Below are 56,208 nucleotides of genomic sequence, written 5' to 3'. Positions count from 1 at the left end.
CCGGCGGGCATCCGGGACGCGGTGATCTCGCGCAGCGACAGCAGCACGACGACCAGCGCGGCGGCCAGCACGATCCCCTGGAACAGCAGCGTGAAGTCGTCGGCGACGTACGAGCAGGACGGCGGGCCGTTCCCGCGCAGGTCGCCGGTCAGGCAGAAGGTGGCGCGGCGGTCGCCGGCGGCCAGCGCCGCGACCGCGCCCAGCGCGATCGCGAGCGCCGCTCCGCACAGCGGTCCGAGCAGGCGGCGCGGGACGTCGAAGGCGTCGGCGAGCAGCAGCCCGACCGCGGCCACCGCCAGGATCAGCGGCGGCGCGATCGCCGCGTAGTCGATGCCCTGGATCATGCCGATCGCCCTTCCCGAGGCTCGCGCGGGTGCGTGGTGCGCATGGTCAGCCGCCTCCCAGGAGTGCGCGGACCGGGGCGGTGGTCACGTCCAGCAGCGTCTTGGGCCACAGGCCGACCAGCAGGGTGAGCGCGATCAGCGGGGTCCAGGCGGCGTACTCGTACGGGGAGATCGCGGCGACCGCGGCCCGTCCCCGGCCGCCTTCCGCCGGACGGCCATGGGTGATCTTGGCAAGCAGGCGCAGGAAGTACGCGGCGGTCAGCACCGCGCCGAGCGCGGCCACGGCCATGAACGTCACGAACGTCTCGCGGGGCAGCCCGGCGGCCGGACGGTACGCGCCGATCAGCGCCAGCATCTCGCCCCAGAACCCGGCGAGCCCCGGCAGCCCCAGGCTCGCCACGCACGCGAAGGTGAGGAAGGCGGCCAGGCGCGGCGCGGCCGCCAGCATGCCGCCGCCCAGGGCGTCCAGGTCGCCCGTCCCGTACCGGTCCTTGATCGCGCCCGCCAGGAAGAACAGCAGCCCGGTGATGAGGCCGTGCGCGATGTTGCCGAACAGCGCCGCGTTGACGCCGACCGGGGTGAGGGTGGCGATGCCCAGCAGCACGAAGCCCATGTGCCCGACGGACGAGTACGCGATCATCCGTTTGAGGTCGCGCTGGGCCAGGCAGGCCAGCGACCCGTACACGATCCCGGCGACCGCGAGCAGCCCCAGCCACGGCGCCCAGAACTCGGCGCCGTCCGGCGCGGCGGGCAGCGCGACGCGGACCAGGCCGTAGGTGCCCATCTTCAGCAGCACCCCGGCCAGCAGCACCGACCCGACCGTCGGGGCCTCGGTGTGGGCGTCGGGCAGCCAGGTGTGCAGCGGCCACATCGGCGCCTTGACCGCGAACCCCAGCCCCATCAGGAGGAACGCGGTGATCTGGACGCCGCGGGCGACGCCGTTGCCGTGCCGCGCGGCCAGCTCGGTCATGTCGAGGGTGCCTGCGTTCACCGCGACCAGCAGCATCCCGGCCAGCAGCAGCCCGGAGCCGAGCAGCGTGTACAGGATGAACTTGTACGCGGCGGCGCGGCCGCCCGGCCCGCCCCAGCGCGCGATCACCACGTACATCGGGATCAGCACGACCTCGAAGAACACGAAGAACAGCACCATGTCGAGGGCGACGAAGGTGCCGATCAGGCCGACCTCCAGGAGCAGCAGCAGCGCGGTGAGCAGCCGGGCCGCGCCCCCCGCCGGCGGGTGCTTGGTGAGGTGGACGAAGCACAGGAACGTCAGCAGCGCGGTCAGCACGACCAGCGGCAGCGAGATCCCGTCGACGCCGAGGTGGAAGCGCAGCCCGATCGCGGGCGCCCAGGCCCGGTCGACCTCCAGCTGCATCCGCGAGGTGGCGCCGAAGTCGAACGCGCCGACCGCCCACAGCGCGACCAGCAGCACGGCCCCGGACACGCCGAGCCCGTACCGGCGGACGGCGGTGTCGCCGCGCAGGAAGCGTTCGGCGGGCAGCAGCAGGAGCAGCGCCCCGGCGAGCGGGATCGCCGTCATCAGCACGAGGGTCATAGGAAGATCACCACTCCGGCCGTGATGACGACGATGCCGGCGAGGAGGCCGGTGAGGTAGAGCTGCGGGTTGCCGTTCTGCGGCAGGCGCAGCGGGCCGGCCAGCCGGCGCGCGCCGCGCGCGGCGCCGACGACGAAGGTGTCCAGCCCGCGGCCGTCGAACGCCGCGACGCGCCAGGCCAGTGCCCGCACGGGACGGACGATCGTGAACGCGTACGCCTCGTCCACGAAGAAGCCGCGGGCGAAGAGGGTGCGCACGGGCCTGCCCAGCACCCGCACGGGATCGAGGGCCGGGTCCTTGTTCCAGACGAGGAACGCGGCCGCGCCCCCCGCCGCCGCGAACAGCAGGGCCAGCAGCGCGGCCCCCACGTGGGGGCGCAGCTCGGGGGAGCCGAGACCGAAGAAGCCGAGGATCGCGGACGGGACGGCGAGCGCCGCGACCGGCCACGCCATCAGCTTCGGCGCCTCCCGGAGCTCGTAGGCGCCGCGCGGCTCCCCGAAGAAGGTCATCAGCCAGGCCCGCATCGCGTACGCGGCGGTCAGCGCCACCGTCACCAGCAGCCCGAGGTAGACCGTCCAGGCCACGGCGCCCGGGAGGTGCGGCGGCGCGGCCCCGGCGGCGGCGCCGGTCGCCAGCTCGCCGCCGTGCAGGGCCGTGTGCTGGGCCGCCTCGATGACGGCGTCCTTGCTGAACCAGCCGCTGGTGGGCGGCACCCCGACCAGCGCCGCCAGCCCGACCGTCATCGACCAGAACGTGATCGGCATGCCCTGCCGCAGCCCGCCGTAGTCGCGCAGCATGGTCGACCCCGCGACCAGGATCACGCACCCGGCCGCCAGGAACAGCAGCGCCTTGAACGCGCCGTGCGTGAGCAGGTGGAAGACCGCCGCGGTGTTCCCGCCCACCGCCAGCCCGGCCGCCATCACCGCGAGCTGGCTGATCGTGGAGTACGCCAGCACCCGTTTGAGGTCGTCCTGGGCCAGCGCGGCCAGCGCCGACCCCGCCATCGACACGACCGCCAGCAGGCCGAGCACGGTCAGGGCGGCGGGGGCGGCCAGGAACACCCCGTACAGGCGGGCGACGACGAAGATCCCGGCGGCGACCATGGTGGCCGCGTGGATCAGCGCGCTGATCGGCGTCGGGCCCGCCATCGCGTCCGGCAGCCAGGTGTGCAGCGGGAACTGGGCGCTCTTGCCCGCCACCCCGGCGAGCAGCAGCAGCGCCGCGGCGGTGACGGTGGCGTCCGGCATCGCCGGGATCCGGGCCAGGACGCCCTCGACGGTGAACGTCCCGGCGCCCAGGCCCAGCACGATGATGCCCAGCAGGAAGCCGACGTCGCCGAGCCGCGTGACGAGGAACGCCTTGACCGCCGCCCGCGAGTTGGCCCGGTCCTCCCAGTGGTGGCCGATCAGGAAGTACGAGCAGGCGCCCATGACCTCCCAGCCGACGTACAGGAAGATCAGGTCGCCCGCGTACACCACCAGCAGCATCGCGGCGGTGAACAGCGACACGAACGCCGCGTAGGAGGAGTAGCGCGGGTCCTTGGCCATGTACGCGACCGAGTAGAGCTGGACGGCCAGCGCCACGCAGCACACCATGAGGCCGACGACCGCCGCGAGACCGTCCACCAGCAGGCCGACCTCGATCGGGACGGTGCCGGTCGGGATCAGCGTGAGCGTGCCGGTGCGGGCGCCCGGCTCGCGCCAGACGCCGAACGCGACGATCGCCGCGAGCACGGTGGCGAGGGCGACCGGCGCGCACGCGATCAGCGCGGGGCCGTTGCGCAGCGGGGAGCGCTCGGCGGCGCGCGCCGCGTCCCGCCACTCCTCCTCGGGCACGCGCGGCCCGCCGCCGGGCACGGGCTCGACGCCGGGCACGGGCTCGACGCCGGGCACGGGCTCGGGTGACGTGGCGGGCTCGGGTGTCGTGCCGGGCTGGGTGCCGCGGGCGCGCAGCAGGCGGGAGAGCAGCGGGCCGAACAGCATCCCGGCGAACGCCGCCGCGAACGGCAGCAGGATCACCAGCGAGGCGAGCGCGATCACGAGGCGCCCCCCTCGGGACGCGCGGCCACCGCGTCGGGCGTGCCGGACGTGCCGGACGCGTCCGGTGCGCCGGGGGCCGGTTCGGGACGCTCCGGCGCCTCCAGGCCCTCCTCGGCGAGGGCGCGCAGCCGGTCGACCTCGATCGTCCGGCGGTTGCGGAACACCAGCAGCACGATCGCCAGCCCCAGGCCGACCTCCGCCGCCGCGATCACGATCGTGAACAGGGTCAGGACCTGCCCGCCGTGCAGCTGGTCGCGCAGCCACACGTCGAACGCGACCAGGTTGAGGTTCACCGCGTTCAGCATCAGCTCGACCGACATCAGGACGAGGATGGCGTTGCGGCGGGCCAGCACGCCGTACACGCCGACGGAGAACAGCAGCGCGGACACCACCGTCGGGTACGCGAGATGCATCAGCGCTCGCCCTCCGGGCCGTCGGGCGCGGCGGTCCCCTGCTCGGCGTCCTCGCCGTCGGGGGCGCCGGGGCCGATGTCGGAGCGCGACAGCACGATCGCGCCGACCAGCGAGGCCAGCAGCAGCACCGACAGCACCTCGAACGGCAGCACCCACGTCCGGAACACGCCCGCGCCCAGCGACTCCGCCGACCCGCCGCCCGCCTCCAGCGGCGTGTACGCGTCGCGGAAGCCCATCACCATCACCGTGACCAGGACGGCGGCGGTCGCCAGGGCCACCGCCAGCGCCGCCCAGCGGTTCCCCGAGTCGAGCTCGTCCGACCGGCCGATCGGCGCCCGGGTCAGCATGATCCCGAAGAGCAGCAGCACGACCACCGCGCCCACGTAGATCAGCACCTGCACCCAGGCGACGAACTCCGCGGTGAGCACCAGGTAGCCGCCGGCCAGCGCCCCGAACGAGACCACCAGCCACAGCGCCGCGTGGACGAGCTGCCGCGTCGTCACCACCAGGACGCCGGAGCCGACGGTCACCACGCCGAGCAGCGAGAAGACGATCTCCGGGCCCGTCATGCGGGCCCTCCCCGGGCACCGCGGGCGCCCCGGCGCGCCTCGGCCTTCTCCGCGGCCGCCAGCTCCTTGGGCGGCTCGGCGCCGGGATCGTGCGGCTGCGGCGGCGGCACCGTCCACATCCACTCGCGCAGCCGCTCCTTCTCGTGGGTGAGCTCGCCGATGTCGTACTCGGCGTACTCGAACTCCGGCGACCAGAACAGCGCGTCGAACGGGCAGACCTCGATGCAGATGCCGCAGTACATGCACAGCGCGAAGTCGATCGCGAACCGGTCCAGCACGTTGCGGGTGCGGGGCCGGCCGCCGCCCTCGGCGGGCAGCGTCTCCTTGTGCGAGTCGATGTAGATGCACCAGTCGGGACACTCGCGAGCGCACAGCATGCACACCGTGCAGTTCTCCTCGAACAGTGCGATCACCCCCCGGCTGCGCGGGGGCAGATCCGGCTGCACCTCCGGGTACTGTCGCGTGATGGAGCGTCGTGTCATCGTGCGCAACGTGACCGCCAGCCCCTTGGCCAGTCCGCCTCCTGGTAGCCGTCCCACGGGTCACCATGATTCCGTACTAATGGCCGTGGGGGAACGCGGCGGCGGCCGCGTTCGTCAGACCAGACGTGACCGGCCGGTCCGAACGCTCGCCCAACCGTGAGGAGGGGACGTGAACCACAACGTGGACGGCCCTTTCGACAAGGATCCCGAGCCTGGCGAACCTCCGCGCCGGCCACCGCACCAGCAGCCCGGCCACTCCGCCGGCCTTCCGCCCGGCCGCCCCCCGACTCCCCCGCCCGGCCGTCCGTCGGGTCCTCCGCCCGGTTACTCCGCGGGCCCCCCGACCGGGCCGTTCAGGCGCCCGCCGCACACCCATCCCGGTGCCGGTCCCGGACGGCCCCCGAACGTCCCCGGCTGGCGGCGGCCTCCATTCCCCGGCCCCCCGGTTCCGCCGATGCCGCCCGGTCCCCCTGGCCCGCCCGTCCCGCCGGCCGCGATGCCCTTCACGCCGGGCGTGCCGCGCGGAATCCTGTGGTCGCTGGTGCCGCTCCTGACCTTCGGCTACGGCACCCCGTTCTCCTTCCTGTACGCGGCGATGCGGCACCACTCGGCCAGCCTGGGCGCGACCGCCGCCGGATACGGCGTCATCCTGTCGGCCACCCTCGTGCTGCCGTTCATGGGCGACGCCCTCTTCACCGCGATGAGCGTCATCATGATGCTGATGCTGTGGCTGGGCGGCACGGCGCACGCGTTCGCGGTACGGCCGACGGTGTTCCCGCGCACCGCCCCGCACAGCCGGCGCAACGAGCACGCCGTCAAGCTCGCCCAGTACCGGCGGACGCTGCGGGAGGAGGCCCGGACGCTGGCCTCCGACGATCCGGCGCTGGCGCACGAGCTGCGGATCGGCCGCCCCGACCTGCCGCGCGGCTACGACGACGGCGGGCTGATCGACGTCAACCACGCCCCGCCGCAGACCCTCGCGCTGCTGCCCGGCCTCAGCGAGGAGATCGTCGAACGCATCGTGCGGCACCGCGACGAGCACGGCGGCTTCATCTCGGCCGAGGAGCTCGCCGTCGACACCGACCTGCCGCCCGCCCTCGTCCCCCAGCTGGCCGAGTACGCGATCTTCCTGCCCTGACCGCCGGCGGTCAGCCGGCGGTGGCGACCCTGATGACCCCGGTGAGGGCCAGCTGCGCCAGCGACAGCGGCACCAGCCACGACCACGCGAGCTTCTGCAGCTGGTCCTCGCGCAGGCGCGGGTAACTGACCCGCAGCCAGATCACCACGAACGCGAGCGCGGCCGTCTTCAGCAGCGTCCACAGCCAGCCCAGCTCGGTGTCCAGGAACGGGCCGTTCCAGCCGCCCAGGAACAGCACCGAGGTCAGCGCGCACAGCACCACGATCCCGGCGTACTCGGCCAGGATGAACAGCGCGAACCGCAGCCCGCCGTACTCCGTGTACGGGCCGAAGATGATCTCCGAGTCGGCCACCGGCATGTCGAACGGCGGGCGGCGCAGCTCGGCCAGCCCCGCCACGAAGAACACCACCGCGCCGACCGCCTGCCAGGGCAGCCACCACCAGCGCCACTCCTCGACGATCCCGGTCAGCGACAGCGTCCCCGCCGCCATCGCGACCGACGAGGCCGCGAACACCATCGGCAGCTCGTACGACATCAGCTGCGCCGCGACCCGCATCCCGCCCAGCAGCGAGTACTTGTTGGCGCTGGCCCAGCCCGCCATGATCGCGCCGATCACGCCGACGCCCATGACCGCCAGCGCGAAGAACAGCCCGACGCCCAGGTCGAGCGCCACCTGGCCGCCCGGCCCGACCGGGATCACGATCAGCACCAGCAGGTACGGGACCAGCGCCACCGCCGGGGCCAGCTTGAAGACGCGGCGGTCTGCGGCGCGCGGGACCACGTCCTCCTTCTGCGCGAACTTCACCCCGTCCGCGACCAGCTGCGCCCACCCGTGGAACGCGCCCGCGTACATCGGGCCGAGCCGCCCCTGCATGTGCGCCATGACCTTGTGCTCGGCCTGCCCCACCAGCAGCGGCAGCACCGCGAACGCGGCGGCGACCAGCGCCAGCTTGACGACGATCTCAAGCATTCGGTCCCCAGTCATCGGGCACGCCCGGCGGGCGGACGCGGCGGCGGCTGGGCGCCCCGCCGCCCGACTCGCCGGGCTCCTTCGCGCCCGGCCACGCCTTGGCGACCCGGGCGGCCAGCACGAACTCCTTGCGCAGCGGATGACCCTCGAAACCGTCCGGCAGCAGCAGCGGCTTGAGGCCGGGATGGCCCTCGAAGACCACCCCGAACATCTCGAAGGTCTCCCGCTCGTGCCAGTTCGCGCCCCGGTAGACGCCGGTCGCGCTCGGCAGCACCGGCTCGGCGCGCGGCACCCGGGTACGGATCAGCAGGTGGTGGCGCTCCTCCAGCGAGTAGACGTGCGCGACCACCGCGAAGCCCTCGTCGAGCTCGTCCACGCCGGTCAGCCAGTCGAAGAAGCCGCAGGACAGCTCGTCGCGGGCGAAGGCGAGCGCCTCCAGCCACAGGTCGGGCGGGACGCCGACGGCGAGGCCGCCGGTGGTCTCCTCGCTGGACACCTCGTCGGCGAAACGCTCCCGCCAAGCCGCCTCCAGGCGGGCGGCCGCTCCTTCGCTCACGGGCCGGTCCGTCCGATCTCGTCGTCGTGCTCGTCGTCGGCCAGGCCGGGGATGATCGAGGGGTCGTGGTCGGCGGAGCGCGGCCTGCGCCGCCGCCGCGCGGCGCCGCCCGCCGGAGGCCGGGCCTCGATGTCCGGCCGCGTTCCGCCGTCCTGCTCCGTCCCGTCGTCCCGGGCCGTCGCTTCGGCGGGCGGGGGTTCGGGGACGGGCTCGACGGGGACGGTCGCGTCGCCCGGAGCGGCGGGAGGAGGCTCGTCGACGGGGGTCACCGGCTGGGTCACGTGCGACGGGCCGCCCGAACGCCGCTCGTAGCCGGTCTCGGCCTCGGCGGGAACGGCGGTAGGAGGCTCGTCGACCGGGGCGACCGGCTGGGTCACGTGCGAGGGGTCGCCCGAACGCTGCTCGTAGTCGGTCTCGGGCTCGGCGGGCGCGGTGTCGTCCGGGACGGGGGTGAGCCCGAGGGTCGGGATGTCGTCCTGGGACGGCGGAGGCGGGGGCGGGGGCTGCAACGGCTTGCGCAGCACCGTGGCCGATAGCGGACGGGGCGGCGGGGCCGGCGTGACAGGCTCTCCGCCCCCGTTGTACCGCTCGCCCAGCGACTCGCCCGCGATCTTCTCCTGGAGGCGGACGATGCCGTGCAGCAGCGCCTCCGGGCGGGGCGGGCAGCCGGGCACGTACACGTCCACCGGGACGATCTGGTCGACGCCCTTGGTGACGCAGTAGGAGTCCCAGTACGGCCCGCCACAGTTGGAGCAGGCCCCGAAGGAGATCACGTATTTGGGCTCGGGCATCTGCTCGTACAGCCGCCGCACGGCCGGGGCCATCTTGTCGCTGACCGTCCCGGAGACGATCATCAGGTCGGCCTGCCGCGGGCCCGGCGCGAACGGGATGACCCCGAGCCGGATGAAGTCGTGCCGGCTCATCGAGGTGGCGATGAACTCGATCGCGCAGCACGCCAGGCCGAAGTTGAAGACCCAGAGGGAGTAGCGGCGGCCCCAGTTCAGGACGAACTTGACCGGCTTGGGCGCCAGCCGGGACAGCGGGCCGACGGTGGGCGGGGGCAGGTCCACAGTGCTCATGGCCTCGCTCCGCTCACGTTCATCGGCCGGTTTCCCCTGGTGCTCACATCTGCATTCTTACAGCCCGTGCCCGGTATGCCAGGGTCTCAGACCCACGACAGGACGCCCTTCTTCCCCGCGTACAGCAGCCCGGTGGCGAGGAAGCCCAGGAAGAGGAACATCTCGCCGAGGGTCGTCATCCCGTAGCCGGGCGCCGCGAAGACCGTGGCCCAGGGGAAGAGGAACACCGCGTCGACGGCGAAGACGACGTACAGGTAGGCGAACACGTAGTAGCGCACGTAGGACTGCGCCCATCCGTGGCCGACCGGGTCGACGCCGCATTCGTAGGTGGTGAGCTTCTCGGCGGTGGGACGGTGGGGGCGCAGCATGCGGTTGGCGGCCAGTCCTCCGGCCACGATCGCGCCGCCGACCAGGACCAATGCGACAACGGCCGCGTAGCCGTGAAAGTAGTCGCCCATGTCCGCCTCCCAGAAACCTCCGGCGCCGGAGTCAAGTATCCCCGAGATCACGAAATCGTACGTGCCGCATCCGTTACGAATCCGCACGAACTCAGTGTCGGTCTTTGCTGTCACACTAGATAAGCATTGGGGGCAGTTGGCCTGGAAGGACGTGACCGGATGAGCAACCCTCCGCCACCGGGATGGGAACCCCCGGGAGGATCGTCGTGGCCGCCACCTCCACCTGCGGGTCCGGGCGGACCCGGCGGACCGGGCAACCCAGGCGTCCCAGGTGGCGTGCCGGGCGGACCGGGCAATCCGGGAGGTCCAGGTGTTCCGGGTGGGCCGGGTGCTCCGGGCGGTCCCGGGACCCCGCCGCCCTTCTATCCGCCGCCGCCGGGAGCGCCGATGGGCCCGCCCGGCCCCGGCATGGGGATGGGCATGGCGCCGCCGCCCAAGCGCGGCGGCAGCGGCGCGCTCATCGCGATCCTCCTCGGCGGCGGGCTGGTCGTGGTGCTGCTGATCGTCGTCGTGGTGGTCGTGGTGGTGGCCTCCGGCGGCAAGTCCCCTGAGGAGCGGCTGACCGCCGCGGCCAACTCGCTGACCACGGCGCGCTCGCTGAAGCTCAAGGGCAGCTTCAGCGCCGGTTCCGACAGCCTGCAGGGCGAGCTGACGGTGACCCGGGGCGGGCGCGCCGGCGGCCAGGTCTCCTGGGGCGGCACCAGCCTGACGCTGCTGTCGGCCGACCAGAAGCTGTACGTGAAGGCGCCCAAGAGCTACTGGCAGTCCAAGGTGACCACGCCGTCGTCCGACCGGTTCCTCAAGGACGGCGAGCAGTGGGGCCGGATCGACAGCAGCGACCTGAGCCTTGACATCAACCGCGAGCTCACGCCCTCGGCGCTGGCGAGCGACCTGCGGCAGGCGATCCGGTCCACCCTCCGGGAGACCGAGACGACCGTCCAGGGCCGCAAGGCCATCAAGCTGTCCAGCCTGCTGACCAGCTTCTACCTGAGCGACGACGACCAGTCCGAGCTGCTGCGGTACGAGACCACCGGCTCGCCGCGGGTCTCGGCGGACGTCACCGTCCAGTCCACCGCGGCCAGCTCCGCGTCGATCGGCCAGCTGCGCGGGTTCATGGGCGAGCTCACCGACTCCTTCGACACCAGTGCCGTGGCGCGCAACCGCGACAAGCCGGAGTTCGTGTCGTGCAACCGCGGCGGCGAGCCGTGCACCGTGCGGGTGAAGGTGTGGAGCCCGCTGAGCGGCTCCTCCTCCGTCCTCATCAGGGTCAACTTCCGGCTGACCTCCGAGCAGGGCGGCGGACGCGTGTACGGGGAGTGCGAGTCGAGCGGCACCGTGACGGGCGTCTCGGACGTCTCCGTCCAGTGCACGATCTCCGGCGGCGACTGGGCGAAGCACGGGAAGAACGCGCGCCGCGTGTGGGTGGCGGCGACCCCGGTGGCGATCGCCGCGACCTCGGGCGACGTCCAGACCATGCAGCGCAACCTCGACTCCGAGTAAGGCGGGGCGGGTCCGGGCGACGGCGCCCGGCCGCCCCCGATGAGTGCTGAGAGTGCCGGACGATGCGCGGTCCCGCTGCGCGATCACGCATCGTCCGGCACTCTATGTCTGTGATGCCGGTTGCCTGCAGAATGAGCGCCGAGTGAGCGTTGAACATGGGGGGCCGCCGTTCGCGAGCCCTCAGCCTCCCTCCGACCCGCCGCCGATGGACCCGCTTCCCGCACGTCCGGTGCCGGGCGGGCCCATGCCGGGCGGGCCTGCGCCGGGCGGTTCCGTGCCGCCCGGCTCCCTTCCGCCGGGGGCGATGCCTCCCGGGGCGATGCCGCCGGGGCCGGTGCCGCCCCGGTCGATGCCGCCCGTGCCGCCGCCCTCGCCGGGCAAGGGCGGCAGATCCCCCTCGCGCAAGCTGCTCATCGTGGCCGGGGCGGCGGTGGCGCTCACCGCCGCCGTCGTGACGTTCGGGGTGCTGGCCACCGGGGAGGACGAGACCGCGAAGCCGCGCACCTCCGCCAGGCCCGCCCCCGCCGCCTGGACCCAGGAGGCGGGACGGCAGCTCAACGCCCTGCCCGGGCTCCGGTACGACGGGACGGTCACCGCCAACGGCCGCCCCGTCCAGGTGATGCTGAAGGTGACCCCGTCCGGCCTCGCCACCGGGACCCTGACCGCCGGTGCCGTACGGGCCGACCTGGTCGCCGTCGACGGCGCCACCTACGTCAGGGGAAGCTCGACCTTCTGGCGCACCTACAGCGGCGAGGCCGCGCGCGCCACCTCCTTCGCGGGCCGCTGGGCCAAGCTCCCGTCGACGTTCCCGAGCCTCAGCGCCGTACGCGGCGTCCTGTCGCCGCAGTCGATCGCGGGCGCGCTGGGCAAGGCGCCCGCCACCCCGCCGACCGAGAACGTCGGCGCCACCCCCGCCTACCGGGTGAAGACCGCGAAGGCCGACTACCTCTTGGCCGTGTCCGCGCCGCACCGGCTGCTCCAGGTGCAGACGGCGGGGCAGGGCGACCCGCGGTTCACCGCCGCGCCGCTGGCCAACCCGGCGCTGGCGTTCACCGAGATGCGGCCGCGGGTGGCCGCGCTGGGCGGCGCCGCCGACCCGGCACTGCGCTTCCAGCCCGGCAGGCCGACGTTCGTCAACTGCAACGACAACATGGACGGCTGCACGCTGAACGTCTCCGCCACCCTCACCCTCCCGACCGGGTCGGTGCCCTCGGGGGCGCGCGCCGCGCTGCGGGCGTCGATCACGGCGGACGGCATGACGCTGGGGGCCTGCACCGGATCCGAGGCCGTCCCGGCGAGCCGCCAGGTGACGCTGCGCTGCAAGGTCAGCTCGCGCGGATGGCGCGCCTGGATGCGGCGGGCGCGGGACGTGCCCGGGCCGCACCCGTACGAGGCGCACGCCCGCGTGCTCGGCGAGGCCGTGCCGGTGTCGGACGTGGCGCGGCTGCTCGGGCTGGTCGACAGCGAGCGGGCCGAGCACGGCGTCCGGCCCGGAACGGGGACCCCGGGGACCTCGGGAGCCCCATCGGCCCCATCGGCCCCGGCGTCCCCGACCGCGTCCCCGTGACGTGAACAGGGCCGCGGGCCTGCGGCAACGTGCGGCGGGCCCGCGGCGGCGGCGCGCCGCTCCGCGCACCCGGTCCGGCGCCCGCGCGGACCCGGGGCCGGTTGGAGCGAGCCATTTTCGCCCTGTCTATAGTGCGGGACGTGAACTCCGTGCCACTGGGGGGCCACGGCTCCCCGACCGAACCTCCGCGGCTCGTGCGGCGACTTCATGTCGACCTGTGCCGCCTGGCCAGCTGCCTGTGTTCCGGGTGAACCCGGGGACCCGATAGGTCGTACCACCGGTAAAGGACCTGCCCGAATCCGGCCGAGCCGCATGATCTTCGTCGCCGAAGTGATAGCAACGGTGTCACGGGGTCGCGACTCCCTGGAAGAGGGATGTCACATGACGGGCGGAACGGCGTCCGTGCCTGCCGATCGGTCGGCCGGCACGGGACGACGGGTGTCCAGGAGCCGACGGGGAACGGCGCGCCGCCCACGGGCGCGCGGCCGTCCGGAGGCCGCCTCACCCTGGTCGCCCCGGGCCATGCCCTGGCCACCCGCCCCCCGAGAAGAGCAGTCCGTCCCGGACATACCATGAAGGTAAGCCTAAGTAGCATCACGATCCTGGGTGCCTCCCCCAGGGCGGGTGCTGCGTGTCGAGGAGGTCTTCCTCTGTGACCAAACAGGTCCAGCGACTCGACCGCGTCATCATCCGTTTCGCCGGGGACTCCGGTGACGGCATGCAGCTGACCGGTGACCGCTTCACCCAGGAGACGGCCGCGTTCGGCAACGACTTGTCGACGCTGCCGAACTTCCCGGCCGAGATCCGCGCCCCGGCCGGCACCCTGCCCGGGGTGTCCAGCTTCCAGCTGCACTTCGCCGACCACGACATCCTCACCCCAGGCGACGCGCCCAACGTCCTGGTCGCGATGAACCCCGCCGCGCTCAAGGCCAACCTGGCCGACCTGCCCCGCGGCGCCGACCTCATCGTCAACACCGACGAGTTCACCAAACGCAACCTGGCCAAGGTCGGCTACGCCGCCGACCCCGTCGAGGACGGCTCCCTGGAGGAGTACCGCGTCCACGCCCTCCCCCTGACCTCGATGACGGTGGGCGCGCTGGCCGACTTCGAGATCACCAAGAAGGACGCCGAGCGCGCCAAGAACATGTTCGCCCTCGGCCTGCTGTCCTGGCTCTACCACCGGCCGACCGAGGGGACCCTGGCGTTCCTGGAACGCAAGTTCGGCCGCAAACCCGAGATCATGAAGGCCAACATCGCCGCGTTCCAGGCCGGCTGGTCCTACGGCGAGACCACCGAGGCGTTCTCGGTCCAGTACGAGATCAAGCCCGCCGAGCACGCCCCCGGCCTGTACCGCAACATCACCGGCAACACCGCCCTGTCCTACGGCCTGGTCGCCGCCGGCCGCCAATCAGGCCTCAACATCTACCTGGGCTCCTACCCGATCACCCCGGCCTCCGACATCCTGCACGAGCTGTCCAAGCACAAGGCGTTCGGGGTGCGGACCTTCCAGGCCGAGGACGAGATCGCCGCGGTCGGCGCCGCGCTGGGCGCCTCCTTCGGCGGATCACTGGGCGTGACCACCACCTCCGGCCCCGGCATCGCGCTCAAGAGCGAGACCATCGGACTGGGCGTGGCCACCGAACTCCCGCTGCTGGTCATCGACGTCCAGCGCGCCGGGCCCTCCACCGGCCTGCCCACCAAGACCGAGCAGGCCGACCTGCTCCAGGCCATGCACGGCCGCAACGGCGAGGCCCCCGTCCCCGTCATCGCACCCCAATCCCCCTCCGACTGCTTCGACGCCGCACTGGAAGCCGCCCGGATCGCGGTCAAGTACCGCACCCCCGTCATCCTGCTCTCGGACGGCTACCTGGCCAACGGGTCCGAACCGTGGAAGCTGCCCGATGTGGCGGATCTGCCGGTGATCGAGCCGGGGTTCGCCGAGGCCGGGCAGGAGGACTTCCAGCCCTTCCGCCGCGACCCCCAGACGCTCGCCCGCCCGTGGGCGATCCCGGGCACGCCCGGGCTGGAGCACCGGATCGGGGGGCTGGAGAAGGCCGACGGGACCGGGAACATCTCCTACGACCCGGCCAACCACGACACCATGGTCCGGCTGCGCCAGGCCAAGGTCGACGGCATCGCCGGCGACATCGCCCCCCTGCACGTCGACGACCCCGACGGGGCGGCGCGGGTGCTGGTACTGGGCTGGGGCGGCACCTACGGCGCCATCTCCGCCGGCGTCCGCCGCGTCCGCCGCGCCGGACTCCAGGTCGCCCAGGCGCACCTGCGCCACCTCAACCCCTTCCCCGCCAACACCGAACAGGTGCTGCGCTCCTACGACAAGGTGATCGTGCCCGAGATCAACCTCGGCCAGCTCGCGCTGCTGCTGCGCGGCCGGTACCTGATCGATGTGATCGGCTACAACCAGGTCCGCGGCCTGCCCTTCAAGGCCGAGGAACTGGAGAGCGTCATCCGGGATGTGATCGACAGTGAGTGACAACACCATGAACCGAACCAACGGGGCCAACGGCAACGGCGCGAACGGGGCGAACGGGCGGTCGGCGCTGTCGCTGGTGCCCAAGACCGACACCCCGCAGAAGATGAAGGACTTCAAGACCGACCAGGAAGTGCGCTGGTGCCCGGGCTGCGGCGACTACGCCATCCTGGCCGCCGTCCAGTCCTTCCTGCCCGAACTCGGCCTGCGCCGCGAGAACATCACCTTCGTCTCGGGCATCGGCTGCTCCTCCCGCTTCCCGTACTACATGAACACCTACGGGTTCCACTCCATCCACGGACGCGCCCCCGCCATCGCCACCGGCCTGGCCACCTCCCGCCCCGACCTGTCGGTCTGGGTCATCACCGGCGACGGCGACGCCCTGTCCATCGGCGGCAACCACCTCATCCACGCCCTGCGCCGCAACGTCAACCTCAAGATCCTGCTGTTCAACAACCGCATCTACGGCCTCACCAAGGGCCAGTACTCCCCCACCTCAGAGGTGGGCAAGGTCACCAAGTCCACGCCGATGGGATCCCTGGACGCCCCCTTCAACCCGATCTCCCTGGCCATCGGCGCCGAGGGCACCTTCGTCGCCCGCACCATCGATTCCGACCGCAAGCACCTGCAGTCGGTCCTGCGCGCCGCCGCCCAGCACCGCGGCACCGCCCTGGTCGAGATCTACCAGAACTGCAACATCTTCAACGACGGCGCCTTCGACCCCCTCAAGGACCCCGACGTCCGCGACGACATCACGGTGCGGTTGGAACACGGCGAACCCATCACCTTCGGCGCCGACCGCACCAAAGCCCTGCGCCGCACCCCCTCAGGGTCCTTCGAGGTCGTGAACGTCGCCGACGTCGACCCCGGCGAAGTCGTGGTCCACGACGCCCACAACCCCGACCCCTCCCAGGCGTTCGCACTGTCCCGGCTGGACTCCCCCGCCTTCGAGCACACCCCCATCGGGATCTTCCGCGACATCGACCGCCCCTCCTACGACGAACTCCTGCGCGACCAGATCGACGAAGCCGTCGACACCCACGGCGAAGGCGACCTGGCCGCCCTGCTCAGCAGCGGCGACACCTGGCGCATCGACTAGGCGCCGGACGCGTACGCGGCGGCCCGGGCCCTTCGGGGTCCGGGCCGCCGCGCGTTTCGGTTCCGAGGTGAACGGAGCGGGCCCCTTCCGCGTCCTGACAGACTGAGGAATCATGCTGCCGGGAGGTGACGATGCGGGTCGTTCCGCGCCGCAGGAAAGACCGCGGGAGTCCACGGGACACCGCGCCCGCGGGAGCTCCGGGCCGGGGCACCGTGACGACCGCGGAGCCGCCCGGCGGCGGCACCAGGACGCTGGAGCTCGGCCCTCCGCCGAGCGAGGAGATCGTCCGGCGCCGGGCCCGCGCGGCCGAGCGGCAGCGCGCCGCGACCGAGCTCAAGCGCAGCCGGGCCGCGCGGCGCCGGGGTAGCGCCCGCCATGACCGCGCGGTGCGCGAGCACCGTTCGTCGCTGCTGGTGATGGTCGTCCTGCTGGGGCTGCTGATCGCGACGGTCGTGGTGAGCGGCGGGCTGATCGCCGCGTCGATGCGCACCCGGCCGGTGGATCTGGCCGCGCCGCTGCACATCTACCCGGTCACGCAGACCGTCCCGGGGCAGTGCCCCGCGGGGACGCAGGGCATCACCGGGCAGTCGTCGTCCGGGCTGGCCTGCTACCAGCTGAGCCAGGGCATCGCGATCCGGAAGGTCGCCGACCTGCGCGTGCAGCGGGTTCGCGACCGCGGCGCCTACGACGTGGCGGTGACGCTCCGGGCCAACGACCGGCGCGCGTTCGCCACCCTCACCCGCGCCACGCTGAACCGCGATCTGGCGTTCGTCGTCCGGGACCGCCTGGTCACGGTGCCGCGCGTGGACAGCCCGATCCTGGACGGCAAGGTGGTCATCACGGGCTCGTCCAACCGGGCGGAGGCCAACCGGCTGGTCCGCAGCCTCCGCGGCCGCTGACGGCGCGTGGAGGTCGCCGAGGAGGGACCGCTGTCCGGCCGGGTCGCGGTCGTGACCGGGGTCAGCCGCCGGGCCGGGATCGGTTTCGCGATCGCCCGCGGCCTGCTCGCCGCCGGTGCCCGCGTGCTGGTGCAGTCGTGGGCGCCGCACGACGATGAGCAGCCCTGGGGCGCCGACCCGGACGGGGTCGAGGGGGTGCTGGAGGCGCTGGGCGGCACCGGGCCGCGGCTGGACCACATCGCCGCCGACTTCGCCGACCCCGAGGCGCCACGCCGGGTCGTCGACCGGGCGGTGGAAACCTTCGGCGCCGTGGACGTGCTGGTCGCCAACCACGCCCGGTCCAAGCTCGGCGGGCTCGACGAGGTCACCGCCGAGGAACTGGACCTGAGCTGGGCGGTGAACGCCCGCGCGGACGTGCTGCTGGTGCAGGCGTACGCGGCCGTGCGCGACGACGCTCGGCCCGGCGGGCGGATCGTGCTGTTCACCTCCGGGCAGCACTTGGGCCCGATGAGCGGCGAACTCCCGTACGCGATCAGCAAGGGGGCGGTCCACCAGATGACGCTGAGCCTGTCCGACGCTCTCGCCGACCGCGGCATCACCGTCAACGCGGTCAACCCGGGCCCGGTGGACACCGGCTGGGCCGGCGGCGAGGTGGCCGAGAGCGTCAGGCGGGCGCTGCCGGCGGGCCGGTGGGGCACCCCGGACGACGTCGCGCGGCTGGTCCGCTGGCTGGCCTCCGACGACAGCGCGTGGATCACCGGGCAGGTCATCAACTCCGAGGGCGGGTTCCGCCGCTCGGCGATGTAGCCGCGACCGCGTTGCAGGCGATCAGGTGGGCGGGAGGGTCTCGCCCTGGGCGGCCTGGATCTCCAGTTCCACCCGCAGGCTCTCCCCGACGGCGTTGACGCCGGCTTCGACGATCTGGCTGTAGCGGATGCCGAACTCGGCGCGGCGGAGTTCGGCGGTGGCGCGGAACGCGGCGCGGACGCCGCCCCACGGGTCGGGGCCGGTGCCGAGGTAGGTCAGGTCGAGGTCGACCGGGCGGGTGTGGCCGTTCATGCTGAGGCGGCCGTGGACGGTCCAGCGGTCGGGGCCGAGCGCGGTCAGGCCCTCGCCCTCGTACTCGATCACCGGGTGCACGTCGACGTTCAGGAAGTCGGCCGAGCGCAGGTGGTCGTCGCGCATCTTGTTGCCGGTGTCGATGGACGCGGCGTCGATGCGGGCGGTCACCCGGGACCGCTCCACCTCGGCGGCGATCTCGATCCGGCCCTCGAAGGCGCCGAACCGGCCGCGCACGCTGGACAGCCCGAGGTGCTGCGCGACCGCGGTGACGCTGGAGTGGACCGGGTCGATCGTCCACGGTCCGGGCGGGGGCAGCGCGGCGCCGCCCGCGCGGGCCAGCGTCAGCGCGCCCAGGTCGGCGGTGCCCGAGCTCGGCACGATGAGCGTGGACGCGGCGGGCTGGTAGCCCATGGCGGTCACGATCGCGGTGTAGGTGCCGGCGGGGAGGGGGTCGCCGGCGAAGCGGCCGTCCTCGCCCGCCTGGATCCTGGCGGCCTGGCGTCCGGCCAGGTCGGTCACGGTGACGATGGCGTGCCGCACGGCCCAGCCGTCCCTGGTCCGCACCGTGCCGCGCAGGCCGCGCGCGTCGTCCATCAGTTCTCGTCTCCCGGTGTCACTGTCGTGGTCGTGCTGGTTCGTCCGGCCCGGGCGGGCGCTCGGGAACGGCGCTCGCGCGCTCAGTCGCCGGGGTGGCCGAGCGTCACGTCGTGCTGGTCCTGGCCGGCGCCCGACAGCGACACCGCGGTGGCGACCGGCGGGTAGCCGGAGGCGATCACGGTGTACTGGCCGCCGACCAGGTCGGCGAAGGCGTACTCGCCGTCGGGGCCGGTGACGGCCATGGCGACGACGTTGCCGGCCGCGTCGACCAGCGTGACGCGGGCGTCGGCGAGCGGGGCGCCGCCGGTGGTGCGGATGGTGCCGCGGACGCGGGCGCCGGGCGGCAGTTCCACGTCCTGGCGGGTGCGGCCGTTGCCGACGATCTCCGCCTGGACGGCGACCGGCCGGTGCGCGGCGGCGCTGACCGCGAGGGTGTAGGCGCCCGACACCAGGTCCTTGAACAGGTAGGCGCCGTCGTTGCCGGTCCGGCAGGTCCCGACGACCTCGCCGCGGACGTCGGTGACGACGACCATGGCGCCCTCGATCGGGTCGCCCTGGGCGCCCCGGACCGTTCCCGCGAGCCCGCCGTTGGCGGCCAGCGCCAGGTCGAAGTCCACGGTCCGGTCGCCGACGACGAGCGTGGCGGCCTGCGGCTCGTGCTCGCCGGTCGCGGCGATGAGCACGTAGGTGCCGGGCCCGGGGACGCCGAGGGCGTAGCGGCCGTCCTCGCGGGTGAACGCGCGGCCGAGCTGCTGCCCGCCCACGTCGATCAGGGTGAGGGTGGCCGAGGCGACCGGGTCTCCGTCGCCGCCGGTGACGCGGCCGCGGATCTGCGGCCTGCCGTCCCCGGCGCCGTTCGGTGACGGGGCCCCGGACGGGACGGCGCTCGCGGACGCGGCGTCCGCGGAGACGGCGCTCGCGGAGGGAGAGCCCGCCTGGGCGGCACCGGCGAGGCCGTCCGGGAAGGTGTGCTCCCCGGCGGACGCGGTCGGCGCTCCCACCGCGACGAGGTTCTGCTCCTGGCGGGCTTCGTGCCGGGGCGGGCGGGCGTGCCGTCCTCCCGAACCGGTCGGGCTCGCCGTGACGGGTTCCTGCGGGGCCGGGACGGCCGGTGCCCCGGCGGCGGCCGCGGTGGCGGTCTCCGCGACGGTCCCTGCAACGTTCCCGGTCTCCGCGGCGACCTCCGCGGGGCCGCCGCGCAGCGGCAGCTCCTTCAGCGCGATCACGGCGAGGAGACCGGCGGCGGCGATCGGGATGCCGACGAGGAAGACCATCTCCAGGGCCCCGGTGAACGACTCCAGCACGATGCCGTGGAACGGCTCGGGCAGCCGGTGGATCTGCTCCGGGGAACCCAGCACCCCGGCCGTCCCGGAGGGCGGCCGGACGTGCGCGGCGGCGAGCCTGTCGTTCAGCTCGGTCGTCAGCGCGTTGGACAGGATCGCGCCGTAGGCGGCCACGCCCATGGTGCCGCCGAGGTTGCGGAAGAAGGAGACGCCGGAGGTGGTGGCGGCCAGGTCCTTGGTGGCGGCGGCGTTCTGCGCGGCCAGGATGAGGATCTGGAGGGTGAGGCCGAGCCCGACGCCGAGCACGGCGACGGCCACGCCGATGTAGACCTCGCTGGAGTCGGTGTGCAGCCGGGACAGCAGGAACAGCGCCACGGTGACGCAGACCATCCCGATCACGGGGAAGATCTTCCAGCGGCCGGTGCGGCTGACGATCTGCCCGGAGACGGTGGAGGTCACGAGCATCCCGATGACCAGCGGCAGCGTCATCAGCCCGGAGGCGGTGGGGCTCATGCCCTTGACGATCTGGAAGAACTGCGGGAGGTAGATCATCGCGCCGAACATGGCGATGGCCATGCACAGCGAGCCGAAGGCGGCCAGCAGGAAGGTGGAGTTGCGGAAGAGCCGGGGCGGCAGGATGGGCTCGGTCGCGCGGCGTTCGGCGACGACGGCCAGGATCAGCAGCACGAGCGCGCCGCCGGCCAGCCCGTAGGTCCAGGTGGAGTTCCAGTCGAACTCCTTGCCGCCCAGCGACAGCAGCAGCATCACCACGCTGGCGGCGCCGGTGATGGTGACCGCGCCGAAGACGTCCAGCCGGGTGTCGCGCTTGACCTTCGGCAGCTTGAGCACCCGCTGGATGACCAGGAAGGCGACGACGGCGAGCGGGATGCAGACGTAGAAGCACCAGCGCCAGCCGAGCGCGTCGGCGTCGACGATGAACCCGCCGAGCAGCGGTCCGGTGACGGTGGCGACGCCGAAGACGGCGCCCATGTAGCCGGCGTAGCGGCCGCGCTGGCGGGGCTCCACCACATCGCCGATGATCACCTGGGCCAGCGAGGACAGCCCGCCGACGCCCAGTCCCTGGACGGCGCGGGCCGCGATCAGCTGGCCGATGCCCTGGGAGAGCCCGGCCGCCACCGAGGCGACCACGAAGATCAGCAGTGCGCTCTGGAACATCAGCTTGCGGCCGAACAGGTCCGAGAGCTTGCCCCACAGCGGGGTGGAGGCGGTCATGGTGAGCAGCGAGGCGCTGGCCACCCAGGAGAGCTGGTCCTGGCCGCCGAGGTCGCCGACGATGGTCGGCAGGGCGGTGCTGACCACCGAGGTGGAGATCATCGCGGTCAGCATGGCCATCATGAGGCCCGACAGGATCTCCAGGATCTGCCGGTGCGTGTACCGCGGCCCGGCCTGTTCCGCCGGCGCCGCCTCCTTGACCAGCGGTGCCGCCGCACTCGCTCGAACCACTCCCGCCCCCGTACTTTTGGGTATCCATTACCTGTGTTTTGCATATATCCTATGTAGTCAGGCGTTTACTTGCAAACCAGGACATACACGCGCGGAGGATAGGGAACCGGTGCTGGATCGACTGGAGCGTACGGAGGCCCCGGAGGCCAGACCCCGTCCCAAGCGGGACCGGGAGGCCACCCGCCGGCGCCTGCTGGAGGCCGCCCGCGACCTGTTCGGCGAGCACGGCTACGACGGCGTCACGGTACGGATGATCGCCGCCGCCGCGGACGCCAACGTGGCCCTCGTGCACCGCTACTTCGGCTCCAAGGCCGCGCTGTTCGCCGAGGTCCTGGAGGGTGAGTACGTCATCCAGCGGGTCATCGCCGGCGTCGACGACACCGAGCCGCTCCCCCTCCGGCTGGCCCGGCACTTCGTCCGGCAGGCGCACCGCGGGCCCGCCTCTCCCGTGCCCCGCATGCTCGACCGTTCGGTGGGCAGCGACGAGGTCCGGCGGATCCTCAACGAGCAGACGGAACGGCTCATCGTCCAACCGCTCATGGACCAGTTGTCGGGGCCCGATCCGCGGGTCCGCGCGCTGCTCGCTGTGACGATAATCATGGGCGGCGGCCCCATCCGGCGCGCGCTCGGCGTCGAGGACCTCCGCGCCGCCGACCCCGAGACGCTGACCGCCCGGATCGCCGCGATGTTCGAGGCCGCCCTGGCGCCCCTCCGCTGATCCCGCCCGCCGTACGCCGCCGGGTGTAATCGCGCGGCGCCGCGTACGGCACCGGGCGCAGCCGAGATCGACTCAGGGTCGGAGGGTCCCGTCCCCCACGGCACATAGGCTTTCCGCATGAGGCTGGGGGGAGCGCGACGGCTCCGTGAAAGGTGGGGTTCGGCCCGTACCGCCACGCGCTGGACGGCGGCGGCCGGGGCCGCGGTGGTCCTCGCGGGCGGCGGCGGCCTGGTGTGGGGCGTGGCCGCGGGCGGCGAGCCCGCCGTCCGGGCGCAGGCGCACCGCATCGAGGTGGTCGACGGGCCGAAGAACGACCAGCGTGTGACGTTGGACACCACCTTCTACCGCCCGGCCGGCGGCGGCAGGGCGCCCGCGGTGCTGCTCGGGCACGGGTTCGGCGGCTCCAAGGACGACGTCCGGCAGGAGGCCGAGGAACTGGCCCGGAACGGCTACGGCGTGCTGACCTGGTCGGCGCGCGGCTTCGGCCGCTCCACCGGCGAGATCGCGCTCAACTCGCCCGACTACGAGGTCAAGGACGTCCGGCAGCTCATCGACTGGCTGGCCAAGCGTCCCGACGTGCGCCTGGACGGGCCCGGCGACCCGCGGGTCGGCATGGCGGGCGAGTCGTACGGCGGCGCCATCGCGCTCCTCACCGCCGGGCACGATCCGCGCGTCGACGCCATCGCGCCCCAGATCACCTGGAACGACCTCGCCGACGCCCTCTTCCCCAACGGGACGGGCCAGGGCGCCGACAAGGGCGTGTTCAAGAAGCTGTGGGCCGGGCTCTTCTTCACCGGTGGCGCCGGTGAGGGCCCCGCGGCCCAGTCGTCGGCCTGCGGGCGCTTCCTCCCCGAGATCTGCTCGATGTACCAGGAGATCGCGGAGACGGGACGGCCCACTCCCCAGGCGATCGAGATGCTGCGGCGGTCCAGCCCGTCCCAGGTCGCCGGGCGGATCAAGGCGCCCGCGCTGATCGTGCAGGGGCAGGCGGACTCGCTGTTCCCGCTCGACCACGCCGACGCCAACGCCCGCGCCATCGCCGGCAACGGCACCCCGGTCTCGGTCGTGTGGTTCCAGGGCGGCCACGACGGCGGCGCCCCCGAGACCGACCGGATCCGCGGGCTCGTGCGCGGCTGGTTCGACCAGCGGCTGCGCGACCGCGAACCCGCCTCGGACGAGGAGCGCGCCGCCCCGTTCACCGTGACCCGCGCGGGCGGCATCGACTCCTCCACGCAGGAGGTCGTGGTGGAGCCGGCGAAGGCGGGCGCCTACCCGGGCCTGAACGCCGCGCCGCGCACGCTGCCGCTGTCGGGGCGCGAGCAGACCGTCCACAACCCGGCGGGCGGCACCCCGGCGTCCATCTCCGCGCTGCCGGGCCTGGGCGCCCTCGGCGGCCTCGGCGACCTGGGCGCGGGCGGCGCGGCCGAGGGGCAGCTGCCGGTCGACATGCCGGGGCAGTCCGCCACGTTCGACACCGCGCCGCTGCGCGAGCCGCTCCGGCTGACCGGGGCCGCGACCGTGCGGGTGCGCGTGACGGGCGAGGGCGACGTGCCGCTCTTCGCCAAGCTGTACGACGTGGGTCCCGGCGCCCGGCAGGGCGTGCCCGCGCGCCGCATCGCCGCCCCGATCCGCGTCCAGGACGCCGCCGGGGGGCGCGAGGTCGCGGTGACGCTGCCGGCCATGGACTACCGGTTCGACAGTGGCCACCGGCTCCGGCTCGTGCTGTCGACGACCGACATGGGGTTCGCCACGCCGGCCGCGCCCGCCTCGTACAAGGTGGCGGCGGTGTCGGGGCTGTCGGTGCCGACCGTGCCCGCGCTGCGCGCCGACCCGGCGCCCATCCCGTCCTGGGTGTGGGGCCTGCCGCTGGTCGCGCTGGCCATCGCCGCGGGGCTGCTGGTCACCGGGCGCGGCCGGCGCGGCGCCGCCGCCCCGGGCCGCAAGGACGCCTTCGATCCCGAGCTGGCCGCGGTGCCGCTGCAGATCGACGGGCTGACCAAGGCGTACAAGAACGGCCATCTGGCCGTGTCCGACCTGTCGTTCCGCGTCGAGAAGGGGCAGGTCCTGGGGCTGCTCGGGCCGAACGGCGCCGGTAAGACGACCACGCTGCGGATGCTCATGGGCCTCATCCACCCGGACGCGGGCGAGATCCGGATCTTCGGGCACCGGGTGACGGCCGGGGCGCCGGTCCTGTCGCGGCTCGGCTCGTTCGTCGAGGGCCCGGGGTTCCTGCCGCACCTGTCCGGCCGCGACAACCTGGACCTGTACTGGCGGGCCACCGGGCGTCCCGCCGGGGAGGCGCACCTGGAGGAGGCGCTGGAGATCGCCGATCTCGGCTCCGCCCTCGACCGCGCGGTCCGCACCTACTCCCAGGGCATGCGGCAGCGGCTGGCGATCGCCCAGGCCATGCTGGGCCTGCCCGACCTGCTGGTGCTGGACGAGCCCACCAACGGCCTGGACCCGCCCCAGATCCGCGAGATGCGCGAGGTGCTGGTGCGGTACGCGGCGGCCGGGCGCACCGTCATCGTCTCCAGCCACCTGCTCGCCGAGGTCGAGCAGACGTGCACGCACGCGGTCGTGATGTCGCGCGGGCGGCGGGTCGCCGCCGGCCCGGTCGCGGAGATCGTCGGCTCCGGCCGCCGGCTGGAGGACGCCTTCCTGGAGATCATCGGTACGGGGGATTCCACATGAGCACCCGAGAAGAGGTCACGACGCTGGACGCGGACGGGGCCGGGGGCGCCGCCCGGAGGGACGGGGCGGCCGCCGCGGGCTCGGGCGGCCCCGGCGACGGGGGCGGCTCGGCGGCCTACCGGGTGCGGCGCACGCTGCCGCTGCGGGTGGAGGTCGTCCGCCAGTTCCGGCGCCGCCGCACGCTGGTCGCGTTCGGGATCCTGCTGGCGCTGCCGTGGGTGCTGGTGGCGGCGTTCCAGATCGGCGGGGACCAGACCGGCCCGGACGGCATGCCGAGCCTGGTGGACGTGGCCACCTCCGGGGCGATGAACTTCGCCCTGTTCACGCTGTTCGTGTCGACCGGCTTCCTGCTGGTGGTGGCGGTCGCGCTGTTCTGCGGCGACACCGTGGCCAGCGAGGCGGGCTGGTCGTCGCTGCGCTACCTGCTGGCGGCGCCGGTGCCGCGGGCCCGGCTGCTGCGACAGAAGCTGGTCGTCGCGCTCGGGTACTCGACGGCGGCGGTGCTGACGCTGCCGCTGATGTCGCTGGTGGCGGGCACGGTCGCGTTCGGGTGGTCGCCGGTGGAGCTGCCGACCGGCGGGACCGTCCCGACCGGCACCGCGCTCGGCCGGATGGCGATCATCGTCGGGTACGCGCTGGTCGGGCAGCTGGTGGTGGCGGCGCTGGCGTTCCTGCTGTCGGTGACGACGGACTCGCCGCTGGGCGCGGTCGGCGGCGCGGTCGGGCTGGTGATCGTGTCGAACATCCTGGACGCGGTGACGGCGCTGGGCGGCTGGCGCGAGTTCCTGCCCAGCCACTGGATGTGGGCGTGGATGGACGCGCTGCAACCGCAGATCCAGTGGACCGGCATGGCCAAGGGGGCGGCGATCTCACTGGCGTATTCGGCGATTCTGTTCGCGCTGGCCTTCCGCCGCTTCCGGGCCCGCGACGTGGTTTCCTGACGGTGCTTTCCCCGGCGGCCGCCGGGCGGCATTCTGGGGCGATGAGCGACGCGGAGACGGTACGGGAGATCGCGCTGGGGCTGCCCGGCGCGGCGGAGAAGGTCAGCTGGGGAATGGTGACCTTCCGGTTGTCCAAGGGCTGGCAACTGGCCCCGAAGAAGGCCGTCGCCGAATTCGACGCCCGCTGACCGCGCCCGCCGCTCCGGCCACGGGCGTGGCGGCGCGTCGCTCCGCTGGCCGGATTCGGCCTCGGGAAAAACCGGCCCGACTTTCCTGACACTGCGCAATCGGATCGGTACGCACCGTCAAATCATCGCCCCGAAAATCGGTCGAACCGGCAGAGGTGGTGGCATATGCTCGGCGAACCTTTCGCCCGGTGTTCGCGTCGGACGAAATGACCGCGACATCGGCTCGATCGGCGGGTTAACACCCGGCCCGACGGGGGAGATGATCACCATGGCACGGCAGCAGCTCGTCAAACGTCCGAAACCGCCACGGCAACCGAGCCCGCTCGATCTCCGGACCCCCACGGGCCGTCTTCTGCCGTACTGACAAAAGGCTCACCGCCTCCCGCGGGAAAAAACCGAGCGCAGGGCCTCTCCACACGCCGTGGAGAGGCCCTGCGGCCGTTGGAGAGGCCCTGGATCAGGCGCGGGCGCGGCGCCGATCACGAACATGGCGCGCCAGCCCAGCGCCGGGATGACCGAGATCCCCAGCAGCGCGGTCACCACCGCGCCGACGTGGTACCCGGTCATGATCGTGGTGGTGGCGGTGCCGGACCGGCCGCGCCGGGCGTACTCGCCGACCAGGGTGATCGCGGTGGGCAGGCAGCCGCCCAGGCCCAGCCCGGCCAGGAACCGGAGCAGCCCGAACACCGCCGCCGAGGGCGCCAGCGCGCACAGCGCGGTGAACGCCGAGAACGAGGCCACGGCGATGATCAGGGCCTTGCGGCGGCCGATCACGTCGGTGATCGCGCCGATCGTGAGCGCCCCGACGGTCATGCCTACCAGGCCGGCGGTGGTCACCGCGGACGCGGTGCCGGGGGTGAGGTCCCAGACGTTCTCGCGCAGCAGCACGGGCAGGACGGTCCCGAGCACGACGAGGTCGAAGCCGTCCAGCAGGACGGCGGCCCAGCAGAGCGGGAGCACCCATGCACGGGCGGGTGGGGTTCGGGTCGCCATCGGCGGCCTCCAGTGCGCTGGGTCACAGCGGGTGTCCGCCCATGTTCGGCCCGATTTCACCGACTGACCTGCGAAAACTTCCACTGGGCGGAAAGTCGGTGACAATGCGACCATGCTGGAGACCGAACGCCTGATCCTGCGCCCGCTGTGCGGGGCCGATTTCGACGACTACGCGGCGATGCTCGCCGACTCCGAGGTCGCCGGCGGCCTGGCCGAGCCGGTGGGCCGGACCCCGGAGGACGCCTGGCGCAGCCTCGCCACGTTCATCGGCCACCACGAGATCCGGGGCTTCTCCCACTGGGCCGTGATCGAGAAGGAGACGGGCCGGTTCGCCGGCCGGGCCGGCCCGTGGAGCCCGCTCGGCTTCCCGGGCCTGGGCGTGGGCTGGTGCCTGGCCCGCGAGCACTGGGGCAAGGGGTACGCGACCGAGGCGGGCCGCGCGGCGATCGCCTACTGCTTCAGCGCGCTGGACGCCGAGGAGGTCGTCTCGCTCATCCTGCCGCGCAACGGCCGTTCGATCGCCGTCGCCGAGCGCCTCGGCCACCGCCACCTGCGGGACGAGGAGTACCGCGGCCGGTCCGTGCACGTCTACGGGCAGCGCCGCCCCGCCGCGAACGACTAGGGGCTCCGGCGGGCGGGCGGCGGCGCGCCGCCGCTCACCCGCCGGACGGCCCGCTTCTGATCACGCGGTCGGCGTGGGCGAGGATGCGGGTCCGGATCTCCTCGACCGTCATCCCGCCGCCGGAGAGCAGGTCGACGAAGTCGGCGCGGAGCGTGCCGAGCAGGACGTGGGCGGTGAACGCGGTCTCCTCCTCGGGCAGGCCGGGCCGGGCCTCCGCGATCACGGCGGCGAGCGCGGACTGCCACGTCCGGTAGCGGCGCATGCGGTCGGGGGTCGCGTGGTTGCCCATCGCGCGCAGCAGCGGCCGTCCCGGGACGGTGATCCGGTCGAACAGCCCGGCCAGGAAGGCGACGGCGCGCCCGGCCGGGTCGGTTCCGGAGTCGGCGAGGGCGGCGAGCGCGTCCGGCTCCCAGTCCTCGGTGAGCTGCTCGAACAGCGCGTTGACCAGGCCCGCGCGGTCGCCGAACCGGCGGAACAGGGTGCCCTTGCCCACCCCGGCCTCGGCGGCGATGTCGCTCATGGACACCTGGTCGATGCCGTTCTCGCAGATGAGGCGGTGTGCGGCCAGCAGGATCGCGCGCCGGTTGCGCGCGGCGTCGGCCCTTTCCCGGTGTGCCAACCGGCCCTCCCCTGACATAAACGGACCGATGGTCCGTATTCTATCCCCCGTAACCGGACCGCCGGTCCGCTAAAGGAGGATTCCATGCGCGCTGTACGCTTCCACGACTACGGCCCACCCGCGACCCTCACCCTCGACCAGGTGCCCGACCCCGAGCCCGGCCCCGGCGAGGCGCTGATCGAGGTCGTCGCGGCCGGCGTCAACTTCTCCGACCTCCAGCTCCGCTCCGGCGCCCTCCGCGCCTGGGCTCCCGACCTGCCCCTCCCGTTCACCGCCGGGCACGAGGTCGCCGGCACCGTCACCGCCGTCGGCCCCGGTGCCGACCCCGCCCTGCTCGGCCGCCGCGTCCTCGCGCTCTCCCCCACCGGAGGCGGCTACGCCGAACTGTTCGTCTCCCCCGCCGAGGCCCTGGTCCCCGCACCGGACCTGGACGAGCACAAGGCCCTCGCCGTCCTCACCCAGGGCACGACCGCGGTCGGCATCCTCGACCGGGCCGCCCTCGCGCCCGGCGAGACCGTCCTGGTCACGGCCGCCACCGGCGGGGTCGGCAGCCTCCTGGTCCAGCTCGCCGCGCACGCCGGGGCCACCGTCGCCGCCGTCGTCGACGACGGCCAGAAGGCCGAAACCGCCCTCGAACTCGGCGCCCGCGTGGCCGTCACGCCCGACACCCTGGAGGACGCCGGCCCCGTCCACGCGGTCCTCGACTCGCTGGGCGGGCCCTTCACCCGCGCCGCCCTCGGCCTCCTCCAGCCCGTCACCGGCCGGCTGGTCATGTACGGCCGCATCACCGACCGCCCGCACGAGATCGGCTCCGAGACCGTCTACCTGCGCGCGCTGTCGATCCTGGGGTTCGCCAGCGCCCTCCTGCCGCCCGAACGGCTCGTCCCGCTGCGCGACCGGGCCTTCGCGCTCGCCGCCGAGGGCGTCCTGGACCCCATCGTGGGCTCCGTGCGCCCCCTGGCCGAGGCCGCCGCCGCCCATGAGGCCATCGAATCCCGCACCTCGGTCGGCAAACACATCCTCGTCCCGTAACCCGCCCCCTTTTCAGGCATCCCCAAAAGGAGAAGAATGGCGTCTTAATCCCCCTGGTACGGCCGACCACCGGGCCGTCGTCCCCGCGCATCGGCGGCCCCCGCCTTCCAGCGAGAGGGACGCACATGACCTCCACCCGCATCCAGGACGAGGCCGCCGCGCGCCTGCGCCCCGGCCTCTCCGGCATCGCCCTCCTGCCGGACGACCCCGGCTACGAAGACGCGCGGACCATCTTCAACTCCATGATCGACCGGCGTCCGGCGGTGATCGCCCAGTGCGCCACCGCCGGCGACGTCGCCCGCGCCATCGAGGTCGGCCGGTCGCTCGGCCTGGAGATCGCCGTGCGCGGCGGCGGCCACGGCGTCGCCGGCAAGGGCATCACCGACGGCGGCCTCGTCATCGACCTGCGCCGCATGAGCACTGTGACCGTCGACCCCGCCGCCCGCACCGCCCGCGTCTCCGGCGGCGCCCTCATGAGCGACCTGGACCGGGCCACCGAACCGCACGGCCTGGCCACCACCGGCGGCCGCGTCTCCACCACGGGCGTCGCCGGCCTCACCCTCGGCGGCGGCTCCGGCTGGCTCGAACGCCTCTGGGGCCTGGTCTGCGACAACCTGCTCGACGTCGAACTCGTCACGGCCGACGGCGAGATCGTCCACGCCGGCGAGGAGGAGAACCCCGACCTGTTCTGGGCCCTGCACGGCGGCGGAGGCAACTTCGGCGTGGCGACCGCCCTCACGCTGCGGCTCCACCCGCTCTCCAAGGTCACCGTCGCCCTCCTGCTGTGGCCGCCCGCCGCCGCCCGCGACGTGCTCACCGACTACCGCGCCTTCATCGACTCGGCGCCCGACCAGGTCGGCGGCGCCGCCATCTACCTCACCGCGCCGCCCGAGCCGTTCGTTCCCGAGGACCTGGTGGGACGGCAGGCGCTCGCCATCCTCGCCGTCTACGCGGGCACGGGCCCCGAGGCCGACGACGCGCTCGCGCCGATGACGGGCCTGGAGTACACCGGCGGCCTCGTCGCCGAGATGCCCTACGCCGACTTCCAGTGCATGCTCGACGACCCGCCCGGCTTCCGGAACTACTGGTCGGCCGAGCACATCGGCGCCCTCCCGGACGAGGCCCTGGACCGGTTCGCCGCCCGCGCCGCGGACATGGTCGTCCCGTCGGCGTCCCAGCACATCCTGCTGCCCCTGGGCGGCGCGGTCGCCGACGGCGGCACCGACTACCCCGTCCCGTGGCGCTCGGCGCCCTGGGTCGTCCACCCGCTGGGCCTGTGGGAGAACGCCGAGGACGACGAACGCGCCATCGCCTGGGCCCGCGGCACCATCCGCGACATGCGCCCCTGGTCGATCGGCGCGGTCTACCTGAACTTCATCGGCAACGAGGGCCGCGACCGCGTCATCGCGGGCGTCGGCGCCGACAACCACCGCCGCCTGTCGGAGGTCAAGGCCCGGTACGACCCGGAGAACGTCTTCCACCTCAACCAGAACATCGAGCCCGCCTGACCGAGGTCCTCTAAGCTGCAGGGCCATGATCACCCCAGACCAGGAGGAACCGCTCGCACTTCGGCCCTCATACCGGCACCTGATCCTCGTCGTCCTCATCTACGTCCTGGTCAACGTCGGCCTGATCATCACCGACCGGGGCATGCTCGTCCTGCTCTCGCCCCTCTACCTGCCGCTGAGCATCGCCATCGCGCTCGGCCCGGGGATCATCACCCTGTCCGGCAGCCGCGGCCGCACGACCGTCGACGCGTCAGGGGTGACCCGAACGAAAGGCGGCACCGAGCAGCACATCCCGTGGGACGAGATCGAGCGGATCTCCTTCACCGGCGGAGCGCTCGGCATGGGCTTCGTGCTGGTCCTGGTCAGGCGCGGGGGCGGTCGGCTGATCCTGCCCGCCCCCGCGCCCAGCATGTTCGCTCGCGAACGCTCACTCGCGGCCCGGCTCGAACCGATCTACGCCAGAGCCGGGACGCACCGCCCCCGCGTCGCCTCCCAGCCCGTCCAGCCGGGCGCCCGCCGCGTCACATCCCTCTCGCACACCATGACGCTGGCGGTCCTCACGGGCGTCTCGGTGCTGACGCTCTACCTCGCGAGCCCCTGGACCCAGGCCTGGTGGCCGGGCCGGGAGGAAGCCGTCGCCCTGCCGACCGCCTGCTCGGTCGCCGACAAGGCGACCGTCGCCCGCCTGGTCCCGAACGCCAGACCCCCCAAGTCCGTCCCGCCGGGCCGTCCCGAGCGCGCCAGCCTGTGCTCGTTCAGAACAGCCGACCCGTTCCCCACGCTGAGCATCGCCCTCGTCCTGGAGGAACGCGGCCTCGGCCTCGACGGCGGCGCCACCGAACGCCTGCGCGACTCCTACGCCAAGCGGTCATGCCCGGCGAGACTCCCGGGCATCGGAGACGACGCCTGCCTGACGATCAAGAACGTGGGCGACGTCAGGACCACGGTCGGGGTGTCGGCGCGCAAGAACAACATCCACATCACCGTCGAGTACTACGGAACGGCCCCGACCACCCCCGCCACCGAGGAGACCATCCGCCTGACCCGCGCCGCCCTGGACGGCATCCCCTTCGAATGACCACTCACCGCGCGGTCATCCCCCAAGGTGTGCCAGGAGATCGTCTCCGGACGGGTACGGGCTCTCCCGCGGCAGCAGCCGGGTCGCGGAGTCCAGGTCACGATCCCTGACGAGCGCGTGGATCTCGTGGGCGAGTGGTGTCACATCGCTGATGGAGACGATCCACTCGTCCGCGTAACGCCGGACGGCCTCACCGGAGAGCCCGAGTTGCAGGGAGCGGTACGGCAGGGTCCGCAGGTGCAGATCGCGCTCGGGGTCCCACTGGACGCGGGCCGGTGCGCGCTTGACCTGACGCTGCCAGGTGCCGCGATCCGGGTGCAATCCGCGCACGTAGTGCGAGAGGCATGAGTGGCGCAGTGCCCACTCGAAGCCGTCACGGGTGATCTCGACGGCGAGGACGGTCTCCTGTCCCGTCTTGGCGCCCCAGCCGCAGCGGTACATCATCCACAGGAACGACGGCTTGATCCACGTCATCCGATCCCGCTTCCATGCCGCGGGGAAGCGGCCCTCGCGCGCCGCGGGCAGCCCGATGTCCGGGGCGTACGCCTGGTAGACGGTGATCGTGGACGCCGTATGGAGAGCGCGGATCCGGTGTCGTGGTTCTTCCATGGCGTCGATAGTGAAGCCGACCGATTCCGGTCGGCCAATCATTTTCGAGCCTCTTGGACCGCGGGAAGCTTGTGCGCGTCAGTCGGGCGCGCCATCCGGGTCGTGGCGCAGGAGGCCCCTGCGCAGCAGGGCGGCGACCGAGTCGTCCCAGCGTCGCAGCTGGTCGCCGGTGGCGAGCGGCTCGGGCAGATGGCGGTCGATCTGGGCGCGGAGGATGACGGTGCCGATGACGAGGATGAGTGGATTCAGCACGGCCCAGGTGCGGTCGGTCCCGGGTGAGAGCAGGCCGTGGTCGGCGAGCTGGTCCCATTGGGCGGCGCTGACGGTGACGAGGCCGTCGAAGATCACGGAGGCGATCGCGTCGCCGTCGACCATGGCGCGGCCCACGTAGCCGACCACCTCGGGGTGGTCGGTCATGATCGAGGTGACGCGGTGGCCGAGTTCGGCGAGCGAGTCCTCCGGCGGCGCGGGCAGCGGCGTGGAGGCGACCGCCTCGCCGACGACCCGCAGGACATGGTCTTCGACGGCCGAGACCAGGCGGGCCTTGGTGCCGAAGTGATGCTGCACCAACCCGATGGACACGTCCGCGGCCTCGGCGACCGCGCGCAGTGAGGTGCCGGAGACACCGCGGGTCGCGAAGCACCTCAGGGCGGCGTCACGAATCCGGTCCACCGTCGACGGCTCGGCGGGGTCCGCTCGGAAGGGAAACAGCGACTGCGGGTCCACACGCACCACCCTAGACAATATGTTCATATCGTGCCACGGTATGGACATATTGTCGCCTTGAGGGGACGGGTGATCCTCGATGAGAGAACGGATCGAGCGGCACGGCGCACCGGGAGCCGACCGGCTCCTGCGGTGGGTCACGGTGGTGCTGGCGCTGGGCGTGGGCGCGCACGGCATCGACCACATGGTCGTCCGGGGCATGGCGGCCTCGCCCGCACCGGTCATCGTCGGTGGCTACATCCAGGCCGGGTTCGTCCTCATCGCGATGGCCATGGTGCTGACGCGCCGGCGGCGGGCACCGGAAGCGGCGGCCGCCGCCGGGTTCGGCAGCGCGGCCCTGTTCGTCTACGCCCACGCCCTGCCGTCGGTGTGGCATGGCTACAGCGACAGTTTCGTCTCGCCGCCGCACACGGGTGTGAGCTGGTACTCGTGGGTGACCGCGGTCGCCGAGATCGGCGCCGGCGTCGTGGCAGGGGTCGCGGGTGTCCGTGCATCCAGGAACAGGGGCGCGACGGCCGAGCGGCCCACCGTCGTGGTCGAGCGGACCATCGCCGCGCCCCCGGAGGCGTTGTACGAGCTGGTCGGCGAGGTGAGCGGGATGGCGCGCTGGAGCCCGGAGACGGTCCGGTGCCGATGGCTTCCTCCGGCGACCGGTCCGGCCGTCGGTGCCCGTTTCCGGGGGACGAACCGGCAGGGCCGGCGCCGCTGGTCCACGACGTGCACGGTCGTCGCCGCCGAGCACGGGCGGCGGTTCGGGTTCGAGGTCCGCCTCGGCCGGCGGCCGTTCTCGCGCTGGCTGTACACCTTCGAGGCCCGAGGCGCGGGTTGCCGGGTCGCCGAGACGTGGACGGATCTGCGACCGGCCTGGATGCTCCCGCTCTCGTGGGTGATCTCGGGCGTGACGGATCGCACCGGCCACAACCGCGCCGGCATGGAGGCGACCCTGGCGGCACTGGCGCTCGCCGCCGAGCGATCCGAGGCGGGGCGGGCATGACCGCGGCGCTGGTGCTGGGCGGCTACGGTGCGGTCGGCCGCGAGGTCGTGGCGCGGCTCCGGCAGGGCGGGGACACCGCGGTCGTGGCCGGCCGCGACGCCGCCCGCGCCGACCGGCCCGTCGACCTGACCGAGACCGGGTCCTACCTTGCCGCGTTGGCCGGAATCGACGTCGTGGTCAACGCCTCGGGCGTGGAGGACCCGCGGCTGGCAGAGCTCGCGGCGACGCGAGGGGTCGCGTTCGTCGACATCACGGCAACGGCCTCCTATGTCGCCGCACTGGAACGGCTGGACCCGCCGCGGCCGGTGCTCGTCAGTGTCGGTCTCGCTCCCGGGCTGACCAACCTGCTCGCCACCGCCGTGCACGAGAGCGCACCCGGCCCGGTCGACCTGGCGGTCCTGCTCGGGGCCGGCGAGCGGCACGGCGCCGCGTCGACCGAGTGGACCTACCGGTTGCTCGGACGGCGTTTCCACGCCCACGGCACCACGATCCGCAACTTCACCCGGCCCGCGCTCTTCGACCTGCCCGGGCACGGCCGCCGGCGACTCCACCGGCTGGACTTCTCCGACCAGCACACGCTCAGCCGGGACCTGGACGCGAGGGTGCGGACCTACTTCGGGCTCGACTCACAGCCGGCGAGCGCGGCGCTGGCCGTACTGACCTGGATTCCCGGCGCTTCCCGCGCTCCGCGCGGTCTGCACCTGCCGGGCGGCGACGACTGGCTCATCCTGGCCCGAGGCCACGACGGCACCACACGATGGGCCCGAGGCCGCAACCAGTCCCACGGCACGGCGGTCATGACGGCGCTCGCCGCCCGCACGGCGGCCGGGCTGCCACCTGGAACACACCATCTCCACCACGTGCTCACACTCCGCGACCTGCCCTCCGGCCAGGGAATCGAGCTCGCACCAGAGAGGTGAGGCACCCGCCGAGCCGCGGGCGTGCTGTACCGCGTGCACAGTACGGGCCCTTGAGTTGTGCGCCAATACACTCTTCTCCACGTCATTTTGTGCGTCCATTGACCACTATTTCGTCGCAGGGGATGCTTCGGGGGCTGCCGATCTTTTTTCGGGGCGCCGTAGACGCATCGATTGCGAAGGGGCCATGAAATGGCGCGATCACCTCTCGCCGACGTCGCATGGGGATACATGCCCGCTCAGATCCTCCACGCCGCCGCCGAGCTCGGGCTCGTCGAGCTGCTGGCATCGGGGCCGCGGTCCAGTGAGGAGCTGGCCGCCGAGACCAGGACGCATGGACCGTCGCTTCTGAGGCTGTTGCGCGGCCTCGTGTCGCTGGGCCTGCTGACCCAGACCGCGCCCGACCGGTTCGAGCTCACCGAGCTGGGCGGTCACCTTCGCAAGGACGCGCCCGACACGGTCCGCAGTGTCGTCATGTTCCTGTGCTCCGCCGGGCCGTGGTCGTCGTGGGGTGACGTCCTGCACAGCCTGCGCACGGGCGAGACGGCGTTCGAGCACAACTACGGAAAGCAGGCGTTCGAATACCTCGCCGAGCACCCCGAGGAGGCCGAGAAGCTGAACGGCGCGATGGGGCAGATGACCCGCGACACGGCCCGCGGGATCATCGCCGGGTACGACTTCTCGCCATTGCGCACGGTGGTCGACGTGGGCGGCGGCAATGGCACGTTCGTCGCCGAGATCCTGCGGGCCGCGCCGAAGGTGAAGGGCGTGGTGTTCGACATGCCGACCGGAGTGTCCGAGGCGGCGGCGACCCTCGAGGCCGCCGGTGTCGCCGACCGGGGCACCGTCGTCTCCGGCAGCTTCTTCCAGTCGGTGCCGGAAGGCGCGGACGCCTACGTGCTGAAGCTCGTGCTGCACGACTGGGACGACGAGAAGGCACTGAAGATCCTGCGCAACATCCGGGAGGTGATCGAGCCGGGCGGCCGGCTGCTGGTGTTCGAGCGGCTCGTCCCCGACATCGTCACGGAAGACCACAAGCGGGCCCTGCTGGCCGACCTGCTCATGCTCGTGCTGACCGGCGGCCGCGAGCGCACCGAGGCCGAGTATCGTGACCTGTTCGCCAAGGCCGGCTTCACCCTGGAGTCGGCCACCGGCCCGCTGGGAAACCTCGGTTTCACACGCCTGGAGGCCGTCCCGTCCTAGAACCACCCTGTGACCGAGTGATCGACGTGTATGACCGATCACCATCCCGGCGGGAGCTCTTGAGGCTTTCGGGTCCACCACCAACGGCACTCCCGGCCCTCGGCCAGAGGACGCCAGTAGCCGGCGAGTTCTGCTCCTCCGTCGTCCACGGTCACGGCCGAATACCGGCCGTCAAGGCGGGCGACGACGCGACGCACCTTCTCCTTGAGCCCGGTCGGCATCGTATCGAGATATTCCTCGATCGCGTCACGTACCGTCAGGTCGTTGAGATACTCGTAGACCATGTAGTAATCCGTACGCGGCCAGCCCTGCTCCATGCGCCGGATCAACAGGCACCACGTGCGCAGGCAGGCGAAGACGCCATAGAGCGGCTCGGTCATCTGCGCGGCGGTGGCAGTGCCGACTCCGGATTGCTCGACCTTGAGGCGTTGCAGGTCGAGCATGCCGATCGTCGAGCGTTCTTCCGGGCTCAGGCCGCGCGACAATGACGCGAGTTCGGGGAACGCTTCCAGGCCCATCCGCCGGCCGGCGCGACTCCCGTCGGGCAGGAGAGGCCGGTGCCGCCCAGGATGCCTCGCCATGTAACCCCAAAAGAACTGAAGTTCGCCAACTAAGAATGTGCTCGGCAAGTTAGCACCCGACACCCGCAAACTCAGTCGAGCGGCTCAAACCTACCGACATCGACCGCGCGGTGGAGCCAGGGCTGTCAGCCGTCCGCAGGTGCGGTGCCCGTGGGACATGAACCACCGAACAACTGGTCACCTATAGCGGCGCGGGGGGTCTGTGCGTCCACGGTCCCGGCCCGCCCACCGCAGGCCGGGACCGTGGACGGCCCGCACGTGCCGCACCGCACCGGGTCGGGGTCCAGCCCGAACGAACGTCCGCACGCAAGGTGCCGGGCAGCGGCTTCTACGCGGGATGCCGTTCGGGCTGGAAGGTGCCCACGGCGCCGGCTGACTCCTGCGGTCGCCCCTCCGGGGTGCCCTACGGCCATCGACCGGCCCCTTCCCGGTAGTTGAACGGGGAAGCCGCGGCCCTCACGCGGTCACGGACGGCGGGTTGGGGTTCAAGTCACTCGCCGCCCGGATACCGCGATACGAGGGGTTGGGGGCTCGCGCTGCCGCCCCTGCTTCCGTTCCTCGGACCGTGAACGGTCCTGCGGTACGGGTCAGGGTTGCCCTCGAATCATCCGCTGTGGCCTTCAACCACCCGGCAACAGTCACAGCATTCCGCGTCCACGGCATCGAGGGCACGTCCTCCATTCCGTCCGTGCAGGCGCCGCCTTCTTGCTGTGCCCCGAATGCTTGGCATGCCTGACGTGCTTGATCCGGCCCGACCCTCCACAGGAACCGCACCGGGTCCCTTGCTTGCCCTTGTCGCCCAACCGCCGCCCTTCCTCCCGCTCGTGACGCTCAGGTTGAGCGGGGCCAGGGCCAGCCCGCAGGCTTCTTGAGCGCGTAACGCAGTTCGCCGGGGTTGATCGCTTCCACCAGCCGAGGCCCATCCCGCAGCGGGACGAGCGCCCACCACGAGCCGGTTGCCTGCCCGTACCAGGCCCACACGCCGGGAAACTGCTCCTGGATCACGTCGGTCACCGGCCGCCCGTCCAGCACGCCGGGCAACACCACCTCAGGGCCGGTCATCGGCCGCCCCGTCCGTCCCCTCCACGAACGGGACCGCCAGCACACGCGCAATCCGCTCCGCCGCCGTCTCCACCTCCGACACCGGGCACAGCGGCTCCAGTTCCGCAGGCGAGTTCCGCTCAGCCCCCGACCAGGCCCACAGCCACCACAGCGACCCGCCCAGCGGACGACACACCACCTCCTGCTGGAGACGCGGACTCAGCGCCTGCCCACGCGGATCGTCGGTGTCCGGATCCCCCGCCGGGTTGCGGGCCCGCACCACACCATGCCCCCACGCCTCAGCGACCAGGCCACGTCCCTCCAACGCAGCGACCAGCGCCAACGCTGCAACCTGCCAGGCAGGTCGGGGGGCGTCGCTGCGTCCCTGCTCTCCACCGGTTGTCGTCGTGTCGATGCTCATGGACTCTCCCGCTCACCATCGGTGTCTGATTCGGGCGTGGAGAGTGACCCTAGGAACGCCGGACGCTGGCGACCCGTACCTGTGTGAAGGGAAAGAACCCGTACTTCAGTGCGGGTTACACGACCCCGGCGCGCTGTGCCAAGCCACGCAGTTCCGGAGTGCTGGCTTGATGCTCGCGACGCACCAGTTCAGTGAGCAGATCGTTGGTGCCAGCGTCGTACCGGACGAGTTCAGGCGAAAGCCTCTCGGCCTTGAGCAGCGTGTTCACGGCCGCCGCGTCCTTACGCTGGAGAGCGTAGGCCCGCGCCAAGTCGATGGAGACCTGTGCGCGACGGCCGAGTAGACCAGGGCCGAGGTGTTCGACGTCCAACGGCTCACCGCGCTTGAGAGCGAGCTTGGCATCCCCGAACGAGACGGCCGCCGACACCTCATGGATGAGGACGTTGGTCGGGCCGAACGCCGACCAGAAGTCGTTGCGATCACCGCCGAGCTCGGCCGCGATCACACGCGCGGAAGCGAGATGCCTGTCCACGGCCGCGCGATCGAACCGGGCGGCCGCCGCCGTGACCGCGACGAGGCAGAGCCCACCCTGGACGGAGAGCACAAGCGGGAACGGCCGACGCACCGACGCGGCAAGGGCATCGCGCGAGCGGACGGCCAAGTCCTCAGCCTCACGTGCGCGCTTCTGACGGATCAGCACGTACCCGAGCCGGTAGGCGCTGACTGCGGCCAGGAGGGGACGATCACCCATCTGAGCCGCCGACAAGGAGCGGTCCGCCGCCGTCCAAGCAAGATCAGCCTCACCGACCCGGTTCAGGGTCATGGTCGCCGAGTGGTAGACCAGCGAGCACAGGGTGAAAGCCGCGCGCTTCTCATCACCTTTCATGCTCCGGCACGCCCGTTCCGCTGCCAGGATCAATCCCGGCAAGAGCCGCCCCGCTTCGTCGTAGCGGGTGGCCTGATACGCCCGGTTCGTACGCCTCAGCTCATGGCCAAGCCAGGTCAGGCGGGGACGTTGGTCATTGGCCGAACGCGAATTGATCACGTCTGGAAGCGTCTCGTACTGGAGCATCGCCTCCCGAATGGTTGCCGATCCCTCGTACTTCGCCATGTCAGCACCCGTGTCTTCGCTGGTGAGCTGGTTAATGTCCACGTCGAGCACCTCGGCCAGGCGGACGAGCACCGAGTGACTGTCGATCGACCGCCGCCCGCGTTCGACTTGGCTCAGCCAGCTTTCCGACCGTCCGATCAGACCCGCGACCACCACTTGGGACAGCCCGCGGCGCCGACGCTGCCGAGCGATCCGACGTCCGATCTCCGCGCGAGCGTCCACGGCCCATGTCCTTTCAGGAGGTCAACCGTCGAGGGTGCTGTCCAGCTCTGTGAGGATCCGCTCCCAGCGTGGCATGCGCGCGTTCGGAGGCGCAGCCGGATCGAACAGCACTCGCACCCCTGCCCCGCGTAGGGTCTCGACGCTGCGGGCGAAGGCCGGATGACGGGCAAGAGCGTCCTTGAGCAGGGGTGCGGCCACGATCGGCACGCCGAAACCCATCAGCTCACACAGCAGGCCCACGGCGAACGTGTCGGCGAAGCCCGCGGCCCACTTGTTGATCGTGTTGAACGTCGCCGGAGCGACCACCACCGCGTCAGCACCAGGCAACTCGTTCGGCTCATTCGGCATGCGGAACTCGCTCCGCACCGGTTGCCCTGTCACCTCCGCCAGATGGGCGGCATCGACGAACCGCAGGCCCATCGGGGTGGCGATCACGCAAACCCGCCATCCCGCGTCCCGCGCCAGCAGGGTGAACGTCTCAGCGTCATACGCCGCCGGGGCGGCGCAGACTACGAAGTAGAGGACCCCTCGCGAGGTCACGCCTTACTCGGCGGAAGCTACGCCGACCGGGCAGGACAAGCCCGTTCCGCCGAGGCCGCAGTAGCCGTTCGGGTTTTTATTGCTTGATAGATACTGCTGGTGGTAGTCCTCGGCGAAGTAGTAGTCGGTGGCCTGGGTGATCTCGGTGGTGATGGGGCCGTGGCCGGCTTCGGTGAGGACCTTCTGGTACGCGTCGCGGGACGCCTCGGCCTGCTTGCGCTGGGCGTCGTCGCGGTAGAAGACCGCCGAGCGGTACTGGGTGCCGACGTCGTTGCCCTGGCGCATGCCCTGGGTGGGGTCGTGGGCCTCCCAGAAGACGCGCAGCAGCTGCTCGTAGGACACCTTGGCGGGGTCGTAGACGACGCGGACGGCCTCGGTGTGGCCGGTCAGGCCGCTGCAGACCTCCTCGTAGGTGGGGTTGGGCGTGTAGCCGCCCTCGTAGCCGACGCTGGTGGACAGGACGCCGGGGGTCTGCCAGAACTTGCGTTCGGCGCCCCAGAAGCAGCCGAGTCCGAACTCGGCGATCTCGGCGCCGTCGGGGTAGGGCGGGGCCAGGGGCGCGTCGAGGACCTCGTGCCGCGGGGGCACTCGGATCGGCTCTTCACGTCCGGGCAGGGCCTTCTCTGGAGAGACCATCTGGGTCTTCGCGAAGAACATGCCCCCAGGCTACGCCGTGGAGGGCGACATCAGCGTGTACGGATTTGGGTGATTACCTCCTGCTAACGTGGCGTGCGTGGCTGAGCGGCGGGGGATCGTGTACGGGGTCGCGGCCTACGTGATCTGGGGGCTGTTCCCGCTGTACTGGCCCCTGCTGAAGCCGTCCGGGGCGACGGAGATCCTGGCGCACCGGATCATGTGGTCGCTGGTGGCCGTGCTGGTGATGCTGGCGGCCGGACGGCGGTGGATCCGGGGGCTGTCGTGGCGGCGGGCCGGGCTGCTGGCGGCGGCCGCGGTGATGATCACGCTGAACTGGGGCGTCTACATCTACGCCGTCAACAGCGGTCACACCCTGGACGCGGCGCTGGGCTACTTCATCAACCCGCTGATCAGCGTGCTGCTCGGCGTGGTCGTCTTCCGGGAGCGGCTGCGCAGGTGGCAGTGGGCGTCGGTGGGGCTGGGCGGGGCCGCGGTGGTGGTGCTCGGCGCCGGGCACGGGCGGCTGCCGTGGATCGCGCTGGTGCTGGCCTTGGCGTTCGGTACTTACGGGTTGCTGAAGAAGTTCGCGGACACGCCGTCGCTGGAGAGCCTGGCGGTGGAGACCGCGGTGATGTTCCTGCCCGCGCTGGGCTTCGCGGTGGCCCTGGGGGTCCAGGGGGAGGCGGAGTTCGGGCACAACGGCCTGGTGCACGCGGCGCTGGTGGCGGGCGGCGGGTTCGTCACGGCGATCCCGCTGCTGCTGTTCAACGGGGCGGCCATCCGGCTGCCGCTGAGCGTGATCGGCATGCTCCAGTACCTGACGCCGGTGCTGCAGTTCCTCATCGGCCTGCTGGTGCACCACGAGGACATGCCCGCCGACCGGTGGGCCGGGTTCGTGCTGGTGTGGGCGGCTCTGGTGGTGCTGTCGGCGGACGGGCTGCGGGCCCGGCGGCGGCCGGTCCCGGTCACCGAGGGAGATCATCGAACTTCACCGGGTTTCGGGACATCGCTAGAGGAGGGAACCGCAAGGCACTAAAGTGCCGGAGGTCACACCCCTCGTCCCCCTTCGCCCCGAGGAGTCCGGTTGCGCCTGCTCAGTGTCACCGCGGTGGGGGCGATCGTCGTGGCCGCCGGGCTGGCGGCCCCCGCTTCGGGCGAAGAGGCCGCCGCGGGCGACGGGGTGCGGGTCGAACCGCAGGTGGCACGGCCCGGCACCCGGGTGAAGGTGGTCGCGCCGAAGTGCGGGCGCGCGGTCGAGTCGACGGCGTTCACCGAGGCCGCGAGGCTGTCCGGGCGCACCGGCAGGGTGCATCTCAAGCGCGGGATCGGCGCCGGGACGTACCCGGTGGTGGTCCAGTGCGGGGACCGCGCGTACATGGGGCGGCTGACCGTGTCCACGGAACGCTCCTGGCCGTCACTGCTTCCGGGCGCCCTCAACCCCCAGATGGCCCGCGCCCAGGGCGAGCACTGACCCCCTTCGCGGCACGTCACTGCAGACGCACATTTACCTTCCTTCACTGACTTACCGGCTGACTGCGGTCACCATTCCCCGGTAAATCGAATAGAGATTCGATTCTCTGCGGGAGCTGGGAAAACGCCGCAGCTCAACGATTACACCAAGTGATCACACTTTGTCAGCCCTTCTCCGACTTTGATGACAAGTCGTTTGTCAGTGACTCAGATCACGCGCAATTCGGCAGATTTCCTACCAAGTAGAGCCTTGTCTGCGAAAGTTGATCATGTGATACTTCACCATAACCACCCAGACCACGCACGCTACGTAAATCCGTTCAAAACGTACGCACGCCCCGCCTGATCGCGGGCTGTCCGTGAGGAGATACGGACAGCCGCAAGGCGGCACCGACTCCACGGCAAAGGGCGGGAGTTCCACAATGTCGGCCGGTACGGCTCACCCGGCGAGCCAGGGCGCGCCCTTCCCACCGGCCCCTCCACCCGACCTCCGGCCCGGCGGCCACCGCTCCATGCCCGCCGGGCCTTCGCCATGCCAGAAAACCGGCTCGGCACCCACCTCCCGAGACTGAAGAACCTCGCAACCGACTCATGACCGACCTCATGACGCGTAGTGGATATCGGAAGAGGAGGCTTTACCATGTCCGCGACCTCCCTCGCCGCGCCGCCCCGGCGGGTGACGACCGTTCCAGTCCGGCAGGTGATTCCGGGGGTTCTCCGGGGTCCCCTGCAAATGGTCGAGGAGATCGGGCGCCGGTCCGGCGGTGATCTGACCCGGCTCAATCTGGGCACCTTCCGCCCGTACCTCGTGAGCCGTCCAGAGCACATCCAGCACATCCTGCGGGACAACGCCGCGAAGTACCGGCGCGAGGGCCTGCTGTGGAAGCCGCTGAGCCGGCTGGTCGGCGCACCGTCCGGCGCCGACCCCGCCTGGCCGCTCAAGAAGGATGCCTACTTCGCCCTGCTGACGGCGCCGAAGGTGGCGTCGTACACCGAGGACATGGCGACGGCGATCGCCGATGCCGTGGACGAGCTGGCCGAGCGGGTCCCCTCGGGGCAGACGGCGGACGCCAGCATCGAGTTCACCCGCATCGTCTACCGCGCCATCCTGCGCATCTTCGTCGGCGACCGGCTCCCCCTCTCGCGGGCCGACGAGTTCGGGGCGGCGATGATGACCGCCGCGGAGTCCTCGTTCCGGGCTCGGCTGCTGTTCCCCTACATGCCCTTCTGGTTCCCCCTTCCGGGCGACCGCGCCTTCCACCGCGCCGTCGGGGACATCGACGACATCATCCTCCCGCTCGTGCAGGCCGCGCGCCGCGAGGAGTCCGCGGGGGAGGACCTCGTCTCGACGCTGCTGCGCGCGCGAGGCGAGGACGGGCGGGTGCTGAGCGACCAGGAGGTCCGGGACGGCATCGTCGCGCTGTTCCTGGCGGGCACGGAGACGACCGTCAAGGCGCTGAGCTACCTCTGGGTCGTGCTCGACTCGCATCCCGAGGTGGCGAACGCGCTGTTCGCGGAGATCGACCAGGTGGTGGGGCAGGGCCGGCCGAGGGCCGAGCACCTCCCCGAGCTCCGCTACACCCGGATGGTCACGCACGAGCTGCTCCGGGTGTTCCCACCGGGCTGGATCCTCCCGCGGATCGCGGCCGAGGACGACGTGCTCGACGGCATCCGGATCAAGGCCGGTTCCATCGTGGTCATCAGCCCCTACCTCACCCATCGGTCGGAGGCCCACTGGCCCGACCCGCTGACCTTCGACCCGGAGCGGTTCGCACCCGAACGGGCGGATCGCCGCCACCGGTTCGCCTACCTGCCGTTCGGCGCGGGGCCGCACCAGTGCGCGGGCAGCCTGTTCTTCAGCGTGGAGTCGCAGCTCATCATCGCTTCGATGGTCAGCCGGCTGCGGCCCGAGCTGGGCAACGCGGGCGCGGTCGGAGTCGCGGCGGACCTGACGATGCGGCCGTCGGAGCCGGTCGCGCTCAAGCTGAATCCGACGAGGCGGTGATGGCCCCCGGATACTCGCTCTCGCCGGACGGCGGCGAGTTGCGCGCGGCGGTGGAACAGGGTCGCGTCTCCGCGCTGGCCGTGGAATGCCACCGTGAGCTGCAGGGCTGCATGGACACGTATCCCGACCTGTTCCCGGCGGGGCCCTTCGACACGAGGCTGCTCAACGGCGTCGCGCTGGCGAACGCCTTCGGCTCGCCCTGGGCCACCGCCGAGGGGCTGCGGATGGCGCTGCTGACCTCCATGTGGAACTTCGCCGCCGACTGGCTGGTGGACTACGTCGCCGAGACCAGGGAGGAGGTGGAGGATCTCATCCTGCGCTGCCTGGCCGTGGCGGACGGCACGTCCGACGGCGAGGACTCCTCGATCACGCGCTTCCTCGCGCACATCGTCAACGAGCTGGACACCGTGCCCGCCTTCTCCGAGAAGCGCTCGTTCTGGTGTGACCAGCTCGAACGGTGGCTGCGGGCCATGGCGCGCGAGTGGGATTGGAAGGCCGCCCTCTCCGCGGGCGACCACCGGGCGACGCCGACGTTCGAGGAGTACCTCGGCAACGCCGACAACTTCGGGACCACCTGGGTGAACCTCGCCCACTGGATCCACACCGGCGACGCCGCCACCCTCGACCACCTCGAGGAGCTGTGGGAGGCCAGCCAGGAGGTGCAGCGGGTGCTGCGCCTGCTCAACGACCTGGCCACCCACCACAGGGATCTCAGCTGGGGGGATCTCAACGCCCTCATGCTCGGCGTCGACCGGGCCGGAGTGGTCGCGCGCATCGACGAGCTCGTCGATGGTGCCCGGGCTCTCATCAAACCCCTGACCGACGCCTGTCCCTGGCCCGCCGCGTACCTGGAGCGGCAGATCGGGTTCAGCACGGGCTTCTACGGGGCCACCGACTACTGGGGTGAGCTGCGATGACCGTCGACGACGCGGCCGCCCCGGCGGAAACGGCCAGGGCGATGCCGGCGCGCGTCGACGTGGCCCGGGTCGCCGGAGAACTGATCGCCGGGCTCGTGGACGAACCCTGGGGTCAGGTCTCCCCTTCGGTCTACGAGACGGGACGGCTGGTGACCCTCGCGCCGTGGCTGGCGGGTCACGACCGGCGGGTGGAGTTCCTGCTCGCCACTCAGCGGCCCGACGGAGGCTGGGGTGCCCCGGACGGCTACGCGCTGGTCCCGACGTTGAGCGCCACCGAAGCGCTGCTGACGACGCTGCGGCGCGGCGAGCGCGGGACTCTGGACGGTCTCGGGCACGGCGGCGGGGCGCAGCGCTCCGCCCTGGCCGCGGCGGCGGATCGGGGGGTGCGGATGCTGCTGCGGACGCTGCCGGCCCTGGACGTCTCCACGATCCCGGACCTGCCGGCCACCGAGATCATCACGGCGTCCCTCGTCGAGGCCGTCAACGGGCATCTGGACGACCTGCGCCGGATGCCGCCGGCGGCGCTCGGCCACCCGGTGGGGCGCCTGCCCCTGCCCCGCGGTATCGACGACATCCGGCTCGGCATGATCCACGCCGCGCTGGACGCGGGTGTCGCGCTGCCGGAGAAGGTGCTGCACGCGCTGGAGGTGGCGGGCCGGAGGGCCCGCGGCGTCCGCACGATCCGGCCCGCCGCGACCGGAACGGTCGGGGCGTCGCCCGCCGCCACCGCGGCCTGGCTCGACGAGCGGGACGCGCGCGATCCGCGCCATCCGGCGCGGCTTTTCCTGGAGGCCGTGGTGAAGCGCCATGGCGGCCCGGTGCCGTGTGGCATTCCGATCACGGTATTCGAACGCGGCTGGGTGCTGAGCGGGCTGCTGCGGGCGGGCATCGACCCGCCCGTTCCCGCCGGGCTGGCGGAGAGTCTGCGATCCGCTCTCGGACCGGTGGGGACCCCGGCCGCGGAGGGCCTTCCGGCGGACGCCGACACCACATCCGTCGCCATCTACGCGCTCGGCCTGCTCGGCCTGAGGTATCCGCCCGACGCGCTCTGGGAGTACGAAACAGAAACGCATTTCTGCACCTGGCCCGGCGAAGACGGCTTCTCCATCAGCGTCAATGCACACATACTGGAAGCTTTCGGGCATTTTGCCGCTTCCCCGAGTCCAGCGGTCGACGCCGGCACCGCCGCGCGGTACGCCGCGACCATCCAAAAGCTCACCGCACTCCTGTGCGCCGAACAGCAGGCCGACGGCAGCTGGCTGGACAGATGGCACGCGTCACCGTACTACGCGACATGGTGCTGCACGCTGGCGCTCCAGCACTACGGCGGCCCGGGAGCCACCGATGCGGTACGCCGGGCGCGCCGTTGGGTGCTCAGCACGCAACGCCCGGACGGGTCATGGGGACGATGGGAAGGCTCCGCGGAGGAGACCGCGTACGCGTTGCAAATCCTGCTGCTGACACCGCCCGACCCCGGAGAAACCGGCGAATCCGCACCGCGCGGTTATCGGTTTCTCCTCCCTTCCGCGGACGACCTGGCCAAAGGACATGTCAGCGGTCCTGCCCTCTGGCATGACAAGGACCTCTACCTGCCGAGCGCGATTGTGCGCGGCGCCGTACTCGCGGCGCTGCATCTCGCCCAATCAGGTGCCACCAGAACGGGAGTGTGCTGAACGCCACATTTAGCACCTGCCGATAACGTCAGCCCAGCAACCAATAACGGATACCGCCCCAGATGAGAACAAAGCACATCATCCGGGGCGGCAACGTTGCTAGGGTGCTGCCGGATGCGAGGCGGCGGCACCATCGGCTGCATCGCGTCGACTCACCCACGGCTCGGTCAACCGTCACCCCCGACGGTCTGTGAGTCGCCTCTGAACTCGTTGAGGACACGTTGATGCGCTTCCGCAACTCCCGCCTGCGGACGAAGATCACTGCTCTGCTCGTCTCGCTCGTGGCACTGTGGGCCTTCGCCGCGTGGGTGACCCTGCGAGAAGGTCTGGACCTTCTCTCGGTCAACACCCTCGACCAGAACGTCACCAGGCCGGCCGTGACCCTGGTGACCGAGTTGCAGCAAGAGCGCCGGCTCTCGCTGGTCTATCTCGGCAACCCGAACAGCGCGCAGCGCCAGGCACTGCAGACGCAGCGGGGCAAGGTGGACACCGCCCGCTCCGAGTTCGTCGAGCTGGCCGGGAGCGGCGGCGTCGCGCGGTCCGCCAGCGACGCGCTGGAACAGCGGATCGAGGAAATCCGCAGCTCTCTGAACGGCCTGTCCCCGGCCCGGCGCGCGATCGACGCCCAGCAGGCCGACCGCACCTCGGCGGCCCGGCCCATCGACGCCATCATCGACGCGGCCTTCCGCATCTACGGCTCCGCCGGCAGCGTGAACGACGAGGCCCTCGCCAAGGACAGCCGCACGCTCAGCTCATTGACCCGCGCCAAGGAGATCCTCTCCCGCGAGGACGCGCTGCTGGCCGGCGCGATCGCCGCGGGCCGCATCACCTCCGCGGAGCAGGCGCAGTTCACCCAGATCGTCGGTACGCAGCGGTTCCTGCACGAAGAGGCCGCCACCGAACTCCCCGATCAGGACCGCGCCGACTACCAGCGGCTCGTCAACGGGCCGGCGTTCCAGCGGATGCGCGCCTTCGAGGACCGCATCATCCAGGGCAGGCCCGGCGCCCTGCCCCGGAGCCAGGCCCAGGAATGGCGGTCGGCGACCGAGCCCGTCCAGGACTCGCTGGAGAAGCTGGTGCTGAACGCCGGCGACCGGCTCCTCGACCGCGCCACGCCGGTGGCCGCGGGCGTCATCCTGCGGCTGGTGCTGGCCGGTGGTCTGGGCCTGCTCGCGGTCATCGCCTCGATCGTGGTGTCGATCACCACCGCGCGTGCGCTGGTCCGCCAGCTGGAACGGCTGCGCATCGCCGCCTGGGAACTGGCCGAGCACCGGCTGCCCAGCGTGGTCGAACGGCTCGGTCACGGCGAGAAGGTCGACGTCGCCGCCGAGGCCCCGCCGCTGGAGTTCGGCGCCGACGAGATCGGCCAGGTGAGCCGGGCGTTCAACGCCGTGCAGGAGACGGCGCTGCGCACCGCGGTCGAGCAGGCCGAACTGCGCCGCGGCATCCGCGACGTCCTGCTGTCCCTGGCCCGCCGCACCCAGACGCTGGTGCACCGGCAGCTGAGCCTGCTGGACCAGCTGGAGCGCCAGCCCGAGATCGACCCCAAGGACCTGCAGGAGCTGTTCCGCCTCGACCACCTGGCCACCCGCATGCGGCGGAACGCGGAGAACCTGATCGTGCTCTCCGGCGCCATCCCCGCCCGCGGCTGGCGCCGTTCGGTCCCGATGGTGGACGTCGTCCGCGCCGCCATCGGCGAGGTCGAGGACTACACCCGGGTGCAGGTGCTGCAGTTCGGCCCGGTGGAGCTGGCCGGCCGCGCGGTCGGCGACATCACCCACCTGCTGGCCGAGCTGATCGAGAACGCCGTGTCGTTCTCCCCGCCGGACACCGTCGTGCAGGTCGGCGGGCACCGCGTCGCCAGCGGCTTCGCGATCGACGTCGAGGACCGCGGCCTGGGCATGACCGACGAGAAGCTGGCCGAGGTCAACGCCCGGATCGCCGACCCGCCCGAGTTCAACCTCCAGAGCTCGGTCCAGCTCGGCCTGTTCGTGGTCGGCACGCTCGCCGAGCGCTACGGCCTCCAGGTCATGCTCAAGCGCTCGGCCTACGGCGGCACCACCGCGGTCGTCGTGATCCCCAACGAACTCATCAGGGAGGAGGGCTGGGAGGACCAGCCCAAGCCGGTCGCTCCCGGCACCACCACGGAGAACGGCCTCGAGGTGCGCCAGCCCGTTCCCGTCGGCGCCGGCGTCGGCGCGCCCGCGGAGGCGGTGTCCGGCCGTACGGGCGGCGGCAACGGCCGTCCGGGGCAGCCGTCGGTGCCCGCCCTGGTCGCCGTCCCGGACCCGTCCCCGACCATCACGGCGCCCACCGGATCGGACTCCAGAGTCGGCCTCACCAGGACCGGCGGATCGGACCTCGGAGTCGGGCCGGCAGCGCGTCCCGAACCGCCCGCCACGACTCCCCTGGAGGACCCGACACCAGTGACCGAGAGTTCCACCACTCCGTCCGGGCTGCCGGTCCGGGTGCCCCAGGCCCATCTGGTCACGCCCCTGAAGACGGAAGAACCCGTGGCAGAGCCGGACGAGCCGGAGGACGTCGGCCGTTCCCCGGAAGAGATCCAGCGCATCATGGGCGCGTACCAGCTGGGCAGTCGGCGAGGCCGAGCCGACGCGTCCAGGCCGAAGCCCAGTGATGCAGTAGAAGGCGAGGACGATCAGTGATGCAGAAGACCGGCTCGTCGGCCGACCTAGGGTGGTTGCTGAACGATCTGGTGGGGCGGCTGCCACACGCCCGGCACGCGGTGGTGCTGTCCGCGGACGGCCTGCTGATGGCCGCCTCCAAGGACCTGACGCAGGACGACGGTGAGCACCTGTCGGCGGTGGCGGCCGGCATCCAGAGCCTGGCCAAGGGGGCGAGCACCCGCTTCGGCAACGGGCCCGTCCGGCAGACGATCGTCGAGATGCAGTCGGCGTTCCTGCTGGTCATGGTGGCCGGCAAGGGCGCCTGCCTCGCGGTGCTCACCGACGAGGAGGCCGACGTGGGCCTCTCCGCCTACGAGATGGCCGTGCTGGTCTCCAGCCTGGGCCACCATCTGTCCACGCCGTCGCGTTCGGATTCGGCGGCGGTGAAGGAAGGTCGGGCCACCTGATGATGCCTCCCGAGGATTCACCGCCGGAGGAGCAGCACCTGGAGGAACCGCCCCACAGCCGGTTCCTGGACGACCACGCCGGACCGGTCGTCCGCCCCTACGTCATGACCAGCGGCCGTATCGAACCGACGCGGGGCAAGTTCGACCTCATCACCCTGGTCGTGGCCATCAGCATCTCCCCCGAGAGCTCGGTCGGCCTGGGCCCCGAGCACCGGGCGATCCTGCGGCTCTGCCAGTCGGTGATGTCGGTCGCGGAACTCACCGGCCATCTCGACCTTCCCGTCGCCACCGTGCGCGTCCTGCTCGGCGATCTCCTGGACAAGGGGTTCATCACGATGCAGGAGCCCGAGCCGGAGGCGGACATGCACGACATCAGGCTCTACAAGGCGGTGATCGATGGTCTCCGGGCCCTCTAGTCGCGACGCGAACGGCCGCAGGCTCCCCACGGCGGCCAAGATCGTCATCGCGGGCGGTTTCGGCGTGGGGAAGACCACCATGGTGGCCACGGTCTCGGAGACCCAGCCGCTGCGCACCGAGGAGATCCTCACCGACGAGAGCGTCGGCGTGGACGACATCTCGGGCGTGGAGCGCAAGAACACCACCACCGTGGCGATGGACTTCGGCCGCATCACGATGGGCGACGAGTACGTCCTGTACCTGTTCGGCACCCCCGGCCAGGAACGCTTCTGGTTCATGTGGGACGAGGTGGCGCTCGGCTCGCTGGGCGCCGTCGTGCTGGCCGACACCCGCCGGCTGTCGGACTGCTTCCCCTCGGTCGACTACTTCGAGCGCCGCGGCACCCCGTTCGTGGTGGCGGTGAACTGCTTCGAGGGCGCCCGCCAGTACGACCTCGAAGAGATCCAGCTGGCCCTGAACCTGGGCCCCAAGGTGCCGGTCATGCTGTGCGACGCCCGCAGGCTGGAGTCGTGCAAGAAGGTCCTGATCAACATGGTCATCCACGCCATGAAGGCCAGAGGCCTGACCCCCGAACCCCAGAACGCCTGACCTCGCAGCACAGGGCCCACCCAACCGGGTGGGCCCTTCTGCGTTGAATCGGTCCTCGCTCCTTGGGTGAAGCCGCCATCCCGCCGTCCGGCGCCGCGGTCAACCGGAGTGTTCGGCGCGGCTGAACTCGATGTCGAGGATGGCCAGGAACGCCTCATAGGCTTGCGGAGAGAAATCGGTGTTCACGTGAGCGGCGACCATGTGCGTGCCGTCGCGGCTGCCCATGACGAGGGTGAAGGTGCCGTAGTCGGCGCCGCCGTTGCCCCACACGGGCACGCCGCTCTGCTCGACCCACACGCCGAGCCCGTAGCGGGTGTTGGGCAGCCACCCGGAACCGTCGGTCGACACGGTCGTGAACATCTCCGCCATCTGCGCCGGGTTGAGGATCCGGCCGGAGAACAGCGCCGAGAAGAACGTGAGCAGGTCACCGGTCGAGGAGATCATTCCGCCGGCGCTCCAGGCGGTGCTCTCGTTCGACTCGCTCGCGTCGTACAGCCGCGCCGCCGGGTCTTCCGCGTACAGCCGGGAGTAGTGCACCGGGTGCGGTCCGGGGATGACCGTCTGCGTGGTGGGCAGCGACGTCCGGGTCAGGTCGAGAGGCCGCAGAATGAGACGATCGAGTACGTCGCCATACGATTCTCCGGTGGCCCTCTCCACCATCATCGCGGCCAGATAGTACTGCGTGTTGGAGTACCGGAAAGCCTCGCCGGGGGCATTGCAGGGCGGATGCCGTAGCGCGATCCGCACCAGTTCTTCGGGTGTGAACACCTTGAGCCGGCGTTCATACCAGGCCTCGCCTTGGCCGGTGGCGAAGAACTCCGGGTCCATGGTGAAGTTGTAGATGCCGCTGGTCTGGTTCAGCAACTGCCGCAGCGTGATCTTGCCGCCGTCGTACGGACTGCCGTCGAGCAAGCCGGGCAGCCACTTCTCCACCGTGTCGTCAAGGCCGAGCACGCCTTCACCGACCAGTTTCAGCGTGGTGACGGCGGTGAACGCCTTGGCCGCGCTGCCGATACGGAACAGCTCCTGCGGTGCGCGTTCGCGCCCGGTGCCGATGTCGGCCTTGCCCGCGGACGCGAACCAGCGGGAGCCGCCCTTCCAGACCTCGGTCACGATGCCCGGCGTCGCGCCCGACGCCACCGCGCCGTCCAACACGAGCTGCACCGCCTCGTGGTCGGTTCCGGGATTGCCTGTCGTCGCCATGGGTCTCTTTACGGTCGCCTTCGGTCTTTTGGTCAGGCAGAAACGCTACGTTGCATTCATAGAGCAGTCAACAACAAATGCGCTCGCAGCCAACATCGTTGCGATGACAGTGGCGATGAATGCAACAGTTTCTTGCAGTGCGTGTGATTGAATGCAGGAGCGGAATGTACAGCAGGGGGTGCGGCTGATGTCGAAAGGCAGGTTGACGTTTGAGGAACGCGAACGGATAGCCCAAGGCCTGACGGAAGGGCTCGGGTTCGCCGAGATCTCCCGGCGACTGGGCAGGCCGACGTCCACGATCAGCCGCGAGGTGAACCGCAACGGCGGCGCCGGCGCCTATCGCCCGGATCAGGCGCACGAGGCGACACGAGAGCGCGCCCGGCGTCAACGTGTCAAAGCGGTCGAACCACCACAACAACCTCCTGCGGCCGGAACGCGAAAGGCGGAGGACAAGCTCACCGACGTTCTCGTCGCGTCGGGACTGACACGGATGTCCTCACGCGTGCTGGCCTGCCTCTGCACCACCCACAGTGGTGGCCTCACCGCGGCCGACCTCGTCCAACGCCTGCAGGTAAGCCCGGCGTCCATCTCCAAGGCGGTCGCCGAGCTTGAGGCGATGAACCTGATCGGCCGGGAACGAGAGAAGCGCCGACGACGAGACCGCTACATCGTCGACAAGGAGATCTGGTACCGGTCACTCCTGGCCAGCGCGCGATTCAACACCAACATCGCCGAGGTCGCCCGCCAGAACGCCGAGGCCCTCGGCCATTCGACTCCGGCCGGAGCCCGGATGGACGCCATGAGCGGATTCTTCGAGCAGGTGGGACGCGAGACCGTCGCCGTAGCCCAGCGTTACCGTCACATCCTCACCCGCTGACATCTCCCGCCCCGCCGCCCCCGGCAGCGACATGGGCTACCCGGCGGTCAGCGCCGTCCGCTCCCCGCCGCCCGGCGCCACCCAGAGCGGGCGCACCGTCGTGTTCGATACCGGCCCGTCGTCGCGCTCACTCAGAGCGGGCCGGTGGCCCCGCGCCCGGCGCGGGCCCCCGCAACGCAAGAAGGTCCTGATCAACGTGGTCCTCCACGCCATGAAGGCCAGCGGCCTGACCCCCGAACCCCAGAACGCCTGACCTCACAGCAAGGGGCCCACCCGAAAGGGTGGGCCCCTCTGCATTGAATCGGTCCTCGCTCCGCTCGGGCCGCACTTATCGGGGCTCCCGCCCCAAACCCCAAGGCAGGGGGCTCCGTCTCCCTGACCCCTATCTGGACGCAGCCCGGCCGCGTTAGCTGGTGAAGACCCCGATGCCGTTCGGGAACGGCCGCTCCTTGCCATCGGACGGGGCGTTCAGGACCTCGTAGCCACGAGAGGCGGCGTCGGGCTTCGCGATCATCTCGGTACTGCCGCCACGGTCCAGCTGGACGCCGTCGTCGGTGCCGATCTTCCGCATGAGCTCAGCCATCTCCACCCGCGTCACACCGGCCGAGACGGCCGAACGCCCATCGACCACCACGAGGTAGAACATGCGTCCGTCCGCGCTGACTCCGGCGCTCGTGCCCGGCGCCAGGTCGCCGGTGTTATTGGCGCCCAGACCGGCGACCAGCCGCGAGTTCGCGACATTGGGGAAGCCGCCCACCGCCCACCGCAGCGGCACGCGGCCGTCGGTCTCCGCGCCCCACCTGACGTTGATCCGGTCTCCGACGGAGAGCTTGCCCAGTTCGGTGGCACCGTCCTCCCGTCCCACCAGGACGAGGTCCCTCCCCCCAAGCTGCCCGGCGCCAGGCTGGTCGGCGATCGCCACCACGCGCCCGTTCCGGACCGAGACCTCCTTGACCCCTTCGGTGAGGCAGGGAGCCAGCCTGGACGAATCGCTCCCGCAAACGGCGCGCTTGCGAGTGACCGGACCCCATTTGGCGTCGTAGACACCGATGCCGTTCTCGGGCAGGGCGTACTGGTTGTATCCGGCGACGCGCGCGTTCAGCCCGCGGGACATCACCCGGCCTCGGACCTCGACCTCGTCGACCCGCCCGCGTCCGTCGACGCCTACACCGATGACCTCCCGGCCCGTCGCGCCCGAGGACATGGGCGGCCCGATCCGCTGGGCGGCGGGCACGGCGCCCTTCCGGAGCGTCCCGCCCGTGATCTCCGGGCCGTCCGCGGACTCCGTCGCCAGACCCGGGTTGTTCTCCCAGTAGGCCATGTTGAAGAAGTCCGCGTTTACCGCGGCGAAGGCGTTCTTCTTCCCGGCCATGGCGGTGAGCGTCGTGCCCTCGCCGACATGGTCGGCGTGCAGGAGCTCCATCGAGACACGGGGGTTCCGAAGATCGACCGCCAGCAGATGGCCCTGGGAGGATCCGTGCGAGGTGGCCACCGTGAAGCTCTTGTGCCGGACTCCTGGAGCCGGCTGCCGGTTCCCGGTGTAGTCGATCGTGACGTCCACGTCGTAGTCGTGCGGCGTGGTGGTCGCCCCGGCCGTTCCCGCCCCGAGGACGCCCGCCACGAGCGCCGTCGCTCCGGCGACGAGCCCGAACCGACGTCGCGATGCTGCCTTGAACACTGCTGATCCTCCTGTGACCCGCGCGCCGGAAGAGATCCGGCGGCTCCCACACAGCAGCAGAATGATCTTGCATAAGGTACACGAAGTGACATATCGACCATGAACGGAAGCTGTCCGAAGGCTGAGCCAGGTACCGCCCTTCCTGTCACCGACGTGAACCCCGAACCGGCAAGGACAACCGCCGCCGGCGCCAAGGCCGCACGCGCAAAGCGCGGCGCCCGTTCACCAGTCCCGTCCCGCTGTGGACGGACCTTGTGCGCACCGTCCACCAGAGCCGCGATCTGCTGGTGAAATCTCCCGAGGGAAGGTGCGGGAGTTGGACGTCACGAGGTTTCGATACCGGGCGGAGCCGGCTGCCGCGCCGTTCCGCCCAGTCAGCCCCGTGCCTGGTTGGGCGTTGACCTGCTACGGCGGTCATGACCGTCTGGTCGCTACTCAACCCCGTGACAGTGGCGGGCCGATGGCGTTGCCCGGGTCGTCGAGCCACACCGTCTGGGCCTCAGGGGTGACGGTGAGGCCGAAACGGGTGATGTCCGGCCGCCCCCAGGCAAGCCACCTGGTGTAGGCGGCTTCGACCTCATCCCACAGCGAGCGGTCCCCGGCCTGCTGGACCTCGAAGTCAGGGGCGCCCGGTTCGTAGTCCACCGACGCCCACGGGCCACCGTGGTCATCGCGGGCCATGACCCACAGCGTCGCGCCTTCTTCGTCCTCGTAGTACCGCGACACCACACCCGGCACCAGGACGGCGACGGCCAGATCCACGCTGACCGGCCCGTACCGCAGCGCCCGCGGATCAATGCCGGTCCGGCTTGTCCGCACCCCACGCTCGGCCGCCCGCGTCCACTCCCGCGCCTGCCCGCCCAGCGGACGCTGAGAGCGCAACATCATGTAATCCGCCGACCCCGCGAACCGCCCGACGGCCACGCCGCCCGCCAGCACCTCCAGCCGCAGCAGGGCACCGAATCCGAACCCCGGCGCGTACGGCGCCACGATCACTCCGCCCGGCCTGGTCTGCTCGATCCACGCATACGGGACCCGCGACACCGCACACGTGGCATGAACGCGATCGTAGGGAGCCCCGGCAGGCCAGCCTTCGGTACCGTCCCCGATCACCACTCGGGGACGGTACCCGGCCGCCTTGAGCCGCCCGGCCGCCAACAGCCCGAGCTCCGGATCGACTTCCACCGTGGTGACGTTGCCGGAGCCCACCTGGGCCGACAGCAGCGCGGCCGTCCACCCCGCCCCCGTCCCGATCTCCAGCACCCGATGGTGATGGGACGGGTCGAGCTGCTCCAGGAACTCGGCCACCACCGACGGCATCGACAGCGAC

55 protein-coding genes and 1 pseudogene (2 of these 56 only partly in view) are annotated in these 56,208 nt (G+C 71.7%); 30 read left to right on the top strand and 26 right to left on the bottom strand.

Going from position 1 to position 56,208, the window contains the following annotated elements:
• From ACZ466_RS26655 to ACZ466_RS26630, 6 genes and pseudogenes are all read right to left on the bottom strand, one after another.
• Window positions 1-344: the 5' portion of an NADH-quinone oxidoreductase subunit N gene (locus ACZ466_RS26655; RefSeq protein ID WP_378291975.1), read on the bottom strand. Its footprint begins 1,150 nt before the window's first position; the window shows 344 of its 1,494 coding nt (coding positions 1-344); it begins with the start codon at window positions 342-344; its stop codon lies off the left edge, out of view.
• Between the two features lie 46 nt (window positions 345-390).
• Window positions 391-1,899, bottom strand: coding sequence for a complex I subunit 4 family protein (locus tag ACZ466_RS26650; protein WP_378291977.1), 1,509 nt, complete (start codon window positions 1,897-1,899; stop codon window positions 391-393).
• Window positions 1,896-3,938, bottom strand: coding sequence for an NADH-quinone oxidoreductase subunit L (locus ACZ466_RS26645; protein ID WP_378291979.1), 2,043 nt, complete (start codon window positions 3,936-3,938; stop codon window positions 1,896-1,898). Before ACZ466_RS26645 ends, ACZ466_RS26650 begins: the two co-directional genes overlap by 4 nt.
• A 131-nt stretch (window positions 3,939-4,069) precedes the next feature.
• A pseudogene (nuoK, locus tag ACZ466_RS26640) lies at window positions 4,070-4,351 on the bottom strand (NADH-quinone oxidoreductase subunit NuoK); the annotation flags it as partial.
• Complete coding sequence (locus ACZ466_RS26635) at window positions 4,351-4,920, bottom strand: NADH-quinone oxidoreductase subunit J family protein (protein WP_378291981.1); 570 nt, start codon at window positions 4,918-4,920, stop codon at window positions 4,351-4,353. The pseudogene nuoK and the gene ACZ466_RS26635, both read right to left, overlap by 1 nt.
• Window positions 4,917-5,402 (bottom strand): 4Fe-4S binding protein, encoded by a 486-nt coding sequence (locus tag ACZ466_RS26630; protein ID WP_464043979.1) that lies wholly within the window; start codon window positions 5,400-5,402, stop codon window positions 4,917-4,919. Before ACZ466_RS26630 ends, ACZ466_RS26635 begins: the two co-directional genes overlap by 4 nt.
• A 496-nt stretch (window positions 5,403-5,898) precedes the next feature.
• On the opposite strand from ACZ466_RS26630, the gene ACZ466_RS26625 reads away from it, so the two are divergent.
• Window positions 5,899-6,540, top strand: coding sequence for a ComEA family DNA-binding protein (locus ACZ466_RS26625; protein WP_378291985.1), 642 nt, complete (start codon window positions 5,899-5,901; stop codon window positions 6,538-6,540).
• Between the two features lie 10 nt (window positions 6,541-6,550).
• Here ACZ466_RS26625 and nuoH read toward each other — a convergent pair whose 3' ends face one another.
• The 4 genes from nuoH to ACZ466_RS26605 all read right to left on the bottom strand — a co-directional run bounded on the left by nuoH (window position 6,551) and on the right by ACZ466_RS26605 (window position 9,603).
• Window positions 6,551-7,510 (bottom strand): NADH-quinone oxidoreductase subunit NuoH, encoded by a 960-nt coding sequence (gene nuoH / locus ACZ466_RS26620; protein ID WP_378291987.1) that lies wholly within the window; start codon window positions 7,508-7,510, stop codon window positions 6,551-6,553.
• Complete coding sequence (locus ACZ466_RS26615; protein WP_378291989.1) at window positions 7,503-8,066, bottom strand: NADH-quinone oxidoreductase subunit C; 564 nt, start codon at window positions 8,064-8,066, stop codon at window positions 7,503-7,505. Before ACZ466_RS26615 ends, nuoH begins: the two co-directional genes overlap by 8 nt.
• Window positions 8,063-9,145: an NADH-quinone oxidoreductase subunit B gene (locus ACZ466_RS26610; RefSeq protein WP_464043978.1), complete on the bottom strand. Its 1,083-nt coding sequence runs from the start codon at window positions 9,143-9,145 to the stop codon at window positions 8,063-8,065. The genes ACZ466_RS26615 and ACZ466_RS26610 overlap by 4 nt, the downstream gene beginning before the upstream one ends.
• An 86-nt stretch (window positions 9,146-9,231) precedes the next feature.
• Window positions 9,232-9,603 (bottom strand): NADH-quinone oxidoreductase subunit A, encoded by a 372-nt coding sequence (locus tag ACZ466_RS26605; protein ID WP_378291991.1) that lies wholly within the window; start codon window positions 9,601-9,603, stop codon window positions 9,232-9,234.
• 387 nt (window positions 9,604-9,990) lie between these two features.
• Between ACZ466_RS26605 and ACZ466_RS26600 the strand changes: the two genes are divergently transcribed.
• Complete coding sequence (locus ACZ466_RS26600; protein WP_378291993.1) at window positions 9,991-11,103, top strand: hypothetical protein; 1,113 nt, start codon at window positions 9,991-9,993, stop codon at window positions 11,101-11,103.
• 180 nt (window positions 11,104-11,283) lie between these two features.
• On the opposite strand, the gene ACZ466_RS26595 is transcribed toward ACZ466_RS26600, so the two are convergent.
• Window positions 11,284-11,508, bottom strand: a complete 225-nt coding sequence (locus ACZ466_RS26595) for a hypothetical protein (protein WP_378291995.1) — start codon at window positions 11,506-11,508, stop codon at window positions 11,284-11,286.
• A gap of 10 nt (window positions 11,509-11,518) precedes the next feature.
• Between ACZ466_RS26595 and ACZ466_RS26590 the strand changes: the two genes are divergently transcribed.
• The 6 genes from ACZ466_RS26590 (at window position 11,519) to ACZ466_RS26565 (ending at window position 17,966) form a co-directional block, all read left to right on the top strand.
• Complete coding sequence (locus ACZ466_RS26590) at window positions 11,519-12,670, top strand: LolA-like protein (RefSeq protein WP_378291997.1); 1,152 nt, start codon at window positions 11,519-11,521, stop codon at window positions 12,668-12,670.
• A gap of 29 nt (window positions 12,671-12,699) precedes the next feature.
• A complete protein-coding gene (locus ACZ466_RS26585; protein WP_464043977.1) occupies window positions 12,700-12,921 on the top strand; it encodes a putative leader peptide in 222 nt (73 codons plus the stop codon).
• A 401-nt stretch (window positions 12,922-13,322) separates the two neighbouring features.
• A complete protein-coding gene (locus ACZ466_RS26580) occupies window positions 13,323-15,164 on the top strand; it encodes a 2-oxoacid:acceptor oxidoreductase subunit alpha (RefSeq protein ID WP_464043976.1) in 1,842 nt (613 codons plus the stop codon).
• 7 nt (window positions 15,165-15,171) lie between these two features.
• The gene (locus ACZ466_RS26575; protein ID WP_464043975.1) at window positions 15,172-16,260 is read left to right on the top strand and encodes a 2-oxoacid:ferredoxin oxidoreductase subunit beta; all 1,089 of its coding nucleotides are present in this window, start codon (window positions 15,172-15,174) and stop codon (window positions 16,258-16,260) included.
• Between the two features lie 212 nt (window positions 16,261-16,472).
• Window positions 16,473-17,159, top strand: a complete 687-nt coding sequence (locus ACZ466_RS26570; RefSeq protein ID WP_378288160.1) for a SecDF P1 head subdomain-containing protein — start codon at window positions 16,473-16,475, stop codon at window positions 17,157-17,159.
• 6 nt (window positions 17,160-17,165) lie between these two features.
• Window positions 17,166-17,966, top strand: coding sequence for an SDR family oxidoreductase (locus ACZ466_RS26565; protein ID WP_378288159.1), 801 nt, complete (start codon window positions 17,166-17,168; stop codon window positions 17,964-17,966).
• A gap of 21 nt (window positions 17,967-17,987) precedes the next feature.
• Here ACZ466_RS26565 and ACZ466_RS26560 read toward each other — a convergent pair whose 3' ends face one another.
• Both ACZ466_RS26560 and ACZ466_RS26555 read right to left on the bottom strand, forming a co-directional pair.
• A complete protein-coding gene (locus tag ACZ466_RS26560; RefSeq protein ID WP_378288158.1) occupies window positions 17,988-18,815 on the bottom strand; it encodes a YceI family protein in 828 nt (275 codons plus the stop codon).
• An 83-nt stretch (window positions 18,816-18,898) separates the two neighbouring features.
• Entirely contained in the window at window positions 18,899-21,565 is a 2,667-nt protein-coding gene (locus ACZ466_RS26555) for an MFS transporter (protein WP_378288157.1), read from the bottom strand.
• A gap of 109 nt (window positions 21,566-21,674) precedes the next feature.
• Between ACZ466_RS26555 and ACZ466_RS26550 the strand changes: the two genes are divergently transcribed.
• From ACZ466_RS26550 to ACZ466_RS26535, 4 genes are all read left to right on the top strand, one after another.
• Window positions 21,675-22,283, top strand: coding sequence for a TetR/AcrR family transcriptional regulator (locus tag ACZ466_RS26550; protein ID WP_378288156.1), 609 nt, complete (start codon window positions 21,675-21,677; stop codon window positions 22,281-22,283).
• Between the two features lie 117 nt (window positions 22,284-22,400).
• On the top strand, window positions 22,401-24,974 hold the full coding sequence (locus ACZ466_RS26545) for a CocE/NonD family hydrolase (RefSeq protein WP_378288155.1): 2,574 nt from the start codon (window positions 22,401-22,403) through the stop codon (window positions 24,972-24,974).
• Entirely contained in the window at window positions 24,971-25,915 is a 945-nt protein-coding gene (locus tag ACZ466_RS26540; RefSeq protein ID WP_378288154.1) for an ABC transporter permease, read from the top strand. The genes ACZ466_RS26545 and ACZ466_RS26540 overlap by 4 nt, the downstream gene beginning before the upstream one ends.
• Before the next feature lie 41 nt (window positions 25,916-25,956).
• A complete protein-coding gene (locus tag ACZ466_RS26535; RefSeq protein WP_378288153.1) occupies window positions 25,957-26,103 on the top strand; it encodes a hypothetical protein in 147 nt (48 codons plus the stop codon).
• 372 nt (window positions 26,104-26,475) lie between these two features.
• Here ACZ466_RS26535 and ACZ466_RS26530 read toward each other — a convergent pair whose 3' ends face one another.
• Window positions 26,476-27,096 (bottom strand): MFS transporter, encoded by a 621-nt coding sequence (locus ACZ466_RS26530; RefSeq protein ID WP_378288152.1) that lies wholly within the window; start codon window positions 27,094-27,096, stop codon window positions 26,476-26,478.
• A gap of 112 nt (window positions 27,097-27,208) precedes the next feature.
• Between ACZ466_RS26530 and ACZ466_RS26525 the strand changes: the two genes are divergently transcribed.
• A complete protein-coding gene (locus ACZ466_RS26525) occupies window positions 27,209-27,718 on the top strand; it encodes a GNAT family N-acetyltransferase (protein WP_378288151.1) in 510 nt (169 codons plus the stop codon).
• 34 nt (window positions 27,719-27,752) lie between these two features.
• Here ACZ466_RS26525 and ACZ466_RS26520 read toward each other — a convergent pair whose 3' ends face one another.
• Window positions 27,753-28,337, bottom strand: coding sequence for a TetR/AcrR family transcriptional regulator (locus ACZ466_RS26520; RefSeq protein ID WP_378288150.1), 585 nt, complete (start codon window positions 28,335-28,337; stop codon window positions 27,753-27,755).
• 84 nt (window positions 28,338-28,421) lie between these two features.
• Between ACZ466_RS26520 and ACZ466_RS26515 the strand changes: the two genes are divergently transcribed.
• The 3 genes from ACZ466_RS26515 to ACZ466_RS26505 all read left to right on the top strand — a co-directional run bounded on the left by ACZ466_RS26515 (window position 28,422) and on the right by ACZ466_RS26505 (window position 31,955).
• The gene (locus ACZ466_RS26515) at window positions 28,422-29,369 is read left to right on the top strand and encodes an alcohol dehydrogenase catalytic domain-containing protein (protein WP_378288149.1); all 948 of its coding nucleotides are present in this window, start codon (window positions 28,422-28,424) and stop codon (window positions 29,367-29,369) included.
• 125 nt (window positions 29,370-29,494) lie between these two features.
• On the top strand, window positions 29,495-30,877 hold the full coding sequence (locus ACZ466_RS26510; RefSeq protein WP_378288148.1) for an FAD-binding oxidoreductase: 1,383 nt from the start codon (window positions 29,495-29,497) through the stop codon (window positions 30,875-30,877).
• Window positions 30,878-30,902: 25 nt separating this feature from the next.
• Entirely contained in the window at window positions 30,903-31,955 is a 1,053-nt protein-coding gene (locus tag ACZ466_RS26505) for a PH domain-containing protein (protein WP_378288147.1), read from the top strand.
• Window positions 31,956-31,970: 15 nt separating this feature from the next.
• Here the strand turns inward: ACZ466_RS26505 and ACZ466_RS26500 are convergent, their stop codons facing one another.
• Window positions 31,971-32,564: a DUF4291 domain-containing protein gene (locus tag ACZ466_RS26500; RefSeq protein WP_378288146.1), complete on the bottom strand. Its 594-nt coding sequence runs from the start codon at window positions 32,562-32,564 to the stop codon at window positions 31,971-31,973.
• 78 nt (window positions 32,565-32,642) lie between these two features.
• Window positions 32,643-33,299: a TetR/AcrR family transcriptional regulator gene (locus tag ACZ466_RS26495; RefSeq protein ID WP_378288145.1), complete on the bottom strand. Its 657-nt coding sequence runs from the start codon at window positions 33,297-33,299 to the stop codon at window positions 32,643-32,645.
• 70 nt (window positions 33,300-33,369) lie between these two features.
• On the opposite strand from ACZ466_RS26495, the gene ACZ466_RS26490 reads away from it, so the two are divergent.
• The 3 genes from ACZ466_RS26490 to ACZ466_RS26480 all read left to right on the top strand — a co-directional run bounded on the left by ACZ466_RS26490 (window position 33,370) and on the right by ACZ466_RS26480 (window position 36,404).
• Window positions 33,370-34,284 carry an SRPBCC family protein gene (locus ACZ466_RS26490; RefSeq protein ID WP_378288144.1) on the top strand — a complete coding sequence of 305 codons (915 nt, stop codon included), beginning with the start codon at window positions 33,370-33,372 and terminating at the stop codon, window positions 34,282-34,284.
• Window positions 34,281-35,204 carry a saccharopine dehydrogenase family protein gene (locus tag ACZ466_RS26485; RefSeq protein ID WP_378288143.1) on the top strand — a complete coding sequence of 308 codons (924 nt, stop codon included), beginning with the start codon at window positions 34,281-34,283 and terminating at the stop codon, window positions 35,202-35,204. The genes ACZ466_RS26490 and ACZ466_RS26485 overlap by 4 nt, the downstream gene beginning before the upstream one ends.
• 228 nt (window positions 35,205-35,432) lie before the next feature.
• Complete coding sequence (locus ACZ466_RS26480) at window positions 35,433-36,404, top strand: methyltransferase (protein WP_417281733.1); 972 nt, start codon at window positions 35,433-35,435, stop codon at window positions 36,402-36,404.
• Between the two features lie 38 nt (window positions 36,405-36,442).
• On the opposite strand, the gene ACZ466_RS26475 is transcribed toward ACZ466_RS26480, so the two are convergent.
• The 6 genes from ACZ466_RS26475 to msrA form a co-directional block, all read right to left on the bottom strand.
• The gene (locus ACZ466_RS26475; RefSeq protein ID WP_378288141.1) at window positions 36,443-36,922 is read right to left on the bottom strand and encodes a hypothetical protein; all 480 of its coding nucleotides are present in this window, start codon (window positions 36,920-36,922) and stop codon (window positions 36,443-36,445) included.
• An 894-nt stretch (window positions 36,923-37,816) separates the two neighbouring features.
• Entirely contained in the window at window positions 37,817-38,047 is a 231-nt protein-coding gene (locus tag ACZ466_RS26470) for a hypothetical protein (protein ID WP_378288140.1), read from the bottom strand.
• On the bottom strand, window positions 38,034-38,447 hold the full coding sequence (locus ACZ466_RS26465; protein WP_378288139.1) for a hypothetical protein: 414 nt from the start codon (window positions 38,445-38,447) through the stop codon (window positions 38,034-38,036). The genes ACZ466_RS26470 and ACZ466_RS26465 overlap by 14 nt, the downstream gene beginning before the upstream one ends.
• Before the next feature lie 115 nt (window positions 38,448-38,562).
• Entirely contained in the window at window positions 38,563-39,780 is a 1,218-nt protein-coding gene (locus ACZ466_RS26460; RefSeq protein WP_378288138.1) for a helix-turn-helix domain-containing protein, read from the bottom strand.
• Window positions 39,781-39,801: 21 nt separating this feature from the next.
• Complete coding sequence (locus ACZ466_RS26455; RefSeq protein WP_378288137.1) at window positions 39,802-40,320, bottom strand: flavoprotein; 519 nt, start codon at window positions 40,318-40,320, stop codon at window positions 39,802-39,804.
• 3 nt (window positions 40,321-40,323) lie between these two features.
• Window positions 40,324-40,977, bottom strand: coding sequence for a peptide-methionine (S)-S-oxide reductase MsrA (gene msrA, locus ACZ466_RS26450; protein WP_378288136.1), 654 nt, complete (start codon window positions 40,975-40,977; stop codon window positions 40,324-40,326).
• Between the two features lie 76 nt (window positions 40,978-41,053).
• Between msrA and rarD the strand changes: the two genes are divergently transcribed.
• The 9 genes from rarD to ACZ466_RS26405 all read left to right on the top strand — a co-directional run bounded on the left by rarD (window position 41,054) and on the right by ACZ466_RS26405 (window position 51,120).
• Entirely contained in the window at window positions 41,054-41,992 is a 939-nt protein-coding gene (rarD, locus tag ACZ466_RS26445; RefSeq protein ID WP_378288135.1) for an EamA family transporter RarD, read from the top strand.
• A gap of 48 nt (window positions 41,993-42,040) precedes the next feature.
• Window positions 42,041-42,427: a hypothetical protein gene (locus ACZ466_RS26440; RefSeq protein ID WP_378288134.1), complete on the top strand. Its 387-nt coding sequence runs from the start codon at window positions 42,041-42,043 to the stop codon at window positions 42,425-42,427.
• Window positions 42,428-43,066: 639 nt separating this feature from the next.
• Complete coding sequence (locus ACZ466_RS26435) at window positions 43,067-44,431, top strand: cytochrome P450 (protein ID WP_378288133.1); 1,365 nt, start codon at window positions 43,067-43,069, stop codon at window positions 44,429-44,431.
• Window positions 44,431-45,348, top strand: a complete 918-nt coding sequence (locus ACZ466_RS26430; protein ID WP_378288132.1) for a terpene synthase family protein — start codon at window positions 44,431-44,433, stop codon at window positions 45,346-45,348. The genes ACZ466_RS26435 and ACZ466_RS26430 overlap by 1 nt, the downstream gene beginning before the upstream one ends.
• On the top strand, window positions 45,345-47,021 hold the full coding sequence (locus tag ACZ466_RS26425) for a prenyltransferase/squalene oxidase repeat-containing protein (protein ID WP_378288131.1): 1,677 nt from the start codon (window positions 45,345-45,347) through the stop codon (window positions 47,019-47,021). Before ACZ466_RS26430 ends, ACZ466_RS26425 begins: the two co-directional genes overlap by 4 nt.
• Before the next feature lie 224 nt (window positions 47,022-47,245).
• Window positions 47,246-49,687, top strand: a complete 2,442-nt coding sequence (locus ACZ466_RS26420; protein ID WP_378288130.1) for a sensor histidine kinase — start codon at window positions 47,246-47,248, stop codon at window positions 49,685-49,687.
• A complete protein-coding gene (locus tag ACZ466_RS26415) occupies window positions 49,687-50,115 on the top strand; it encodes a roadblock/LC7 domain-containing protein (RefSeq protein WP_378288161.1) in 429 nt (142 codons plus the stop codon). Before ACZ466_RS26420 ends, ACZ466_RS26415 begins: the two co-directional genes overlap by 1 nt.
• Window positions 50,115-50,531 carry a DUF742 domain-containing protein gene (locus tag ACZ466_RS26410; RefSeq protein WP_378288129.1) on the top strand — a complete coding sequence of 139 codons (417 nt, stop codon included), beginning with the start codon at window positions 50,115-50,117 and terminating at the stop codon, window positions 50,529-50,531. The genes ACZ466_RS26415 and ACZ466_RS26410 overlap by 1 nt, the downstream gene beginning before the upstream one ends.
• Complete coding sequence (locus ACZ466_RS26405) at window positions 50,512-51,120, top strand: GTP-binding protein (protein ID WP_378288128.1); 609 nt, start codon at window positions 50,512-50,514, stop codon at window positions 51,118-51,120. The genes ACZ466_RS26410 and ACZ466_RS26405 overlap by 20 nt, the downstream gene beginning before the upstream one ends.
• Before the next feature lie 99 nt (window positions 51,121-51,219).
• Here the strand turns inward: ACZ466_RS26405 and ACZ466_RS26400 are convergent, their stop codons facing one another.
• Window positions 51,220-52,323, bottom strand: a complete 1,104-nt coding sequence (locus tag ACZ466_RS26400) for a serine hydrolase domain-containing protein (protein WP_378288127.1) — start codon at window positions 52,321-52,323, stop codon at window positions 51,220-51,222.
• 187 nt (window positions 52,324-52,510) lie between these two features.
• On the opposite strand from ACZ466_RS26400, the gene ACZ466_RS26395 reads away from it, so the two are divergent.
• Together ACZ466_RS26395 and ACZ466_RS26390 are read left to right on the top strand one after the other, a co-directional pair.
• Window positions 52,511-53,200 carry a helix-turn-helix domain-containing protein gene (locus tag ACZ466_RS26395; RefSeq protein WP_378288126.1) on the top strand — a complete coding sequence of 230 codons (690 nt, stop codon included), beginning with the start codon at window positions 52,511-52,513 and terminating at the stop codon, window positions 53,198-53,200.
• Window positions 53,201-53,231: 31 nt separating this feature from the next.
• Complete coding sequence (locus tag ACZ466_RS26390; RefSeq protein WP_378288125.1) at window positions 53,232-53,453, top strand: hypothetical protein; 222 nt, start codon at window positions 53,232-53,234, stop codon at window positions 53,451-53,453.
• Between the two features lie 153 nt (window positions 53,454-53,606).
• Here the strand turns inward: ACZ466_RS26390 and ACZ466_RS26385 are convergent, their stop codons facing one another.
• Together ACZ466_RS26385 and ACZ466_RS26380 are read right to left on the bottom strand one after the other, a co-directional pair.
• Window positions 53,607-54,878, bottom strand: coding sequence for a phosphodiester glycosidase family protein (locus ACZ466_RS26385; RefSeq protein ID WP_378288124.1), 1,272 nt, complete (start codon window positions 54,876-54,878; stop codon window positions 53,607-53,609).
• A 435-nt stretch (window positions 54,879-55,313) separates the two neighbouring features.
• Window positions 55,314-56,208, bottom strand: the 3' portion of a protein-coding gene (locus tag ACZ466_RS26380; RefSeq protein ID WP_378288123.1) for a methyltransferase domain-containing protein. 71 nt of this gene lie beyond the right edge of the window; the window shows 895 of its 966 coding nt (coding positions 72-966); its start codon lies beyond the right edge, outside the window — the gene reads right to left on this strand; the stop codon is at window positions 55,314-55,316.

It is taken from the genome of Actinomadura rugatobispora (assembly GCF_055379765.1).
Note: the sequence above shows the minus strand (reverse complement) of the source record. Positions and strands in the feature narration are given on the sequence as shown.

Bases quoted from the DNA above. Each gene is read 5' to 3' on its own strand.
- ACZ466_RS26600 (WP_378291993.1), top strand. From the start codon at position 9,991: ATGGGCCCGCCCGGCCCCGGCATGGGGATGGGCATGGCGCCGCCGCCC.
- ACZ466_RS26390 (WP_378288125.1), top strand. From the start codon at position 53,232: ATGGGCTACCCGGCGGTCAGCGCCGTCCGCTCCCCGCCGCCCGGCGCC.
- ACZ466_RS26480 (WP_417281733.1), top strand. From the start codon at position 35,433: ATGCCCGCTCAGATCCTCCACGCCGCCGCCGAGCTCGGGCTCGTCGAG.
- ACZ466_RS26465 (WP_378288139.1), bottom strand. From the start codon at position 38,447: ATGAGCATCGACACGACGACAACCGGTGGAGAGCAGGGACGCAGCGAC.
- ACZ466_RS26410 (WP_378288129.1), top strand. From the start codon at position 50,115: ATGATGCCTCCCGAGGATTCACCGCCGGAGGAGCAGCACCTGGAGGAA.
- ACZ466_RS26610 (WP_464043978.1), bottom strand. From the start codon at position 9,145: ATGAGCACTGTGGACCTGCCCCCGCCCACCGTCGGCCCGCTGTCCCGG.
- ACZ466_RS26490 (WP_378288144.1), top strand. From the start codon at position 33,370: ATGAGAGAACGGATCGAGCGGCACGGCGCACCGGGAGCCGACCGGCTC.
- ACZ466_RS26505 (WP_378288147.1), top strand. From the start codon at position 30,903: ATGATCACCCCAGACCAGGAGGAACCGCTCGCACTTCGGCCCTCATAC.
- ACZ466_RS26575 (WP_464043975.1), top strand. From the start codon at position 15,172: ATGAACCGAACCAACGGGGCCAACGGCAACGGCGCGAACGGGGCGAAC.
- msrA (WP_378288136.1), bottom strand. From the start codon at position 40,977: ATGTTCTTCGCGAAGACCCAGATGGTCTCTCCAGAGAAGGCCCTGCCC.
- ACZ466_RS26635 (WP_378291981.1), bottom strand. From the start codon at position 4,920: ATGACGGGCCCGGAGATCGTCTTCTCGCTGCTCGGCGTGGTGACCGTC.
- ACZ466_RS26535 (WP_378288153.1), top strand. From the start codon at position 25,957: ATGAGCGACGCGGAGACGGTACGGGAGATCGCGCTGGGGCTGCCCGGC.
- ACZ466_RS26500 (WP_378288146.1), bottom strand. From the start codon at position 32,564: ATGGAAGAACCACGACACCGGATCCGCGCTCTCCATACGGCGTCCACG.
- ACZ466_RS26395 (WP_378288126.1), top strand. From the start codon at position 52,511: ATGTCGAAAGGCAGGTTGACGTTTGAGGAACGCGAACGGATAGCCCAA.
- ACZ466_RS26485 (WP_378288143.1), top strand. From the start codon at position 34,281: ATGACCGCGGCGCTGGTGCTGGGCGGCTACGGTGCGGTCGGCCGCGAG.
- ACZ466_RS26510 (WP_378288148.1), top strand. From the start codon at position 29,495: ATGACCTCCACCCGCATCCAGGACGAGGCCGCCGCGCGCCTGCGCCCC.
- ACZ466_RS26405 (WP_378288128.1), top strand. From the start codon at position 50,512: ATGGTCTCCGGGCCCTCTAGTCGCGACGCGAACGGCCGCAGGCTCCCC.
- ACZ466_RS26525 (WP_378288151.1), top strand. From the start codon at position 27,209: ATGCTGGAGACCGAACGCCTGATCCTGCGCCCGCTGTGCGGGGCCGAT.
- nuoH (WP_378291987.1), bottom strand. From the start codon at position 7,510: ATGCTTGAGATCGTCGTCAAGCTGGCGCTGGTCGCCGCCGCGTTCGCG.
- ACZ466_RS26630 (WP_464043979.1), bottom strand. From the start codon at position 5,402: ATGACACGACGCTCCATCACGCGACAGTACCCGGAGGTGCAGCCGGAT.
- ACZ466_RS26425 (WP_378288131.1), top strand. From the start codon at position 45,345: ATGACCGTCGACGACGCGGCCGCCCCGGCGGAAACGGCCAGGGCGATG.
- ACZ466_RS26540 (WP_378288154.1), top strand. From the start codon at position 24,971: ATGAGCACCCGAGAAGAGGTCACGACGCTGGACGCGGACGGGGCCGGG.
- ACZ466_RS26545 (WP_378288155.1), top strand. From the start codon at position 22,401: ATGAGGCTGGGGGGAGCGCGACGGCTCCGTGAAAGGTGGGGTTCGGCC.
- ACZ466_RS26420 (WP_378288130.1), top strand. From the start codon at position 47,246: ATGCGCTTCCGCAACTCCCGCCTGCGGACGAAGATCACTGCTCTGCTC.
- ACZ466_RS26435 (WP_378288133.1), top strand. From the start codon at position 43,067: ATGTCCGCGACCTCCCTCGCCGCGCCGCCCCGGCGGGTGACGACCGTT.
- ACZ466_RS26475 (WP_378288141.1), bottom strand. From the start codon at position 36,922: ATGGGCCTGGAAGCGTTCCCCGAACTCGCGTCATTGTCGCGCGGCCTG.
- ACZ466_RS26515 (WP_378288149.1), top strand. From the start codon at position 28,422: ATGCGCGCTGTACGCTTCCACGACTACGGCCCACCCGCGACCCTCACC.
- ACZ466_RS26470 (WP_378288140.1), bottom strand. From the start codon at position 38,047: ATGACCGGCCCTGAGGTGGTGTTGCCCGGCGTGCTGGACGGGCGGCCG.
- ACZ466_RS26650 (WP_378291977.1), bottom strand. From the start codon at position 1,899: ATGACCCTCGTGCTGATGACGGCGATCCCGCTCGCCGGGGCGCTGCTC.
- ACZ466_RS26605 (WP_378291991.1), bottom strand. From the start codon at position 9,603: ATGGGCGACTACTTTCACGGCTACGCGGCCGTTGTCGCATTGGTCCTG.
- ACZ466_RS26625 (WP_378291985.1), top strand. From the start codon at position 5,899: ATGCCCTTCACGCCGGGCGTGCCGCGCGGAATCCTGTGGTCGCTGGTG.
- ACZ466_RS26560 (WP_378288158.1), bottom strand. From the start codon at position 18,815: ATGGACGACGCGCGCGGCCTGCGCGGCACGGTGCGGACCAGGGACGGC.
- ACZ466_RS26430 (WP_378288132.1), top strand. From the start codon at position 44,431: ATGGCCCCCGGATACTCGCTCTCGCCGGACGGCGGCGAGTTGCGCGCG.
- ACZ466_RS26400 (WP_378288127.1), bottom strand. From the start codon at position 52,323: ATGGCGACGACAGGCAATCCCGGAACCGACCACGAGGCGGTGCAGCTC.
- ACZ466_RS26415 (WP_378288161.1), top strand. From the start codon at position 49,687: ATGCAGAAGACCGGCTCGTCGGCCGACCTAGGGTGGTTGCTGAACGAT.
- ACZ466_RS26530 (WP_378288152.1), bottom strand. From the start codon at position 27,096: ATGGCGACCCGAACCCCACCCGCCCGTGCATGGGTGCTCCCGCTCTGC.